Annotated in this window: 31 protein-coding genes; 15 read left to right on the plus strand and 16 right to left on the minus strand. The window is 71.8% G+C overall.

All coding sequences use genetic code 11. The features are described from left to right. From ACFY0O_RS36905 to ACFY0O_RS36935, 7 genes are all read right to left on the minus strand, one after another. The coding region (locus tag ACFY0O_RS36905; RefSeq protein WP_388955286.1) for a phosphoadenylyl-sulfate reductase at nt 1–584 on the minus strand (584 nt) is incomplete at its 3' end. Then, a complete protein-coding gene (locus tag ACFY0O_RS36910) occupies nt 581–760 on the minus strand; it encodes a hypothetical protein (protein WP_358899156.1) in 180 nt (59 codons plus the stop codon). The genes ACFY0O_RS36910 and ACFY0O_RS36905, both read right to left, overlap by 4 nt. Continuing rightward, entirely contained in the window at nt 757–2,463 is a 1,707-nt protein-coding gene (locus ACFY0O_RS36915; RefSeq protein WP_388955289.1) for a nitrite/sulfite reductase, read from the minus strand. Before ACFY0O_RS36915 ends, ACFY0O_RS36910 begins: the two co-directional genes overlap by 4 nt. 216 nt (nt 2,464–2,679) lie before the next feature. Beyond that, on the minus strand, nt 2,680–2,763 hold the full coding sequence (locus ACFY0O_RS36920; protein WP_358899165.1) for a putative leader peptide: 84 nt from the start codon (nt 2,761–2,763) through the stop codon (nt 2,680–2,682). 186 nt (nt 2,764–2,949) lie between these two features. Further along, complete coding sequence (locus tag ACFY0O_RS36925) at nt 2,950–3,513, minus strand: GNAT family N-acetyltransferase (protein ID WP_388955291.1); 564 nt, start codon at nt 3,511–3,513, stop codon at nt 2,950–2,952. A 21-nt stretch (nt 3,514–3,534) separates the two neighbouring features. Then, nucleotides 3,535–4,791 (minus strand): GAF domain-containing protein, encoded by a 1,257-nt coding sequence (locus ACFY0O_RS36930; protein ID WP_388955342.1) that lies wholly within the window; start codon nt 4,789–4,791, stop codon nt 3,535–3,537. Between the two features lie 436 nt (nt 4,792–5,227). Next, a complete protein-coding gene (locus ACFY0O_RS36935) occupies nt 5,228–6,871 on the minus strand; it encodes an acyl-CoA dehydrogenase family protein (RefSeq protein ID WP_388955294.1) in 1,644 nt (547 codons plus the stop codon). 17 nt (nt 6,872–6,888) lie between these two features. Here ACFY0O_RS36935 and ACFY0O_RS36940 point away from each other — a divergent pair, with 17 nt between their 5' ends. Both ACFY0O_RS36940 and rsgA read left to right on the plus strand, forming a co-directional pair. Then, nucleotides 6,889–8,013 (plus strand): YihY/virulence factor BrkB family protein, encoded by a 1,125-nt coding sequence (locus ACFY0O_RS36940; protein ID WP_358899149.1) that lies wholly within the window; start codon nt 6,889–6,891, stop codon nt 8,011–8,013. 352 nt (nt 8,014–8,365) lie between these two features. Then, entirely contained in the window at nt 8,366–9,469 is a 1,104-nt protein-coding gene (rsgA, locus tag ACFY0O_RS36945) for a ribosome small subunit-dependent GTPase A (protein WP_388955298.1), read from the plus strand. A gap of 117 nt (nt 9,470–9,586) precedes the next feature. On the opposite strand, the gene ACFY0O_RS36950 is transcribed toward rsgA, so the two are convergent. Continuing rightward, a complete protein-coding gene (locus ACFY0O_RS36950; RefSeq protein WP_388955301.1) occupies nt 9,587–10,807 on the minus strand; it encodes a beta-ketoacyl-[acyl-carrier-protein] synthase family protein in 1,221 nt (406 codons plus the stop codon). Between the two features lie 207 nt (nt 10,808–11,014). Then, nucleotides 11,015–11,995, minus strand: a complete 981-nt coding sequence (locus ACFY0O_RS36955; protein ID WP_388955304.1) for a helix-turn-helix domain-containing protein — start codon at nt 11,993–11,995, stop codon at nt 11,015–11,017. 141 nt (nt 11,996–12,136) lie between these two features. Between ACFY0O_RS36955 and ACFY0O_RS36960 the strand changes: the two genes are divergently transcribed. Both ACFY0O_RS36960 and ACFY0O_RS36965 read left to right on the plus strand, forming a co-directional pair. Continuing rightward, complete coding sequence (locus ACFY0O_RS36960; protein ID WP_388955307.1) at nt 12,137–13,495, plus strand: protein phosphatase 2C domain-containing protein; 1,359 nt, start codon at nt 12,137–12,139, stop codon at nt 13,493–13,495. A 566-nt stretch (nt 13,496–14,061) separates the two neighbouring features. Then, complete coding sequence (locus tag ACFY0O_RS36965) at nt 14,062–14,439, plus strand: ATP-binding protein (protein WP_358899139.1); 378 nt, start codon at nt 14,062–14,064, stop codon at nt 14,437–14,439. 125 nt (nt 14,440–14,564) lie between these two features. On the opposite strand, the gene ACFY0O_RS36970 is transcribed toward ACFY0O_RS36965, so the two are convergent. Both ACFY0O_RS36970 and ACFY0O_RS36975 read right to left on the minus strand, forming a co-directional pair. After that, nucleotides 14,565–15,653: a DUF2637 domain-containing protein gene (locus ACFY0O_RS36970; RefSeq protein WP_388955309.1), complete on the minus strand. Its 1,089-nt coding sequence runs from the start codon at nt 15,651–15,653 to the stop codon at nt 14,565–14,567. Between the two features lie 192 nt (nt 15,654–15,845). Then, nucleotides 15,846–16,679: a (2Fe-2S)-binding protein gene (locus ACFY0O_RS36975; RefSeq protein WP_388955312.1), complete on the minus strand. Its 834-nt coding sequence runs from the start codon at nt 16,677–16,679 to the stop codon at nt 15,846–15,848. Nucleotides 16,680–16,802: 123 nt separating this feature from the next. Between ACFY0O_RS36975 and ACFY0O_RS36980 the strand changes: the two genes are divergently transcribed. Next, the gene (locus ACFY0O_RS36980) at nt 16,803–17,477 is read left to right on the plus strand and encodes a GntR family transcriptional regulator (protein WP_388955315.1); all 675 of its coding nucleotides are present in this window, start codon (nt 16,803–16,805) and stop codon (nt 17,475–17,477) included. An 82-nt stretch (nt 17,478–17,559) separates the two neighbouring features. Here the strand turns inward: ACFY0O_RS36980 and ACFY0O_RS36985 are convergent, their stop codons facing one another. Continuing rightward, nucleotides 17,560–18,318, minus strand: a complete 759-nt coding sequence (locus tag ACFY0O_RS36985; protein ID WP_388955345.1) for a hypothetical protein — start codon at nt 18,316–18,318, stop codon at nt 17,560–17,562. A gap of 182 nt (nt 18,319–18,500) precedes the next feature. After that, complete coding sequence (locus ACFY0O_RS36990; protein WP_358899133.1) at nt 18,501–20,177, minus strand: PucR family transcriptional regulator ligand-binding domain-containing protein; 1,677 nt, start codon at nt 20,175–20,177, stop codon at nt 18,501–18,503. Nucleotides 20,178–20,430: 253 nt separating this feature from the next. On the opposite strand from ACFY0O_RS36990, the gene ACFY0O_RS36995 reads away from it, so the two are divergent. The 8 genes from ACFY0O_RS36995 to ACFY0O_RS37030 all read left to right on the plus strand — a co-directional run bounded on the left by ACFY0O_RS36995 (nt 20,431) and on the right by ACFY0O_RS37030 (nt 30,682). Then, nucleotides 20,431–21,324 (plus strand): xanthine dehydrogenase family protein subunit M, encoded by an 894-nt coding sequence (locus ACFY0O_RS36995; protein ID WP_045951909.1) that lies wholly within the window; start codon nt 20,431–20,433, stop codon nt 21,322–21,324. Between the two features lie 2 nt (nt 21,325–21,326). Further along, nucleotides 21,327–21,926 (plus strand): (2Fe-2S)-binding protein, encoded by a 600-nt coding sequence (locus ACFY0O_RS37000; RefSeq protein ID WP_358899131.1) that lies wholly within the window; start codon nt 21,327–21,329, stop codon nt 21,924–21,926. A 2-nt stretch (nt 21,927–21,928) separates the two neighbouring features. Beyond that, a complete protein-coding gene (gene pucD, locus ACFY0O_RS37005; RefSeq protein WP_388955319.1) occupies nt 21,929–24,328 on the plus strand; it encodes a xanthine dehydrogenase subunit D in 2,400 nt (799 codons plus the stop codon). Nucleotides 24,329–24,652: 324 nt separating this feature from the next. Further along, nucleotides 24,653–26,116: an NCS2 family permease gene (locus tag ACFY0O_RS37010; protein WP_358893674.1), complete on the plus strand. Its 1,464-nt coding sequence runs from the start codon at nt 24,653–24,655 to the stop codon at nt 26,114–26,116. Between the two features lie 118 nt (nt 26,117–26,234). Continuing rightward, nucleotides 26,235–27,398, plus strand: a complete 1,164-nt coding sequence (locus tag ACFY0O_RS37015) for an XdhC family protein (RefSeq protein WP_388955320.1) — start codon at nt 26,235–26,237, stop codon at nt 27,396–27,398. Nucleotides 27,399–27,513: 115 nt separating this feature from the next. After that, nucleotides 27,514–28,827, plus strand: coding sequence for a YncE family protein (locus tag ACFY0O_RS37020; RefSeq protein ID WP_388955322.1), 1,314 nt, complete (start codon nt 27,514–27,516; stop codon nt 28,825–28,827). A 56-nt stretch (nt 28,828–28,883) separates the two neighbouring features. Beyond that, on the plus strand, nt 28,884–29,381 hold the full coding sequence (locus ACFY0O_RS37025) for a septum formation family protein (protein WP_388955324.1): 498 nt from the start codon (nt 28,884–28,886) through the stop codon (nt 29,379–29,381). Nucleotides 29,382–29,449: 68 nt separating this feature from the next. After that, complete coding sequence (locus ACFY0O_RS37030; RefSeq protein WP_388955326.1) at nt 29,450–30,682, plus strand: GNAT family N-acetyltransferase; 1,233 nt, start codon at nt 29,450–29,452, stop codon at nt 30,680–30,682. Between the two features lie 78 nt (nt 30,683–30,760). On the opposite strand, the gene ACFY0O_RS37035 is transcribed toward ACFY0O_RS37030, so the two are convergent. Together ACFY0O_RS37035 and ACFY0O_RS37040 are read right to left on the minus strand one after the other, a co-directional pair. After that, nucleotides 30,761–32,983: a germacradienol/geosmin synthase gene (locus ACFY0O_RS37035; protein ID WP_388955329.1), complete on the minus strand. Its 2,223-nt coding sequence runs from the start codon at nt 32,981–32,983 to the stop codon at nt 30,761–30,763. 239 nt (nt 32,984–33,222) lie between these two features. Further along, nucleotides 33,223–37,527 (minus strand): ricin-type beta-trefoil lectin domain protein, encoded by a 4,305-nt coding sequence (locus ACFY0O_RS37040; RefSeq protein WP_388955331.1) that lies wholly within the window; start codon nt 37,525–37,527, stop codon nt 33,223–33,225. Between the two features lie 600 nt (nt 37,528–38,127). Between ACFY0O_RS37040 and ACFY0O_RS37045 the strand changes: the two genes are divergently transcribed. Both ACFY0O_RS37045 and ACFY0O_RS37050 read left to right on the plus strand, forming a co-directional pair. Further along, nucleotides 38,128–45,129 (plus strand): polymorphic toxin-type HINT domain-containing protein, encoded by a 7,002-nt coding sequence (locus tag ACFY0O_RS37045; RefSeq protein ID WP_388955333.1) that lies wholly within the window; start codon nt 38,128–38,130, stop codon nt 45,127–45,129. A gap of 17 nt (nt 45,130–45,146) precedes the next feature. Continuing rightward, nucleotides 45,147–45,569, plus strand: a complete 423-nt coding sequence (locus ACFY0O_RS37050) for a hypothetical protein (RefSeq protein ID WP_388955336.1) — start codon at nt 45,147–45,149, stop codon at nt 45,567–45,569. A gap of 129 nt (nt 45,570–45,698) precedes the next feature. On the opposite strand, the gene ACFY0O_RS37055 is transcribed toward ACFY0O_RS37050, so the two are convergent. Then, the gene (locus tag ACFY0O_RS37055; protein ID WP_388955338.1) at nt 45,699–45,902 is read right to left on the minus strand and encodes an integrase; all 204 of its coding nucleotides are present in this window, start codon (nt 45,900–45,902) and stop codon (nt 45,699–45,701) included. Nucleotides 45,903–45,984 lie beyond the last annotated feature (82 nt).

Raw genomic sequence — 45,984 nt, forward strand, 5'->3', positions numbered from 1 at the left:
TCCATCAGCAGCGGGTTGGTGAGCACGCCGTGTTCCGCCACGTACGCGTCCACGTCGTCCTGGGTCCAGCGGGCGATCGGCGAGATCTTGACCTTCTGCCGCTTCTCGTCCCAGCCGACCACCGGGGTGTTCGCCCGGGTCGGGGACTCGTCGCGGCGCAGGCCCGTCGCCCACGCGTCGTACGCGGTCAGACCCTCTTCGAGGGGCTTGACCTTGCGCAGTGCGCAGCACAGGTCGGGGTCGCGGTCGTGCAGCTTCGGGCCGTACTCGGCGTCCTGTTCGGCGACCGTCTGGCGCGGGGTGAGGGTGATGACGTTGACGTCCATCACGGCCTCGACCGCGTCACGGGTGCCGATGGTCTCCTCGAAGTGGTAGCCGGTGTCGAGGAAGACCACGTCCACACCCGGGAAGGCGCGGGACGCCAGGTGGGCGACGACCGCGTCCTCCATGGAGGAGGTGACGCAGAACTTCTTCCCGAAGGTGTCGGCCGCCCAGCGCAGGATGTCCAGCGCGGAGGCGTCCTCCAGGTCGCGGCCCGCCCGCTCGGCCAGTTCCCTGAGATTCACGTCTTGAGTGGTGGTCATATCTCGTCCCCTCCAGCGGTGTTCGACTGAACGCCCCGGGACAGCAGCCCGAGGTACTTGAGCTGGAAGGCCCGGTTGCAGGCCCTGCATTCCCAGGCGCCGTGGCCCGTCTCGTGCGGAAACAGGTCCTCGTCGCCGCAGTACGGGCAGTAGAACGGTGCGGCGCGCTCGCTCACGAGAGGTCCTCGTCCTTCGCACGGGAGACCCAGGCGGCGAAGCGCTCGCCGTCCTCACGCTGCTCCGAGAAGCGCGTGACGACCCGCTCGACGTAGTCGGGCAGCCCGGCCGAGGTGACCTTGAGGCCGCGGACCTTGCGGCCGAAGCCGGCCTCCAGGCCCAGGGCGCCGCCCAGGTGGACCTGGTAGCCCTCGACCTGGTTGCCCTCGTCGTCCAGGACCAGCTGGCCCTTGAGACCGATGTCCGCCACCTGGATACGGGCGCAGGCGTTCGGGCAGCCGTTGATGTTGATGGTGAGCGGCTCGGCGAACTCCGGCAGGCGGCGCTCCAGTTCGTCGATGAGGGAGGCGCCGCGCGCCTTCGTCTCGACGATGGCCAGCTTGCAGAACTCGATGCCGGTGCAGGCCATCGTGCCGCGCCGGAACGGGGACGGCTTGACCCGCAGGTCCAGCGCCTCCAGCGCCCCGACGAGGGAGTCGACCTTGTCGGCCTCGATGTCGAGGACGATCATCTTCTGCTCGGCGGTGGTGCGCAGGCGCCCGGAGCCGTGCTGCTCGGCGATGTCCGCGATCTTGGTCAGGGTGGCGCCGTCGACGCGGCCCACGCGGGGCGCGAAGCCGACGTAGTACCGGCCGTCCTGCTGCTGGTGCACGCCGACGTGGTCGCGCCACTGGCCGCTGGGCTGCTCGGGCGCGGGGCCGTCGGTCAGCTTGCGCTTCAGGTACTCGTCCTCCAGGACCTGGCGGAACTTGGCCGCGCCCCAGTCGGCGACGAGGAACTTCAGGCGGGCGCGGGTGCGCAGGCGCCGGTAGCCGTAGTCGCGGAAGATGGAGATGACGCCCTCGTAGACGTCCGGGACCTCGTCGAGGGAGACCCAGGTGCCCAGGCGGACGCCCAGCTTGGGGTTGGTGGACAGGCCGCCGCCGACCCAGACGTCGAAGCCGGGGCCGTGCTCCGGGTGGTTCACGCCGACGAAGGCGACGTCGTTGATCTCGTGCGCCACGTCGAGCAGGGGCGAGCCGGAGACCGCGGACTTGAACTTGCGGGGCAGGTTGGAGAAGTCCTTGTTGCCGACGATGCGGCGGTAGATCTCCTCGATGGCGGGGGTGCCGTCGATGATCTCGTCCTGGGCGATGCCGGCGACGGGCGAGCCGAGGATGACGCGGGGCGTGTCACCGCAGGCCTCGGTGGTCGACAGGCCGACGGCCTCCAGGCGGCGCCAGATCTCCGGGACGTCCTCGATCCGGATCCAGTGGTACTGCACGTTCTGGCGGTCGGTGAGGTCGGCGGTGCCGCGCGCGAACTCCTCGGAGATCTCGCCGATGACGCGGAGCTGCTCGGTGGTCAGCCGGCCGCCGTCGATGCGGACGCGCAGCATGAAGTACTTGTCGTCCAGCTCCTCCGGCTCCAGGATCGCGGTCTTGCCGCCGTCGATCCCGGGCTTGCGCTGGGTGTACAGGCCCCACCAGCGCATCCGGCCGCGCAGGTCGTTGGGGTCGATCGAGTCGAAGCCCGTCTTGGAGTAGATCGTCTCAATGCGCGTCCGCACGTTGAGACCGTCGTCGTCCCTCTTGAACTGCTCGTTGCCGTTGAGCGGGGTGTGGTGTCCGACGGCCCACTGGCCCTCACCGCGGTGACGGCCGGTCTTGCGGCGCGCGGCGGCTGCCGGGGCGGCTGCGGGCGTTTCGGGGGTGGCGGCCATGGCGGGTACGTCCTTCTTCAACGGCTGGAGGCAGGGCAGGGGAGCGGCGGCGCGCCCCTGTCAGGCTGGAATCTCCGAGCAGGTGTGGTCGATTTCCGCCCTTTTGTCGGGGTTTCCGGCATGCGGGGGCGGTGTTCGGCCTTCAGGGGGCTTGCAGGGGGTCGACGCGTCCGCGGCGGCGGGGACGGCGGCGACGTGCGGCGGCGGCTGGTTCCGTCAGCTCGCGCGACACATGGCGCTGGACATGCGGCCGAGGTCGACGTGACGTCGACTGACCAAGGCGATTCCAGCTCCATTCATGGCCGAAGCGTGGCACGGGCCGATTGGAGGAGTCCACTACTGTCCATCATGCGGACGAACTGGTCCCGAATCGTGAGACCGCGTGACGGGGGTCACGCCACACGGGTCTTCCGCTCCCGCCCCGCCCGCGCCGCACGGGAGCCGGGAGGGCGTGGACGGGGCTCGTGAAATGAAGGGGGAGGAGGCTTACGCGCCCGGCCAGGGGCCGGGGGTGGGGGTCTCCTGCTTCTCTTCCGTTTCCGTCCTGAAAACCTTGAAGCCGCGGCGCTGGTAGTTGTCCATCGCCGTGGGCCCGTCCTGGCTGCAGGTGTGGACCCACACCCGGCGGGTGGGCTCCAGCTCCGGCCACCGCTGCGCGAGGTCCCAGGCGCGCGCCGTGCCCAGGGTCAGCAGGTGCCCGCCGATGCGGCGGCCCCGGAAGTCCGGCAGCAGCCCGAAGTACATGATCTCCACCACACCGTCCGGCTGCGGGTCCAGCTCGATGTACCCCGCCGGGGTGCCCCGGTCGTACGCCACCCAGGTCTCCACGCCCGGCCGGTCCAGCTGCGCCACCCACTCCGCACGGGTCAGCGCCAGCCGGTCCGTCCAGTGGATGTCCCCGCCCACCGAGGCGTACAGGAACCGGCTGAACTCCGGCGACGGGACCTCGGCCCGGGTGACGGTGATCTCCGGGCCGGGTATCGCCGCCGGTACGAGGTCGGCCGGCGAGGTCATCTCGAGGGACCAGGTGGTCAGTGTGATGGTGCTCATGCGGTTCAGGGAACCACACCCCTACCCCCAGGGGCCCCCGAGGCCCAGCCGGGCCCGGACCACCCCCGGGGCCGTGGAGTGCGGCAGCAGTCCCGCCGGGTCACGCGGGCGGATCAGCTCCACCTCCACGTCCTCCGCGAACCGGTACGGCCGGTGGCTCAGCACCCCGGCGAGGTGGCGGCGGACCCGGGAGAGCTCGGCGCGGACCGTCACCGTGCGGGTGGGGTCGCCGAACAGCTCCTCCGCCAGCTCCGCCGCCGTCCGCCCGCGCGGGGTCTGCGCCAGCAGGAACAGCAGCTCCGCGTGGCGCGGGCTCAGCTCCTGAGTCCAGCTGCCCGCCGCCCCGTACACCGTCGCCGACCAGGACCGGGGGCGGCTCAGGTCCAGCACCACCCGGCTCACCCCCGCGGCCGCCGACCGCTCCGCCAGGCGCAGCAGCCAGCCCCCGGGCAGCGGCTCCGCCACGCAGTCGCCCAGCTGCGGGATCCACAGCCGCCCGGGGCCCAGCGCCTTCGGCAGCTGCACCCGGTCCGCGGGCGCCAGCCCCGTCACCGCAGCGGTCCAGCCGTGCGGGTCCACGGCCACCGCCCGCCCCGGCAGCCGGGCCAGCAGCGGCGCCGCCACCGCCCGCAGCCGCTCCAGGGACTCCAGGTGGCGCACCCGCAGCTCGCGCTCGGCCAGCCGGGCCACCGAGCTGACCCAGGCCAGCGTCGCCGGGTGCATGGTGGCCAGCGGCCCGCTGACGTCGACCACGCCCAGCAGCTGCCCGTCCCGGGGGTCGTGCACGGGGGCCCCGGCGCAGGTCCAGTCGTGGTGGCTGGAGACGAAGTGCTCCGCCGAGAAGACCTGCACCGGCCGCCGGGTCACCAGCGAGGTGCCCACCCCGTTCGTGCCGACCACCGCCTCGTCCCAGTCGGCGCCCACCGCGAAGCCCAGCCGGTCCGCCTTGCGCAGGATGCTGCTGTGCCCCTCCCGCCACAGCAGCCGTCCGTCGGCGTCGGCGACGACCATGATGTGCAGGGACTCGTCCAACTCGGGCAGCAGCCCCTCGCGCAGCACGGGCAGGATCTCCCGCAGCGGCGAGACCTGCCGCCGCTCCTCGGTCTCGGCGGCCGACAGCACCCGCGAGCGCGCGTCCCGGTCCGGATGCACACCGCCGGCCATCATCCGCCGCCAGGACTCGGCGATCTCCGGGCGCGGGGCGGCCGGCGGGCGGTCCCCGGCCAGCGCCGCCGCCCGTACCCCCTTGAGCAGACGCGCGGCCTCCCGCGCGTCCATGGCCGAGATGCGCGCCACGTCGGCCGTGCCGCCTGCGGTGTTGGCCACCTGAACCTCCCCGTGCTGAACAGGACGTACTGCGGAAACCGCCGAGGCCGGCGCGCGTGACCCTTCCCCGGGCACGTGCGGTGGGCACCTGCGACCACCTGTCGACCGAAGGGTTGCAACGGTATGCAACTCTCGCCAACCCCCGGTCGTCCGACCGAAACTATCGGCATGCCGCAGAGCGGCGTGACAGCTCCTTCCTCGGGGCTCTTGGGATCAGGGGTGGTGCCGAGTCGGCGCGGCGCCACCCCCGGTCCCACTCGGACGGGTTCGGATCCCGGCGCTGAACGGTTCAAGGTCGCGGTGGTTTGGGGACTGCCGCGGCCCCGCGGTCCCGCTGGTTTGGGGACCATCGGGAACCGCGCGAACCGCAGCGGTCAGGGGACCGCGTTCAGCCCGCGATCCGCGCCCGTGCCACCACCGCGGCCAGGTCCAGGGTGTTCGGCAGCGTCCCGAACGCCGCCCCCCAGTCGCCGCCGAGCCGCGACGCGCAGAAGGCGTCGGCCACCTGCGGCGGGGCGAAGCGCACCAGCAGCGAACCCTGCAGCACCAGCGTCATCCGCTCCACCACCCGGCGCGCCCGTCCCTCGATCCCCTCCAGGTCCGCGAGGTCCGTGAACAGCTGCTTGACGGCCGCGTCGAGGCGGTGGTCGGCGCCCCGGGCCAGGCCGATCTCCCGGAGGAAGGCGTTCAGCGCCTGCGGCTCCCGCTGGAGGGCGCGCAGCACGTCCAGCGACTGGACGTTGCCCGAGCCCTCCCAGATCGAGTTCACCGGGGATTCGCGCAGCAGTCTCGGCAGTCCGGACTCCTCGACGTAGCCGTTGCCCCCCAGACACTCCAGTGCCTCGGCCACCATCGGCGTACAGCGCTTGGTCACCCAGTACTTCGCCGCGGGCACCGCCAGCCGCAGGAAGGCCCGCTCCTGCTCCGTGCCCGCGTCGTACGCGGCCGCCAGGCGCAGGGTCAGGGCGGTCGCCGCCTCCGACTCCAGCGCGAGGTCGGCGAGGACGTTGCGCATCAGCGGCTGGTCGATGAGCGGCGCTCCGAAAGCAGAGCGGTGCTCCGCATGGTGAACGGCCTGCGTCAGCGCCTGCCGCATCAGCGCGGCCGAACCGGTCACACAGTCCAGCCGGGTCGCCGCGACCATCCCGATGATGGTCCGCACCCCCCGGCCCTCCTCGCCCACCCGTCGCGCCCAGGTCCCGTCGAACTCGATCTCCGCCGACGCGTTCGACCGGTTGCCCAGCTTCTCCTTCAGCCGCTGGACCGCGAACGCGTTGCGCGTCCCGTCCGGCAGCACCCGCGGCACCAGGAAACAGGTCAGCCCTCCCGGAGCCTGCGCCAGCACCAGGAAGCCGTCCGACATCGGTGCCGAGCAGAACCACTTGTGCCCGGTCAGCAGGTACTCCCCGGAGGCGTCCAGCGCGACCGCCGACGTCGTGTTCGCCCGTACGTCGCTGCCCCCCTGCTTCTCCGTCATCGCCATCCCGAACAGCACCCCCGCCTTGTCCGCCGGCGGCCGCAGCCCCTCCTCGTACACGTGCGCGGTCAGCAGCGGCTCCCACTGCGCGGCCAGCTCCGGATCCGCGCGCAGCGCCGGCACCGCCGCGTGCGTCATCGACACCGGACAGCCGTGCCCCGCCTCCGCCTGCGACCACACGAAGAAGCCCGCCGCCCGCCGCAGGTGCCCCGACGGGCGCCCCCAGGCGTCGGTCAGCCCCGCGCCCACCGCGTGCCCCAGCAGCCGGTGCCACGCCGGATGGAAGTCCACCTCGTCGATCCGGTTCCCGTAGCGGTCGTGCGTCCGCAGCACCGGCGGGTTCTCGTTCGCCTCCCGGGCCCACCGCTGGGCCTGCGCCGACCCCGCCGCGCGCCCCAGATCGGTGAGCTCCCGCCGCACCTCCTCCCGGACGCCGGGAGCCGCGTCGGCGAGGTGCCGCTCCACCCCCTCGGTCAGGGCCCGGTCGCCGAGGTAGACCTCGTACCCGACGAGCGGCGGGGGCTGGTTGCTGACTGTGTGGGTGGTGGCTGCCATGCGGCTACGGTAAGGACGTGCAGCCAGCAAAAGAAACACCCGAGGGGACCCCGGCACGGCCCGGCAGGCTCCACCGGGCCCGCGTCCTCTACCGCAACGTCTCCAAGCGCAAGATGGGCTGGCTGCTCCTCAAGGACACGGTCAACTCGTGCATCGAGTACCGGATCCTCGGCCTCGCCGCCGAAGCCGCCTTCTTCACCCTCCTCTCCCTGCCCCCGCTCTTCCTCGGCCTGTTGGGCCTGCTCGGCTACGTGGACGGCTGGACCAACACCCAGTCCGTGGCCAGCATCGAGGAGAACATCCTGCGCGCCGTCGGCACCGTCCTGTCCGACCGCGGCGTCAACGACATCGCCCGGCCGATGCTCGACGACGTCACCCGCGAGGGCCGCCCCGACCTGATCTCCCTCGGCTTCGCCTTCGCCCTGTGGTCCGGCTCCCGCGCCGTCAACGTCTTCATCGACACCATCACCGTCATGTACGGGCTCGACGGACAGCGCGGCATCGTCAAGACCCGGCTCCTCGCCTTCCTCCTCTACGTCGTCGCCCTGGTGATCGGCGCGATCGTGCTGCCGCTGATGGTCGTCGGCCCCGACGCCGTCGTCCGGCTGGTGCCCTGGAGCACCGAGGTGATCGCCGTCCTGTACTGGCCGGTGGTCACCCTGCTCTCGATCGCCTTCCTGACCACGCTGTACCACGTCTCCGTCCCCGTCCGCTCGCCCTGGATCGAGGACGTCCCCGGCGCGCTCGTCGCCCTCGCCATGTGGGTGCTCGGCTCGTTCCTCCTGCGGATCTACCTCACCAACACCGTGGAGGGCCCGACCATCTACGGGTCCCTGGCCGCCCCGGTCGCCGTCCTGCTGTGGATCGGCATCTCGGCCTTCGCGGTGCTCGTCGGCGCCGCCGTCAACGCCGCCATCGACCGGGTCTGGCCCTCGGTGGCCACCGCCGCCGCCCGCGAGGCCAACGAACGCGTCCGCGAGGCCGAGGCCGCCCAGCTCGTCGCCCGGGCCGCGGCCTGGCGGGCCCTGGCCGAGGGGGAGTCCGAGGACGACGAGGACGCCGGGATGCCCTCCGAGTTCCCCGAACGCTGGTCGAACTTCCTGCCGCCCGACGACTACACCTCCCGCCTGCGCAAACACTGACCGCGGGACCCTGGCCCCGACCACCCCGTCAACAACGGGGCCCCGCTCATCACCCCCGCGAGCAGGATCCTGGCCCGGTGCCCGGCCGATTAATTCGGTGGTGCCGTCCGAGAGGGCCGCGTTATGGTTCCGCAGACGGAAAGCGCGGGACCCAACCGCCTTCCGGGAGAGCCGCGTCGGCTCGTCAAAGGACCAGCAGGAGGTGAGAACGTCGATGACTGTCACGGTGACGGGTGCTGCCCGCGTTCAGGAGTTCATCTTTGTTTCCGCCCCCGTGGTCTCCGGCTGACCTCACACCTCTCCGCGCGCCGCCGTGCGCGCCCTGCCGGGGCCACCCTGTGAAGGGTTCCCCTTGACTTCCTCTTCCTCCCTTTCCGTACTCCCGCACGCCCTCGCCGCCTACGGCTGGGACGAGGCCTGGGCCGCCGAGTTCGCCCCGTACGCCGCCGAAGGACTCCTTCCCGGCCGGGTCGTCCGCGTGGACCGGGGCCAGTGCGACGTCATGACCGAGGACGGCGTCATCCGCGCCGACACCGCCTTCGTGACCCCCCACGACCCGCTCCGGGTCATCTGCACGGGCGACTGGGCCGCCGTCGAGGCGACCGGCAACCCGCGCTACGTCAAGTCCTACCTGCCGCGCCGCACCGCCTTCGTGCGGTCCACCTCCTCGCAGCGGTCCGAGGGGCAGATCCTCGCCGCCAACGTCGACCACGCGATCATCGCGGTCTCGCTGGCCGTCGAGCCCGACCTCGGCCGGATCGAACGCTTCCTCGCCCTGGCGTGGGAGTCGGGCGCCCAGCCGCTGGTCGTGCTGACCAAGGCCGACCTGGTCCCGGACCCGGACGCGCTCGCCTACCTCGTCCGCGACGTGGAGACCGCCGCGCCCGGCGTCCAGGTCCTCACCGTCTCCTCGCACACGGGGGAGGGCACGGACGTGCTCGCGGCGATCGTGTCCGGCGGGACCAGCGTCCTCCTCGGGACCTCCGGCGCGGGCAAGTCCACCCTGGCCAACGCCCTCCTCGGCGAGGACGTCATGGACGTCCAGGCGACCCGCGAGGTCGACGGCAAGGGACGCCACACCACCACCACCCGCAACCTGCTCGCCCTGCCGGGCGGGGGCGTCCTGATCGACACCCCGGGGCTGCGGGGCGTCGGCCTCTTCGACGCGGAGGCGGGGGTGGGGCAGGTGTTCTCGGAGATCGAGGACTTCGCCGCCGAATGCCGCTTCCACGACTGCGCGCACGAGGCGGAGCCGGGCTGCGCGGTCCTGGCGGCGGTGGCCGACGGGACGCTCCCGGAGCGCCGCCTGGAGAGCTACCGCAAGCTGCTGCGCGAGAACCAGCGCATCGTCGCCAAGACGGACGCCCGCCTGAGGGCGGAGATCCGCCGGGACTGGCGTGTCAGGGCGGCGGAGGGCCGCGCGAACTACGCCGCGAAGCGGGGCGGCAGAGCCTGACCCGCCGGCGGGGCTACCCATAGCCCCGCCTGGGGGCACCTCCCAGCGGTAGCTGGGGGAGTTCGAGGTGACGGGCGCGGAGCGCGCGCACGGGGTCCGGGGCTCACCCCTGGGGGCTCAGGCCGACGTGAAGAGCAGGGCGGCGTTGTGCCCGCCGAAGCCGAACGCGTTCGCCAGCGCCGCCGGTACCGGCATCCGGCGCGCCCCGCCCGCCACCACGTCCAGGCCGACCGCGGGATCCTGGGCCTCCAGGTTGCGGGTCGGCGGCACCACCCCCTCGTACACCGCCCGCACCGCCGCGAGGGCCCCCACCGCACCCGCCGCGCCGAACAGGTGCCCGGTCATGGACTTGGTCGCCGTGACGGCGGCGTGCGCGCCCACCGCCTCGGCGATCGACCGCGCCTCCACCAGGTCACCCGGCTGCGTCGACGTCGCGTGCGCGTGCACGAGCGCGACGTCGGCGGGGGCGAGCCCGGCCGCCGCCAGCGCCGTCCGCATCGCGCGGACCTGCCCCGGCGCGTGGGGGGCGGTGATGTGGTGGGCGTCCGAGGTCACCCCGGCCCCCGCCAGCCGCGCGTAGGCCCGGGCCCCGCGCGCCGCCGCGAACTCCGTCCGCTCCAGGACCAGCAGCGCCGCTCCCTCGCCGATGACGAAGCCGTCGCGGCCGGTGTCGAAGGGGCGGGAGGCCGCCGCCGGGTCGTCGTTGCGCGTCGAGTGCGCCTTGGCCTGGGCGAAACCGGCCAGCGGCAGCGGGTGCACGCAGGCCTCCGTACCGCCCGCCACCACGACGTCGGCCCGGCCGAGGCGGATCAGGTCCAGGGCGAGCGCCAGGGCCTCACCGCCGGAGGCACAGGCACTGACCGGGGTGTGCGCGCCGCCCCGCGCGCCCAGCTCGATGGACACCCACGCCGCGGGGCCGTTGGCCATCAGCATGGGAACGGTGTGCGGGGAGACCTTGCGCACCCCGGACGCCTCCAGGACGTCGTCCTGCCCGAGCAGGGTCAGCGCCCCGCCGGTCCCGGTCCCGATGACCACGGCGAGCCGCTCCGGATCCACCTCCGGGCGCCCCGCGTCGGCCCAGGCCTCGCGGGCGGCCACGAGCGCGAGCTGTTCGCACCGGTCCAGGCGCCGGGCCTGGACGCGGTCCAGCACCTCGGCCGGGTCCCGCCGGACCCGCCCGGCGATCCGCACGGGCAGCGACGCCGCCCAGTCCTCCTCGATGGCGCGGATGCCGTTCTCGCCGCGCAGCATCGCCCGCCAGGTCGTCTCCGCGTCCCCGCCGAGCGGGGTGGTGGCCCCCAGACCGGTGACGGAGACCTCGGTGATGCCCGTACTCATGACGCTTCCCCCTTGTGGTGACACGACAGCCGGTTGGGCTGTCCGTCCCCCCACTGTTTCAAGCGGGCACACGGTTCATGAGCGGGATGATCGATCGATTCAAGATCACGAATTTGTAGGGTTCGGCCATGGCGGTCAGGTCGCCAGGATGGTGCCCGCCGCCTCCCCGTGCGACCCCAGCCGCCGCCGCTCGTGCCCGAGGCGGTACTACCGGGCCACCCAGCCCCGTTCGTACGCGTGCCAGCCCAGCTGGAGCCGGGTGGTCACCCCGGCCAGCTCCATCAGCCCCTTCACCCGGCGCTGGACCGTGCGCAGGCCCAGCTCCAGGTGCTTGGCCACGCTCGAATCCGTCATCCCGGCCAGCAGCAGCGTCAGGATCTCCAGGTCGGTGGTGTCCGGGACCCCGCCCGACTCCTCCGGAGCCCCGGTCGTCCCCAGCCGGAGCGGTACGGCCTCGTGCCAGACCGCTTCGAACAGCCCCAGCAGCGATTCCAGCAGCCCCGAGGCGTGCACGACGAGCGCCGCCGGCTCCGCGCCGCGCACCGTCAGCGGCACCATGGCGAGGGTGCGGTCCGCGATGACCAGGCTGGTGGGGACCCGGCCCGTCACCCGTACCCCCGCGCCCCGCACCAGCGCCGTCGACGCCTCCCGGATACCGGTGGGCAGCCCCAGCACGTCCCGCTCGATGACCACCCGGTACGCGACGCCGCGCACCGCGGCGTCCTCCTCCGTCGGCTCGTTCTCCATGCCCGAGACGACCAGCGGCCGCGCGCTGGCCAGGGCGCACACCTCCGACACGGCGCCCAGCTGGATCTGGTGGAACCGGTGCGCGACCGCGCTCGCCCCGGTCACCACCTCCACCAGGTCGTGCACCACCGCCTCCTGCGGCTCCGCCCGGTACTCCCGCGCCAGCAGCTCCGCGGCCTGCTCGGCCTGCTCCAGCTCCTGCCGCTGGCGGGTGAGGAGCGCGCCCAGGGCCACCTCCGGCGGGGCGGCCACCCAGCGGCCGGGACCGGCCGAGGAGCGGGCCGCCAGCCCCTGCCGTTCGAGGTGCCGCAGGGTCCGCTCCGTCTGCGGTAGGGGCAGCGTCAGCCGGCGGGCGAGGTCCGCCGCCTCGGCCGCACCCAGCGCGACCAGCGCGCGGTAAGCCGACTCCTGCCCCTCGTCCAGGCCTATGGCACCCAGCACCCCGTCCACCCCACTCTCAGAGCCGTTCCGGGTCATCTTCGCCGCACGCCCGGCCCGTTTGCCAAGGTGACGTCGCCGGACCGGGGGACCTTTTCGTGCATTCGGGGTTTTCCGCCGCCCGGTGCGGCCGACAATGAGGGCATGAGTCAGCAGGGCGCGCAGGACTGGTGGCAGAAGCTGTACGAGGACCCGGGAGCGGAGCCCGGACCCGACCCGGGGGACACGCTGGACCAGCGCTTCCGCTCGGCGTCGGTCCTGGTCGGCGACGACGGCCCGGCGCCGCCCGGCGCCGGGCCCGAGCCCCCGCTGCTCCCCGGCCCCCGGGCCGCCGGCGCCGCGCCCGCGGGGCCCCCGGTCGCCCCCGAGCCGCCCGCCGGGGCCGGGCCGCCGCTACGGCTGGACAAGGCCGCCCCGAAGCCGCGCCCCGAGGCGCCCCCGCCCCCGCCCCGGCCGGAGGGGCCCCCGCCCCCGCCCCGCCCGGAGCGGCCCGCGTCGCCGCCCCGGCCGGAGCCGTCCGGGGCGTCCGTTCCGCCGCCCAGGAGCGACCCCCGGGTGGCCGGGGCCACCGGGTACGCGGAGGGGGACCTGGCCGTGCCGCCCGCGCCGGTGGAGGCCGGGCGGGAGCCGCGGCCCGGCCCCGGGTCGGAGCCGGCCGGGCGGCCGGCCGTCAGCCACCTCGGGGACCGGGCCCCCACCTACGCCGCCGAGCCGGGCGCCCTGCCCGCCGCGGACCCGGCCGCGCTGGACTTCCTCACCCCCGACACCGTCCTGGAGGGGGCCCGCTACGGCACGTACACCCTGCGCGCCGCCTCCCTGCGCGGGGACTCCGCCCGCTACCGGGGGGAAGCCCGCCGGGACTTCCTGCTCACGGCCCGCTTCGGCAGCGGGGACGACGCCCTCGTGCTGGTGGTCCTGGCCGGCGGGGACCGGGCCGCCCCGGGCGCCCGCGAGGCCGCCGCCGAACTCGGGCACTCCGTCGCGGCGGCCGTCGGGCGCAGCCGGGAGCGGCTGGCCGAGGACATCCGGGCGGGCCGCCGCGAAGCACTGCTGTCGGGGCTCCAGCGGCTCACCGACCGGGGCTACGGGCGGCTGCGGGCCCGGGCCGCCGAACTCGGGCTCGACCAGGAGGCCTACACGGCGGGACTGCGCGGGCTGCTGCTGCCGCTCGACCCCCGGTGCCCGCACCGAATCTGCTTCGGCGCCGGGGCGGGCGGCATCTTCCGGCTGCGCGCGGGCCGTTGGCAGGACCTGGAGGAGGACACCGGCGGCGCCACCGGCTTCCGGTTCCGTGCCTCCGCGGCCCGTCCGGGTGACACCCTGCTGCTCTGCTCCGGAGGGCTCGCGGACCCCATGCGCGAAGAGGGCCTGCTCCCGGCCGAGCTCGCCGCCCGCTGGGCCCAGGGGGAGCCGCCGGGTCTGGCGGCCTTCCTCGCGGACACCCAGCTCCGGGTCAAGGGATACGCCGACGACCGGACGGCCGCCGCGGTCTGGGAGGCGTGAGCGGCGGTCAAGGGGTGCGGGGGGCCGTCAAGGGGGGCCACGGCCCGGCAGGGACGGTTCCTCGATGCCGGAGGGAGATTTCCTCCCCCTCGTGCAGTACGGGCCGCCCGTCAAAATGCCCCTCTTCGGCGGTCGGCGGCCGGAAGCGGCGCGGGCGACCTGCCGCATTCCGGCCGCCGTCCGGGCGCGGCCGCGCGGTGCGGACCGCCGCGCGGCACGGGTGCCCCCTCTGGTGGAGGGGGCGCGGGAGGCCGGAGGGCTGTCGGTTCCGCCGAGGACGGGTGTCCGTGCGGTGACCGGATTCGCACCATCGGACAGCGGGGCCGTGTCGGCCGGGGGGTGGGCGGGGTGGTCCGCATGGCCGGATCCCGTCACCCGCGGCCGCCCGGCGCCCCGGGACGAAGGAGTGCGAACCCGCCCCGGGGGCATGCATTCCGGAGACCAGTTCGACATCCGGGCACAGGGATACGGGGAGGTGCGTCGCCGTGCGCGTGGGGGCGAAGACCGGGAAGCCGTGGCGGAGGGGGCGGCCGGTGCCGCGCGAACCGTCGCATGACCAGGCGGAGATGACGCGATGCGTACCGCGGGCCGACCTGAGGGCGGTGGGCCAGGTGCGCAGGGACCTGCGGGAACTGCTCCGCCACCACTGCCGGGCCGACACGGCCGAGGTGGCCGAACTGTTGATCACCGAACTCGTCACGAACGCCCTCGTCCACACGGAGGGGGGTGCCGAGGTGTCCGCGAGCGTCAAGGACACCCGGTTACGGGTCGAGGTCCGCGACGGCGCCGCCCGCCGGCCCCGGCCGCACGTACCGTCCGCCGACGACGGTACGCACGGACGGGGGCTGGTGCTGGTGGAGGCGCTCGCCGACACCTGGGGCGTGGACCCGCTCGCGCTCGGGCCGGGCAAGGTGGTCTGGTTCGAGCTGGAGGACGCGGGCTAGGGCCTGTCCGACCCTGATCCGCCGGACCTTCCCCAGGAGCGTCCGCGGCGCGCGGGCAGGCGGCGGCGGGGCCGCCCGAAGGCCGCCCCGCCGCGGTGGGCCCGGCGATCCGGCCGGTGTGCCGGTCAGCCGAACTGCTGCTCCAGGTCCTTCAGTTTGCGCTCCAGTGAGTCGAGCCGGGGGATGGTCTGGGTGTCGTCCTCGGCGGTGAGGTCCACCGTCCGGGGGCCGGCCGGGTCAGCGGACTCGGCCGTGTTCACGGCTTGCAGGGAGGGCCTTCTGGGGGCCGCTCCCAGCGGTGGCTGGGGGAGCAAGGGCAGTTGTCCGGGTTCCGATATGGCCGGCTCCGCGCCGACCGGCGCGGAGCCCGTCCCGGGGGCCAGCCCCGGCAGGTCGACCTGGCGCGCCCGGGCCCGCCCGAACGCCCTGTTCTGCCGGCCCAGCGCCTTGATGCGGGCGCGGTCCAGACGGTGCTGCTCGCGCCTGCGGTGGCGGTCCTGCTCCCGTTCCTTCTTGTCCTCGCGGACCTCGTCGACCGCCTCGTCGAGGGTGCGGACGCCCTCCAGGAGCATCAGCGACCACGCGCCGAAGGTCTCGCGGGGGGCCCGTAGCCAGCGGACCATGCGGATCTGCGGCAGCGGGCGCGGGATCAGGCCCTGCTCGCGCAGCGCCGCCCGGCGGGTCTGCTTGAGGGCCCGGTCGAACAGCACCGCCGCCGAGAGCGACATCCCGGCGAAGAACTGCGGGGCGCCGTCGTGACCCGAACCCCTGGGCGCGTGCACCCAGTTGAACCACGCGGCCGCCCCGGCGAACAGCCACACCAGCATCCGGGAGCCAAGGGCGGCGTCGCCGTGGCTGGCCTCGCGGACGGCGAGCACCGAGCAGAACATGGCGGCGCCGTCGAGGCCGAACGGGACCAGGTACTCCCAGCCGCCGGAGAGGTTGAGGTTCTGCCGGCCGAAGCCGACGAGTCCGTGGAAGGAGAGCGCGGCGGCCACCGCCGCGCAGCAGAAGAGCAGGACGTACGAGGCGGTGCCGTAGACGGCCTCCTTGCGCCGCCGGCGCTCCTCGCTGCGTTCCCAGCTGTCGTCGGCGGCCGCGGCCTTCTCGCCCTCACGCTTGCCCCGGGCCAGTACCGCCACTGCCGCAAGCACGCCCAGGATCAGCAGGCTGCCGGGCAGCAGCCAGTCCAGCGATATGTCGGTCAGTCTCATGCGGTTGTCCCTTGCCTCGCGTATGCGGCGTTCCGGGCGTCATAGTGGCCCAGCCGATCCGTGGTGCACGTGGGTTTCGGGTCAAGTGGACGCCAACGGGGGGCGGGTCCCGTCGGATAGGGTGTTGTATCTCGAACTCCTGCTCGTCTGCCAGGAGTTGAGTTCGAATCCGCTTCATCCTGCGGAGTGGGTTCATCCGGCGGCGGCCGTGAGCCGGGCGACCCTTTCGGTGTCGCGGGTGCGGGGGCAGGTCGTACAGGTGTCCTCGGGGCGGACCGTGTAGAAGAAGCAGCAGCCGGCCCGGTCCCGGGTGGTGAGCTCCGTCCCGCCGGGGCCGGCGAGCGTACGGAACCGCGCGCCGCCCGGGAACGGGGTGAGCGCGCCCGGCAGCAGCAGCTCCAGCTCGCGCACCGCCCGCCGCTCCTCGCCGAGCAGGCTACCGAGGTACCAGAGGCCCTCGACCACCTCGTCGGTGGCCGTGGCCCACAGGGCGCGCGGCCCGCGCCGCATCCGCGGGCCGAACCCCTCCAGCAGCGGTCCGAGGTGCTCGGCCACCGCCGCCCGCACCTCCTCGCGCAGCTCCTCCTCGTCCGCCACGGTCCGCGCGCCGGGGAGGGCTGCCGCGGGGTCGCCGGGCAGGCAGGCGAACTCCTCGACGCGTACGGCCATCCGCCCCTCGGTCGGGTGGAAGGCCACCCGGTCCACGGGGAGCCGGGGCACCCGGCGCTCCAGGAACCAGGGGACGGAGATCAGCAGGCAGGCCGGCCAGGCGTACCGGTGCAGCCCGAAGCCGGCCGCCACGTCGGGCCGCGCCGGGCGCCCGTAGTCCCGTGCCACCTGGGCCGCGTCCCGGGCGAGATGGGAGTCGAGCGCCGCACCGCCCGCCGCGAGCTCGTGCGCGCCGACCCATCCCGCACCGCCGGGGAGGTGATCGGCGGCGGCGTGCTCGCGGATCCGCAGTCCCGGGTAGGCGGCCGTCAGGCGCTCGTACGCGCGCGCCACGGGGGAGGGCAGGACGGGAGGCATCGCGGACCGCCGAATCACACGGAGTGAGCAAGGTTAGCCTTACCTTAACTGATCTCCGTCCAGCCGTCCGCACCGCGGCCGTCGCCTATCCTCGGAACCGGTCGAGACCCGGAGGAGGACCGAGTGCGCGAAGCGGCCCATGCCCTGGTGTCGGACCCGGCGATACCGGCGCAGGTCCAGAAGGTGCTGCGCCACTCCGTGCGCGGTCAGGTCCTCGACGCCCTGCGCGCGGCCCTGGTCGACGGGGAGCTGGTGCCCGGGGAGATCTACTCCGGCCCGGCGCTCGGCGAACGCTTCGGGGTCTCCGCGACCCCGGTCCGCGAGGCGATGCAGCAGCTGGCGCTGGAGGGGGCGGTGGAATGCCTGCCCAACCGGGGCTTCCGGGTACTGAGCCGCACCGAGCGGAGCCTGGCGGAGCTGGCCGAGGTGCGGGCCCTGCTCGAGGTCCCGGTGGTGCTCCGGCTGGCCCGCTCGGTGCCGGCGGCCACCTGGGAGGGCCTGCGCCCGGCGGCCCGCGCCACGGCCGAGGCGGCCGCCGCGGGGGACCTCCCGGCGTACGGGGAGGCGGACCGCGCCTTCCACCGGGCGGTGCTCTCGCTGGCGGACAACGGCCAGCTGGTGCAGGTCGCGGACGAGCTGCACCGGCGCGCGCAGTGGCCCCTGCCGGGGGCTCCGCGGGTGCGGTGTGCGGAGCTGCTGGCCGACGCGGCCGAGCATGCGGCGCTGCTGGAGGCGCTGATCGCGCGGGACCTCCCGGTGGTGGAGTCCCTGGTCCGCGCCCACCTCGCGGGCGCGTAGCCCCCGGCTCCCGCCGCGCGGCACCATCTCCCCGCCCCGCGCAGCCCGCCAGGGCCGAGTGGTGCGGGGGCGCGTCAAGAGGTCACGAGGGAACCGGGTGGAGCTGGTCGGCCAGCCAGGTGGGAATGCCGCCCAGCAGGTGGAACAGGCGGCGGGCCTCCGCCCGCAGCCGGGCCGCCTCCGGCTCCGGTTCCACCTCCGCCAACGCGGCCAGCGCAGGGGCCGTGCCCACCAGGAAGCCCAGCTCCTCCCGGATCCGCAGCGACTCCGCGAACCCCTTGCGGGCCTCCGCCACCTCACCGTCCCGCAGGGACAGCGCGGCCAGGTGGCGCCAGGTGAACGACAGCAGCAGCACGTCCCCGTGCGCCTCCGCCCCCGCGTGGGCGCGCCGGTAGGCCGGCCGGGCCGCCTGCGGGGCGTCCGCCAGGTGTTCGGCCACCAGCCCCCGCCGGAAGTCCAGCAGCGGGCGGGTGCGGGCCCCCGGCGACAGCAGGGCCGCCGCCCGGCCCAGCGCCGAGCGGGCCTCGTCCGCCCGGTCCCGGACCCCGAGCACGGTCGCGGCGTAGGCCAGCTGGCCCCGCTCGCAGGCGGCCGCCCCCCGCTCGTCGTCGTCCCGGGCCGTGGCCTCGGCCACCCGCAGCGCGTCCTCCGCCTCGCTCCAGCCCTGCCCGGTGAACAGGCACCGCTCCACCAGGAGCGCGGTCCGCTGGACCGCCGCCCAGGCCTCGTGCGCGTGCGGCGTCAGCAGGGCCGCCGCGTCCGTCCAACAGCCGCGCGAGCGCAGCCGCCATATCGCCCGCTGGAGGGGGTCGTCGCCCCCGGTAGGTCCCGCACCCGACATGGCGGTATCCGCCACATTGCCCTCCCCGAAGCAGCCAGCAGCAACCAAGCAGCACGTCGTTGAGCCCTGGGGCGAAATGAGAGCACGGATCGGCTGCATCGGCCAAGGGGTCGGGTGAACTCTTTCACAAAGTCCGGACGGTTCGTCAGCGGCCCCCGTCCGGCCCCTTCGTGTGCATTCGGTCAGCTCATGCGCAGTGCCAGGAAGAAGTCCAGCTTGTCCTCCAGGCGCGAGAGGTCGCGCGCCGTCAGCTGCTCGATTCGCCCGACCCGGTAACGCAGCGTGTTGACGTGGAGGTGCAGCCGCGTCGCGCAGCGGGTCCAGGAGCCGTCGCAGTCGAGGAACGCCTCCAGGGTCGGGATGAGCTCCGCCCGGTGGCGGCGGTCGTAGTCCCGCAGCGGGTCCAGCAGCCGGGCCGTGAAGGCGCGGCGCACGTCGTCCGGGACGAACGGCAGCAGCAGCACGTGCGAGGCGAGCTCGTGGTGGCCCGCGGCGCAGACCCGGCCGGGGCGGGCGGCGGCCACCCGGCGGGCGTGCCGGGCCTCCTCCAGCGCCCCGCGCAGCCCCTCGGCGGAGTGCACGGCCGCGCTGACGCCCAGCGTGAGCCGGCCGTCACCGTCCAGGCCGGCCGCCAGCGGCTCGCGGACGGACGCCAGCAGGGCGTCGGCGTGCAGGGCGGAGTCCGGGCCCTTGTCCTCGCCGGCCTCGCCGGGGAGCGCGGGCAGCGGCACGAGGGCGATGGCCTCGTCCCCCGCGTGGGCCACCGCGATCCGGTCGGACGGCTCCGGCCCGGACAGCGACGGGTCGACGAGGATCTCCTCCAGCAGCGACTGGGCCACCGGGCCGCCGGGGATGTCCCCGCCCTCCCAGTCCACCCGCGCCACGACGACCTGCCAGTGCGGGGCCGAGCCCAGCCCGGGCAGCAGGACGGGGGCGGCCACCCGCAGGCGGGCGGCGATCTCGGCGGGCGGCGCGCCCGTCTGGACCAGTTCCAGCACCTCCTGCGCCAGCCGGCGGCGCACGGTGCGGGCCGCGTCACGGCGGTCCCGCTCGACGGCGATCAGCTGGGTGACGCCCTGGAGCAGGTCCAGGCGCTCGGCCGGCCAGTCCCCGGCGTCGGCCTCGACGGCCAGCAGCCAGTCCGACAGCACGCTCTCGCGCACGTCACGGGCCCCGGGGCCCTGGCCCCGGCCCGCTCCCCTGATCGGGAAGAGGGAGTAGGTAATACCCTGGATGGACAGCCGGTGCGGGCCCCTTCGGCCGGTCCGGACCGCCGCGAGGTGTTCGCTCGCCAGCGTCGCGCAGACGCCCGGGGCCAGGGGTTCACCCGCCCCGGCGATCTGCCGGCCGGTGGGGGAGAGCACCCAGGCCCGCAGATCGAGGTCCGTGGTGAGCAGATCCAGCACCACATCGGGTCCGCCACCCGCCGGCCCCGAGGTCATCAGCCGCCGGTGGCGGTCCACGACGGCCGCGAGGTCGCCCGCGCGCTCGCCCGAGACCTGCCGCACCACGTATTCCGTGATGGTGGCGAATGCAACGTCCTCGTTCACGGCGAACAGCGGGAGCCGGTTGCGCCGACAGGCTGAAACCAGATCATCGGGAATGTCGCCGAGTTCCGCTTCGCCCGCCGCGAGGCCGGCCACGCCCGCGCTCGCGAGGATTCGTACGAATGGCTCGGAGTCGGCTGAATTTCTTCGCCATGCCAGGCCGGTGAGGACGAGTTCTCCTCCGGAGAGGTATCGGCTGGGATCCCTCAGGTCGGTCGTCATGACCCCGCGGACCGTCCGGTCGAGTTCTTCCTCGCCGCCCAGCAGCCGCAGCCCCAGCGCCTCGGTTTCCAGCAGTGCGCGCAGCCGCATGATGTCGCCGCCGATCTGTCTCGAATGTTGCCGTTGGAAATCGGGCAGGTCGTCGCATCCTGCCTTTCATACGAATCTACAAGACGAGAGAGGCACCCAGCCAACTCCTTCATGGTTTCGGTGACTGCACCCGGGGACGCGGGGCTTGTGTACTGGCTCCACACCGCGTTAACAGCACGTGAACGACCAGTCGAGGGCCCCTAGGCCTCCTGGCTTGAAGTGAACGGCCCGACTAAGAAGAAGAGAGCCGCACATGGACTTCCTTCGCCCCGCCAGCTGGGAGGAGGCACTCGCCGCCAAGGCCGAGTACCCCACAGCTGTGCCGATTGCGGGTGGCACCGACATCATGGTCGAGATCAACTTCGACCACCGCCGTCCGGAATACCTCCTGGACCTCAACCGCATCGAGCTGCTGCGGGAGTGGGAGGTAGGCGAGGAGGTCACCAAGCTGGGCGCCTCCGTCCCGTACACCCAGATCATGGAGAACCTGCGCGGTACGCTCCCGGGTCTCGCGCTCGCCTCGCACACGGTCGCGTCCCCGCAGATCCGCAACCGCGGCGGTGTCGGCGGCAACCTCGGCTGCGCCTCGCCCGCCGGTGACTCCCACCCCGCCCTGCTGGCCGCCGGCTGCGAGGTCGAGGTCGAGTCCGTACGCGGCTCCCGCCTGATCCCGATCGACGAGTTCTACACCGGTGTCAAGCGCAACGCGCTCGCCGCCGACGAGCTGATCAAGTCGGTCCACATCAAGAACGCCACCGGCCCCCAGCAGTACTCGAAGGTCGGCACCCGCAACGCGATGGTCATCGCCGTGTGCGGCTTCGGCCTCGCGCTGCACCCCGACACCCGCACCGTCCGCACGGGCATCGGCTCCGCCGCCCCCACCCCGGTCCGGGCCAAGGCCGCCGAGGAGTTCCTGAACGCCGCGCTCGAAGAGGGCGGTTTCTGGGACAACGGCAAGGTCATCACCCCGTCGATCGCCAAGCAGTTCGGTGAGCTCGCGTCCGCCGCGTGCAACCCGATCGACGACGTCCGCGGCACGGCGAAGTACCGCCGTCACGCGGTTGGCATCCTCGCTCGCCGCCAGCTCGTCTGGACCTGGGAGCAGTACCGCGGCACCAACGGCCGCTCGCTTGAAGGGGCTGCGTAACCATGCGCGTCAATTTCACCGTCAACGGTCGTCCGCAGGAAGCCGACGACGTCTGGGAGGGCGAGTCCCTCCTCTACGTGCTGCGCGAGCGCCTGGGCCTGCCCGGCTCGAAGAACGCCTGTGAGCAGGGCGAGTGCGGTTCCTGCACCGTCCGCCTCGACGGCGTGCCGGTCTGTTCCTGCCTGGTCGCGGCCGGTCAGGTCGAGGGCCGCGACGTCGTGACCGTCGAGGGCCTGGCCGACTTCGCCAAGCAGCGCGAGGAGCACGGCCACGCCTGTGGCACCGGCGCCTGCGGCGGCGGCAAGGGCGTGTCCACGGACGAGGCCAAGCAGTGGTCCGCCAAGGGCACCGACTCCCAGACCGGCGAGGGCACCGAGCTCTCCAACATCCAGCAGGCGTTCATCGACGCCGGCGCCGTGCAGTGCGGTTTCTGCACCCCGGGTCTGCTCGTGCAGGCCGACGCGCTGCTGGAGAGCAACTCGTCCCCGTCCGACCAGGACATCCGTGAGGCCCTGTCCGGCAACCTCTGCCGCTGCACGGGCTACGAGAAGATCCTCGACGCGGTCCGCCTCGCGGCCGCCCGTCAGGGAGAGGCTGTCTGATCATGGCCAACACCCGCACCACGCCTTCCGGGACCCCGACGAACGTCACCCAGAAGCACACCAAGGGCGGCATCGGCGAGTCCACGCTCCGCCCGGACGGCACCCTCAAGGTCACCGGTGAGTTCGCGTACTCCTCGGACATGTGGCACGAGGACATGCTGTGGGGCCAGACCCTGCGCTCCACCGTCGCCCACGCCGAGATCGTCTCCATCGACATCTCCGAGGCCCTGGCCATGCCGGGCGTCTACTCGGTGCTGACGTACGACGACCTGCCGGCCGAGATGAAGAACTACGGCCTGGAGATCCAGGACACCCCCGTCCTGGCCAACGGCCGGGTACGCCACCACGGTGAGCCGGTGGCCCTCGTGGCCGCCGACCACCCGGAGACCGCCCGCCGCGCGGCCGCCAAGATCAAGATCGACTACAAGGAGCTGCCGCTCGTCACGGACGAGGCCTCCGCCCTCGCCGCCGACGCGCCGCTGATCCACCCGGGCCGCGACGACCACCACTCCGGTCACGTCCCGCACCCGAACATCGTGCACCGCCAGCCGATCATCCGCGGCAACGTGGAGGAGGCCCGCAAGCGGGCCGACGTGATCGTCGAGGGTGAGTACACCTTCGGCATGCAGGACCAGGCCTTCCTCGGCCCGGAGTCCGGCCTCGCCGTACCCTCCGAGGATGGCGGCGTCGACCTCTACGTCGCCACCCAGTGGCTGCACTCGGACCTCAAGCAGATCGCCCCCGTCCTCGGCCTGCCCGAGGAGAAGGTGCGCATGACGCTCTCCGGCGTCGGCGGTGCCTTCGGCGGCCGCGAGGACATCTCGATGCAGATCCACGCCTGCCTCCTGGCCCTGGCCACGGGCAAGCCGGTCAAGATCGTCTACAACCGGTTCGAGTCCTTCTTCGGCCACGTGCACCGCCACCCGGCGAAGCTCTGGTACGAGCACGGCGCCACCAAGGACGGCAAGATCACGCACATGAAGTGCAAGATCGTGCTCGACGGCGGCGCCTACGCCTCGGCCTCCCCGGCCGTCGTCGGCAACGCCTCCTCCCTCTCGGTGGGCCCGTACGTCATCGACGACGTGGACATCGAGGCGATCGCGCTCTACACGAACAACCCGCCCTGTGGCGCGATGCGCGGCTTCGGCGCCGTCCAGGCCTGCTTCGCGTACGAGGCCCAGATGGACAAGCTCGCGGCGAAGCTGGGCATGGACCCGGTCGAGTTCCGCCAGCTCAACGCCATGGAGATGGGCACGATCATGCCCACCGGCCAGGTCGTGGACTCCCCGGCCCCCGTCGCCGAGCTGCTGCGCCGGGTCAAGGCCCGCCCGCTGCCGCCGGAGCGCCAGTGGGAGACCGCCGGCGAGGCCGCGGACCTGCGCGCGCTGCCCGGCGGCCTGTCGAACACCACCCACGGCGAGGGCGTCGTGCGCGGCGTCGGCTACGCGGTCGGCATCAAGAACGTCGGCTTCTCCGAGGGCTTCGACGACTACTCCACCGCCCGCGTGCGCCTGGAGGTCATCAACGGCGAGCCCGTCGCGATGGTCCACACGGCCATGGCGGAGGTCGGCCAGGGCGGCGTCACCGTCCACGCGCAGATCGCCCGCACCGAGCTGGGCGTCACGCAGGTGACCATCCACCCGGCCGACACGCAGGTCGGCTCCGCCGGTTCCACGTCCGCCTCGCGGCAGACGTACATGACCGGTGGCGCCGTGAAGAACACCTGTGAGGCCGTGCGCGAGGCGCTGCTGGAGATGGGCCGCCGCAAGAACGGCTCGTACCACCCGGCGTGGGCCCACGCGGAGCTCCTCCTGGAGGGCGGCAAGGTCGTCACCGACGGCGGCGAGGTCCTCGCGGACATCGCCGACATCCTCGAGAACGAGGCCATCGACCTCGAACTCGAGTTCCGTCACCGCCCGACCGTCGCGTTCGACCTGGTCACCGGCCAGGGCGACGGCCACGTCCAGTACACCTTCGCCGCGCACCGCGCGGTCGTCGAGGTGGACACCGAGCTCGGTCTGGTCAAGGTCGTCGAGCTCGCGACCGCCCAGGACGTCGGCAAGGCGCTCAACATGCTCTCCGTCGTCGGCCAGATCCAGGGTGGCACCACCCAGGGCCTCGGCGTGGCGGTCATGGAAGAGATCATCGTGGACCCGAAGACCGCGAAGGTGCGCAACCCCTCCTTCACGGACTACCTGATCCCGACCATCCTCGACACCCCGACCATCCCGGTCGACGTCCTGGAGCTCGCCGACCCGAACGCGCCCTACGGCCTCCGCGGCCTGGGCGAGGCCCCGACCCTGTCGTCCACCCCGGCCGTCCTCGCGGCGATCCGGGCGGCGACCGGCCTGGAGCTCAACAAGACGCCGATCCGTCCGGAAGCCCTCACCGGGACCCTCTAGGACCGGCCGGTCCGGGGGCCGCGAGGCCCCCGGACCCCCCCGACTCTCCGGGCGGTGCGGCACACGGGAACGTCACACTTGCCGCCCGCACCGCCCGGAGCACCGAACCGACCGCACCGCTCGCGGTCAGCTCCATCCGCAGTACCCCTGCAAGAAACCCCCACGTAGTACCAGCGGTCACCCCCGCACTACCCGCAGTACACGCAGTGCACCTTCGCGTCGCCTCGGGCCGTCACCCCGGGTCGTGCAGCCAACGCAATTTCCCAAATCCCGCGTCTCCAATCTCCATGCGGGTGCCCCTTTGAACCTTGGGAGTCAGGCACCATGACCCAGTCGTCTGTGGAGCCCAAGACCACCGCGGAAGAGGCCGGCGACGGCTCTCTGAACCCCGCGGGGCGTTCTTGGCTCGACCGTTACTTTCACATCACCCATAGAGGGTCGTCCGTCGGCACCGAGATTCGTGGCGGCGTCACGACCTTCATGGCGATGGCCTACATCCTCCTGCTCAACCCGCTGATCCTCTCCGGCAAGGACGTCGCCGGCGACACGATGAGCCAGAAGGCCCTGATCACGGCCACCGCCTTCGCCGCGGCCGCGACCACGCTCCTGATGGGCTTCATCGGCAAGGTCCCGCTGGTCCTCGCCGCGGGCCTGTCCGTCTCCGGCGTCCTGTCCTCGCAGGTCGCCCCGCAGATGACCTGGCCGCAGGCCATGGGCATGTGCGTCATGTACGGCGTCGTGATCTGTCTCCTGGTCGTCACCGGCCTCCGCGAGATGATCATGAACGCGATCCCGCTCGCGCTCAAGCACGCGATCACCATGGGCATCGGCATGTTCGTCGCCCTGATCGGCCTCGTGAAGGCCGGCTTCGTCGGCAAGGGCCCCGAGTTCGGTCCCCCGGTCCAGCTCGGTTCGGTCGGCGAGCTCGCCGGCTGGCCGGTCCTGATCTTCTGCATCACCCTGCTGGCGATCTTCATGCTCCAGGCCCGCAAGGTCCCGGGCGCCATCCTGATCGGCATCGTCGGCGGCACCGTCATCGCGGCCATCGTCAACGCCGTCATCGACATCGACCCGAAGGCCTGGAAGAACGGCCCGCCCGTCCTCGACGGCTCCGCGATCTCCATGCCCGACTTCTCGCTCTTCGGCAAGGTCGAGTTCGGCGGCTGGGGCGACGTCGGTGTCATGACCGTCGGCATGATCGTCTTCACCCTCGTGCTCGCCGGCTTCTTCGACGCCATGGCCACCATCATCGGCGTCGGCACCGAGGCCAAGCTGGCCGACGACCAGGGCCGCATGCCGGGCCTGTCCAAGGCGCTGTTCATCGACGGCGCCGGTGGCGCCATCGGCGGCATCGCCGGCGGCTCCGGCCAGACGGTCTTCGTCGAGTCCGCCACCGGCGTCGGTGAGGGTGCCCGCACAGGTCTCGCCTCCGTCGTCAGCGGTCTGCTCTTCGCCGCCTGCCTCTTCTTCACCCCGATCACGCAGATCGTCCCGGGCGAGGTCGCCTCCGCCGCCCTGGTCGTCATCGGCGCCATGATGATGCAGAACGCCCGCCACGTGGACTGGGCCGACGCCGCGACCGCGATCCCGGTCTTCCTGACCGTCGTGATCATGCCGTTCACGTACTCGATCACCCCCGGTGTCGCCGCCGGTGTGCTCTCCTACGTGGCCATCAAGGTCGCGCAGGGCAAGGCCCGCGAGATCGGCGCCTTCATGTGGGCGCTCACCGTCATCTTCGTGATCTTCTTCGCGCTCCACCCCATCGAGGCGTGGCTCGGCGTCAAGTAGTCCGGCGAAGATCGGTACCGACCCGACCGGCATCCGGCTCTCCAGACCCGGTGCCGGTCGGGTCACCACCTTTCACGCAACCCATACTGGAAACCGAACCTCTCCGAGGAGGCCGCACATGCTGGACATCGCCGAAGAACTGAACCGGTGGGTCGAGCAGGGACGTGACTTCGCCGTCGCCACCGTGGTGGCGGTCGGCGGCAGCGCGCCCCGGCAGCCCGGAGCCGCCCTCGCCGTCGACAGCGAGGGCACGGCCATCGGCTCGGTTTCCGGCGGCTGCGTGGAAGGGGCCGTCTACGAGTTGTGCCGGCAGTCGCTGGAGGACGGCGAGACCGTCCAGGAGCGCTTCGGCTACAGCGACGACGACGCCTTCGCCGTGGGCCTGACCTGCGGCGGCGTCATCGACATCCTGGTCACCCCGGTCCCCGTCGGCTCCCCCCGCCGCGCGGCCCTGGCCAGCGCCCTGCGCGCCGCCTCGAACGGCGAGGCCGCGGCCCTGGCCCGGATAGCCGAAGGCCCGGCCGAGCTGATGGGCCGCGCCCTGGTCGTCCTCGGCGACGGCTCCTTCGAAGGCGGCTTCGGCGGCCACCCCGAGCTCGACCGGACCATCGCCGAGGAGGCCCGCGCCATGCTGGACGCCGGCAAGACCGGCCTCCTGGAGATCGGCGCCGACGGCAGGCTCTGCGGAGAGCCCCTCAAGGTGCTCGTCGAGTCCAGCGTCCCGCCCCCGCGGATGATCGTCTTCGGGGCCATCGACTTCGCCGGCGCGCTGGTGCGGATCGGCAAGTTCCTCGGCTACCACGTGACGCTCTGCGACGCCCGGCCCGTGTTCGCCACGAAGAAGCGCTTCCCCGAGGCGGACGAGATCGTGGTCGACTGGCCGCACCGCTACCTGGAGGCCCAGGCCGCCTCCGGCGGCGTCGACGGCCGCACCGTCCTGTGCGTCCTGACGCACGACGCCAAGTTCGACGTCCCGCTCCTCGAACTGGCCCTCAAGCTGCCGGTCGCCTACGTCGGCGCCATGGGCTCCCGCCGCACCCACGAGGACCGCAACAAGCGGCTGCGCGAGGTCGGCGTGACGGAGCTCGAACTGGCCCGCCTGCGCTCCCCGATCGGCCTGGACCTGGGCGCCCGCTCCCCCGAGGAGACCGCGCTGTCCATCGCCGCCGAGATCGTCGCCAACCGCCGCGGCGGCAGCGGCGCGGCCCTGACCGGCGCGCACATCCCGATCCACCGGGACTCCTCGCACACCGTCGTCGCCCGCATCGGCTCCGTCGCCTGAGAGGCCGCCCCGCCGACCCGATGAGAGAAGGCGCAGCCCCGAGGGTTGCGCCTTCTCGCCGTCCCGCCTACTTTACCGCCCGGTAACGACGCCTCGCCGCAACGGAGTTGAGCGGATGTCCCGGTACGGTCGCACCTCCTCGCGCATCCCCGCCCGCAGCCTCCGCCTGGCGTGCGCCCTGGCGCTGGCGGGCCTCGCGGCCGGCCTCGCCCCGGCCGCCGCCGCGTCCTCCCCGACGGCGCCGCCCACGGCAGGCGGGCTGCGGGAGGTGCTCTTCGTCGGCAACAACTGGGAGGGCACCGCCGACGTCCTCGCCTCCACCGGCGACCTCGGCCGCGTCGGCCGGATCAACGTGATCCCCGACAAGGAGGAACGGCTCCGGGAGATCTACCTCAACCCCGTCAAGCTCGGCTTCTTCCTCGGCATCCGGGCCACGGCGGGGGAGGGCCACGACCAGTTCGTCGACGACATGTACACCACCCCGGACGGCACGGCGGTGGTCGTCTCGCGCCCCAGCTTCGCCGACGTGGTCTCCGTCGACCTGCGCACGGGACGCATCAACTGGCGCTTCCCGGTGGCCGGTTACCGCTCCGACCACATGGCCGTCTCGCCCGACGGCACCCGGGTGGCCGTCTCCGCCTCCACCGCCAACACCGTGCACGTCCTCGACATCGCCACCGGCCGGCAGGTCGGCTCCTTCGCGACCGGGGACAAGCCGCACGAGAACACCTTCACCCAGGGCGGCGGCCTGCTGTGGAACAGCTCCATCGGCGACGTGACCTCCGCCCTCGACGCGCCCTGGCTGGACTGGACGAAGGGCGACCGCAGGCTCACCGTCGTCGACGCGCGGACCTTCCGCACCGTCCGGACCGTCGACATGCGCGAACGCCTCGACGCCTTCGGCCGCCGGGACCTCTCCGACGCCGTCCGCCCCATGGTCTTCACCCCCGACGAGTCCACCCTCTACTTCCAGGTCTCCTTCTTCAACGGCCTCGTCGAGTACGACGTCGCCGCCGACCGGATCACCCGCGTCAAGACCCTCCCCGAGAACCCCGCCACCAGCACCGACCGCACCACCTGGGTCAACGACTCCCGCCACCACGGCCTGTCCGTGAGCCCCGACGGGAGCAAGCTCTGCGTCGCCGGGACCATGGACGACTACGCCACCGTCGTGGACCGCGCCACCCTTGCCGAAGGCCCCCTGGTCCCCGCCGACAAGCCCTACTGGGCCACCGTCGACGGCGACGGCAAGGGCTGCGTCATCTCCGAGAGCGGCGCCGACCGGGTCACCGCCATCGACTTCGCCACCGGCGCCAAGCGGGTCTCCGTCCCCGTCGGCGACCACCCCCAGCGGGTCCGCCTCGGCCGGGTCCCGGCGGACTGGAGCGGCCCCGGCGCCCGGCGGGCCCCGGCGCCGGTCCGGGAGTAGCGTGGGAGGTGGAACGACCGCCGCGTCTCGCGCCCCGTGCAAGGAGAGCCGCGCGTATGTCCGCACTGCCCCGATCACCACGCAGCCGCGCCGCCCACGGCGCGGCCCTCGCCCTCGCGCTGTTCCTCGGAGTCTGCGGCGCCGGACCGGCGTCCGGTGCCGCGGTCTTCGGTGACACGAGCGACATCGAGGTGGGGGACTGCTTCAACGCCAGTGTCGCGCCGAAGGAGTACCGGACCGACAAGGTGACCCAGGCGCCCCTGACGGTGGACACCGTGCCCTGCGACCAGCCCCACCAGTCCGAGGCCTACGCCGTCTTCACCCTGCCCGACGGCCCGTACCCGGGCGAGGCCGGGCTCCTGCCCCTCGCCCGCGAGAAGTGCGGGGGCAAGGTGCTCTCGGACTACGTGGGCGCCGACGCGAAACTCTCGGCCACGTTGACGGAGTACTTCTTCGGCCCGGGCGCCGACAACTGGAAGGCGGGCGACCGCAAGCTGATCTGCTACCTCAGCGAACCCGCCGGAAAGACCACCGGCTCCCTCCGCGCCGCCTGATCCGGAGTTCGCACAGATCAAGCCACTATGGTGCGAGCCGTCCGCGATGACCGTTTAGTCTCCTGATCATGGTGGACATCCGCGAGGTACCAGAGGACGGCATCACCGGCGCGCAGGAGCACGCCTACCTGGCCTTCCACGACCGGCCCGAGCCGGAGGGGCGTGCCCGCCACCACGCCCTGCTCAGCCGCTGCGACCGGCTCGGCGCCTACGACGGGGACGCCCTCGTCGGCTTCATGGCGGCGCACCCCTTCCGGCTCTCCGTCCCCGGCACCGAACTGGACTGCCCCGGCCTCACCTTCGTCTCCGTCGCCCCCACCCACCGGCGCCGCGGAGTCCTCACCGCCCTCATGGACGAACAACTGCGGCGCGCCGGGGCCGCCGGCAGCCCGCTCGTGTGCCTGTGGGCCTCCGAGGCCGCCATCTACGGCCGCTTCGGCTACGGGCCCGCCACCCAGGGGCTCACCATCGAGATCGACTCCCGCCGTCCGCTCGCCCTGCGCATCGACCCCGACCCGCGCCCCCTGAGGCTGGTCGCCCCCGCCGACGCCCTCGCCGTCATCGGCCCGCTCCACGAGGCCGCCCGCCGCGCCCGCCCCGGCCGCCCCAGCCGCAGCGCGGCGCGCTGGACCGAGGAATGGCTCTGCGAACAGGACGAGGAGGACGAGGAGTTGGGGCCGCCCCGGATCCTCGCCCTCGGCATCCCCGGGGAACCGGTGGAGGGCTACGTCCTCTACCGCACCAAACACGAGTCCGACGACGGCGCCGCCCGCACGCCCGGCCTGGTCCGCGTGGACGAACTGGAGGCCACCACACCGGCCGTGGCCGCCGCACTGTGGACCTACGTCGCCTCCCTCGACCTCACCGGAACCGTCCGCGCCTGGGGCCGCCCGCTGGACGACCCCCTGCTGTCCTTCGCGGCCGACCGCGACCAGGTCAGGGTCACCGCCCAGTTCCCCGCCCTCTGGCTGCGCCTGGTCGACGTCAGGGAGGCGCTGACCGCGCGGTCGTGGGCGGCCCCCGCGGAACTCGTCCTGGACCTGGCCGACCCGCGGCTGCCCGCGAACGCCGGGCGGTTCCGGCTCAAGGCGGGCCCGGGCGGGGCGACGTACGAGAGCGCCCGCGCCGCTCCCGACCTGAGCCTGGACGTACGGGACCTGGCCGCCTGCTACCTGGGCGGCACCCGGGTCACGGAACTGGTGGCCGCCGGGCTGGTGGCCGAGCACACCCCGGGGGCGGCGGCGGCCCTGGACGCGGCCCTGCGGACGGACCTGCTGCCGCACACCGCCGACGAGTTCTGAGGGGGGCCGGGGCGTCGGCCGGGGCGTCGGCCGTGGCGGCGGGGGCGGGCGAGCGGACCGCCCCCGCCGCTGCCCGGCTCAGGCGGGCAGCCCGATCCGCGCCGCCGCCATGCCGAAGCCGCTGCCCAGGACGGCGGTGGACAGTCCGCCGTCCTGCCGACGCAGATGGTCCTCACCATAACGCCGCGTCTTCAGGTGCCAGTTGAGGACTCCCGCCAGCCAGTCCCGGAGCTCTTCCGCGTAGGTGTCGAGAGCGGCCCGGGCTTCCGCGTCCAGCCCGCGGTCCTCGCAGAGCCGCGGCAGGAGGTTCGCGACGATGTGCTGGAACTCCTCCACCCGCTGGTTCAGGAGGGAGTGGCAGATGTGGAGGGCCTCGGGGTAGCCGATGTCGAAGAAGTTGCGGGTGACGACCAGGTGGTTGTGCAGGTCGCCCTCGAACTCCACCTCCTTCTGGTAGGAGAAGATGTCGTTGATGAGGCAGCCGATGTCCGCGGCCGCGTTCTCCAGCGACCGGACGGTCCCCGAACGGTAGATCTCCTGCGGGACGCCCCGGCCCTCGTGACCGAGCCGGCACATGTACATGGTCAGTTGCGAGCCGAAGGTGCGGCGGCGCATCTCCGCGTAGTCCACCGGGTCCGGAACGCGGTGGTGGGCCAGGTTCTCCACCTCCCACACCCAGCTCTCCAGCATGTCCACCATGGTCGCCCGGAACTCGGCGCGGGCGGCCTCGGGCATGCCCGCGACGGTCCGTTCCCACAGGTCCGCGAGGGAGCGTTCCATCACGGTGACCGGCTCCGGCCCGGTACCGGCGCCGTCCGGGGGCATCATCGCGATGAGCCGCGCCGTGGTGGCCTTGGCCGCCGCGATGTTCCCGGACCGCCCGAACACCAGCGGGTAGTAGTCGTCCGCGTACGTCCCCCAGGTCAGCCAGCACGCGCTGAGCAGCAGTTCCCCGGCCGTCGCGTCGGGGTCGATGCCGGCCGCGCAGAGGGCGAAGTCGTAGCCGCGCACCTTCTGTTCGGTCCAGATCGCCGAGCCCGGGTCACCGGGCTGCGGCTCCAGCAGCCCCATCCTCCGGGCCCACTCCACCGAGCCCTCACGGGCGGACGCGTGGTGTGGGCTGAGGGACAGGGGGAAGGGCAGCCGCAGATCGGGGATCACGGACGGGCCGGTGCGCTCGAAGGGGGTGAAGGAGAAGGAACGGCGGCGCAGCTCCATCGACCGCCGGGTGAACACGGATCCCAGGTCGAACGCGCTGGTCCCGAGCCCGCTCGGCAGGAAGGGCAGGGACAGCCGGGCGGTGGGCCTGGCCCCCTCGTTCATGTAGCGGCTGGAGACCATGTGCCACTCGTGCCCCCCGGACTGCCAGTCCTGCAGGCCCTTGACGTAGGCGAGGACGGCCGCGATCTCCTCCGGGGCGAGGGCGTGGTCGGCGAAGAGGCGGGGGAGTTCGGCGAGGGCGGTCTGCTCGAACTGCTGGAGGCGGGAGGTGATCAGGTCGTTGGAGATCTCGGCGGCCTCCTGCGTGGAGCAGCCGAGGAAGGTCTCCAGCACCAGGACGGCGTTGGACAGTTCACCCTCGTCGGCGACCTCGCGCTGGTAGGAGAAGAGGTCGTTGCGCACGTGCACGGCGTCGGAGAAGGCGTCGCGCAGGACGCCCAGCGGACGCGAGTGCGCCACCCGCGCCGGCACTTCCGCGGCCACGTACTCCACCAGCCCGGCCGACCAGGGCGCGCCGCCCACCTTCCGCCGCATCTCGATGTACTCGAGGGGGTTCGCGACCCGCCCGATGTCGATGTTGGCGAGCTCCCACATGGACTCGTCGAGCAGGTTCTTCGTGGACAGGGAGAACCGTTCCCGCCAGTCCGCCGACATGGCGGGGACGGTACGCGCCCACAGGTCGGCGAGCCCGGCCTCGACGGGGTTGGTCGGCTCGGGGAAACCTTCCGCCAGGTCCATCGGCATGAACGCGGCGAGCCGGTCGAGGTAGGCCCTGGCACCGTCACGGTCCTGGGAGCGCTTGTACATCTCCAGGAAGTGGTCGTCGAAGAAGAACACCCACACGTACCAGTCGGTGACCAGGGACAGCGCGTCCCCGTCGCAGTCGGGGTGCGTGTACGAGCAGAGCAGCGCGTAGTCGTGCGAGTCGAGGTCCCCCTCGTCCCACACCCCGGACCCCTCCAGCATCCCGAGCCCCCGCGCCCACCGCTTGGTGTGGGCCCGCGCCTCCGCTAGGTGGGGGTTCAGCCGCGCCGGGTACGGCAGGTAGAACTCCGGCAGTTGGAACGGCTGCTGCGTCACGAGGGGGCGCGCCTTTCGTCCGGGACACGGGGCCCGGCCGACCCGGCCCCCGCACGAGATCAGCACTGCCCTACCCGGGTCACCCCGGGTACATGGGGGAGTTCACCGCATCAGGTGACCCGGCGGCCGTTTCCCGACGCGGGGGCCCGGCGGGAGATAAGCGGGTCTCACGCGACCGGCCCGGCCCCTCGGAGCGAGGGGCCGGGCCGGTCGGTGGTGCGGTGGTGTGGGTGGTGCGGTCAGGGCGCCGGGATCGGCAGGGGCGCGGTGTTGAGGGTCGGCACGTTCCAGCGCTGGGGGCCGGTGCGGTTGCAGTCCCAGAGGTACGGCTGAGTGCCGATGACCATGCTGCTCGCGTCGAGGCAGCGCCCGGAGACCGGGTTGTAGAGGCTGCCGTCCGCACGGGGCAGGAACTGCTGCGCGGGGTGGTCGTGGCATGTGTACAGCTGGATGAGCGTCCCGTTGGCGGTGCCGGCGTTGGTGGCGTCCAGGCACTTGCCGGCGACGCGGACGGTGCCGTCGCCGCGCACCTCGAACTTCTGGGCGGCGCCGCCCTCGTTCTCGTTGCAGTCCCAGACCTGGATCTTGTTGCCGTCGGTCGCGTCGGCGTGTTCGTCGTCGAGGCACTTGCCGACGGCGCTGAGCGTGATCTTGCCGGTGGTCGCGGGCGCGGTCGGGGAAGCGGCGTACGGGTAGACGGCCAGGTTGCCGATGCCGCCGGTGAAGCCGCCGTGGAACCAGTCGGGCTGGGCGCCGGACTGATAGCGGCCGAGGACGAAGGGTCCGGCGGGCGCCGGGCTCGTGGCGGCCTGGTGGTTGCCGCTGGCGGCGAGGGTGCCGTTGACGTACAGGCTCATCAGGCCGGTGTCGGCGTTGTAGACGGCGGTGATGAGGGCCCAGGTGCCCGGGGTGTAGCGGGCGGCCTCGTTGACGGCGTCGGACCAGTCGTACGGCCATCCTCCGTCGTCGCCCTTGGCCAGGGCGAAGCGCCAGTTGCTGTTCGCGGGGTCGGCGTACAGGGTGAAGGTGCTGTTCTTGAGTCCGTCCTGGCTGGCGATGAGCCCGCCCTGGGCTCCGGGCTTGGCCCAGGTGGTGAGGGTGAAGCTCTTGCGGGTGTCGACGACCGGACCGGTGGTGGTGATCGCCGCCGGGCTGCTGGTGAAGGCCGCGTAGGCGGTGTCGCGGCCGCCGATCTTCTCGGTGGGGAAGGTGACTCCCGTGGTGGTGGCGGGGTAGTTGCCGACGGCGCTGGGGGTGCTGGTCCCCGTCTGCCCGGTCAGCTTCCACTGGGCCTTCGGGGTGTTGAGGTTGCCCAGCGAGACGGGGACCTGGTCGAAACCGGTGACCGACGGGTGCGGCGTGGCGACGCCGACGCCGTTGAAGGCGACCAGCTGCTGGTTGGCGTCGACGGCCCAGAGGTCGGGGACGCCGTCACCGCTGATGTCGCCGTCGGATCCGACCCGGGGGTAGAGCTTGGGGTCCGCCTTGCCGGTGATCAGGCCGCCGGCGGGGTCCGTGAAGCCGGTGAGGTCGGGAGACTGGGCGGTGCCCTTGACGGGGAAGGCGTGCAGGCTGCCGTCCGTCCGGGAGCGGGCCCACAGGGTCGGGAAGGCGGTGCCCTGGGCGCGGCCGGGGGTGATCAGGTCGTATCCGGACCAGCGGGTGTCGTTGGCCGACAGGAGGACGGCCGGAGACGTCAGCTGGTTGGTCGACCCCGGCGACGCCAGCCACAGGCGACCGTTCTCCACGAACAGCAGGGAAGAGCGGGGCAGAGCGCCGTTCGCGTTCACCACATCGCCGTTCGGGGAGCCGAACGAGGCGATCTGCGTGACGTTGGCCCAGTTCGTGCCGTAGCCGTACGCGGCGCAGTCGATGGCGCTGCCGGAGGGCAGGGCGCAGGAGGCGGGCTTGACGACCCGACTGGGGGCCTGCCCGTCGAACTGTCCGCCGTTTCCGTCGTTGAGGTACTGGTGCAGGTCCGGATTGCCGGGCTGGTGCGCGAGCAGGTCGTCGACGGTCTTCAGGCCGAGGCTGCCGCGGTGGCTGATCTGGATGCCGTTCCAGCCGTTGCCCCCGGGGGCCGGCCGGATGCGGGCGTTGGGCGCGGCCGCGGGATCGGTGCCGCCACCGAACTGGCGCAGGTTGCCGGCCGAGTCGGGCAGCAGCACATCGGCCTTGCGGTCCCCGCTGACGTCGCCGAAGACCGGGTCCGGGCTGTTGGGGTTGGAGGGGGCGTAGTAGGCGTAGGCCACGGGCTGGGAGAGGTTGCCCGCGACGTCCTGGGTCTGGAGGTAGAGGTAGTTGGTGCCCCAGCGCTGCGGGGTGAGGTTGACGGTCGCCGTGCCGCCTGCGAGCTTGACGATGCCGGCCCCGCCGTCCGTGCACTTCCAGGTGGTGGAGGCCGCCTTGACCGGGTCGGTCGTCCAGCGGGCGCAGGCCAGACCGGAGGCACGGCTGCCGTTCAGGGGGGTGGGATCGGTGCCGGAGAGGGTGAAGGCGCCTTCCTGACCTGCCAGCTTCGGGTGCGCGCCGATGGTGCCCGAGGCGGGGAAGTCGGCCGAGGTGACGGTGGCGGTCGGCGGGGTGGTGTCGACGCGGAAGTAGCACCGCTCGGTGTTGTCGCTGGTGAGCGTCCCGTCGGTGGTGTTGGACCACCAGCCGTAGAGGTGCCCGTCGGTCAGCCGGCCGATGTCCACCGTGTGGTCACCGCTGCCGAGCCAGCCGGTGCGCGCGTAGACGGAGTTGGCGCTGTCGGCGGTGTCCCAGTACTGGAACGTGGTCTGGAGCTGTTGGCCGACCGGGGAGTTGGAGGCGGTCGTCAGGGTGATGTTCTGGTTGGCGCCGACCCAGCCGGCGTTGTCCTGCGGATTGGGTGTGTTGGGGGTGTTGCAGCTCGCGTAGGCGGCGGTGTCCGCGAACCCGGGGGTGGGCCCGGTGCGGGGGGAGGTGCTGGTGGGCCGGATGTCGTACGTCACCTTGATGTGCGGGCTGTTGGTGAACCGCTGCCGGTAGTACTTGTTGTACTCGTCGTCCGGCGCGAATCCGAAGGTGAAGTGGGGCCATCGGTCGCGCGCGGCCGCCTTCATCTGGGTGGTGACGTCGTACTGGATGTCGCCCGTACCCGAGATCCAGTTGCCGCCGATCTTCGGGCATCCGCCCATGACGGAGTCGCGGGCGCACGGCTGGTTGTTCCAGCTGGTCGGGTTGCCGATCGGGCCGGTGTGGTACAGGCCCATGGGCGTCGCCTGATCCGGGCTCGAAGAGGTGACGACGGTGGCGTTCAGCCGCGCGTCGAGCACCTCGGCGCCGTAGATGGCTGAGTTGATACCGACCTGGAAGTAGGCGCGCTCGCGGCCGAACCGCGCGCACGCGTACGGGGCGGCGCTGAACCCGCAGTAGCCCGCGGCCGGCTTGTCCTGGCCGCTGGCGGTGCCGTTGTACTCGTTGGTGTCGGGGTACGCCTCCTGGACCTGAGACCAGGCCTGGGTGCCGTTGTCGACGTCGGGGTTCCAGCCCGGGTCGATGTACCAGGGGCCGGTGCCCTGGCCGAGCAGCGCGGCGTCGGGGACGAGCTGGATGCCGCTCGTGTCGACGGTCGTCGCGATCTGCGCGACGGCGGCACCCGCGCCCGGGCCGTCGGAGCCGGACGCGGCGGCCTCCGCGGCCTGCGCGGCCTGCCGCTCTTCCGCCGCGGGGGCGGAGCGCTGGGTCTTCGCGTCGGTCGTCTTCGCGCTCTTGCTCTTCGTGCCGTCGGTCTTCGCCGGGGGCGTCCGGTCGGCTCCGTTCGAGGAGTCCCACATGAGGGGAGTGGGGGCCGAGAAGCGGTTCTTCCCCTGGGTGTCGACGGCCTTGAGGTTTCCGGCGCCGTCCGCGGAGACGGACAGCCCCTTCGCCTCGATGCCGAACCGCAGCTTGCGGACGGCGGGATCCGCGGCGGCCGCCGCCGTGTGGACGACCAGCACCTGGCGCCAGCCGCCGACCGGGGTGGCCGTCAGCTCCAGGTCGACGTCGGCCAGAACCCCCTTGTACAGGGCGCTGGTTCCGTTGAGGACGGGCTTGGGAAGCGGAAACGGAGCCTTGAGGGCCAGCTGCTTCCCGTCGGCCGTGGCCATGGTCGCCATGGGGCCGCTCCCGCCGCCGGAGAAGCTCAGCTTCGAGGCGGTGGAGACCGGGCCGACGGTTCCGTCGGGGTTGACGCGCAGGGTGGCGTCGAGCGCGTGCCACTGCCCGTCCGCGCCCCTGACCCGCTCCGGCACCGGGGTGGAATCACTGGTCAGAGTGCCGTCGGGGTTGGCGACGGTCTGGGAGTTGCCCGTGGTGAGGTACTCGACCGGTACGGGCTTCCCGCTGGTCTTGGCCGCGGTACGCGCGTCTTCCAGGGCCTTCTGCTCGGCGGTCGGCGCAGACCTGGGGGTGGGCGCGGGCCACGTGGTCCCGGAAGGTCCGTGGTCGGTGGCCCCGGCCGCCAGGGCTGGCGGCCCGAGCAGGGAAACGGAACCGAGGGAGAGCACGACAGCACCCGCGACGGGAAGCGTCCTCGCCATGCGAGCGACCCCCCGCCTACGGCCCCCCGGTCTTGCTGTGCGTGATGGAAGGAACGATTGCCTCACGTGAAGAGCCCCCCTGAGCTGTGAGACGGACATGAGCCAGCCGCACAGTTCCTTCACTGCTGCAATCCTGTCAACAGTTCGCAAGGATGAATGTCCCTTTTGGGGGCGTAGGGGGGCTTGTGGTGCCCGAGTGATGTTGGTCATGTAAGAAAACTCTAAGAAATTCCTATGTGAATCGAACCTGCATTCCCTAGAGTGCCTGGGATCTGGGGCCGTGGTGGCTCCTTTCCGTGCCTATCTGTATCCCGTGGGGGGATCTAGTTGTTGAGTAGGGGTGGGTTTCTCGCGCGCTCGCGCACTGCGAGATCGCGTGTCGCGATCTCTGCGGTGATCGCAGTGCTCGTCTCTGGCCTGGGGCTTCCCGTGGTCGAGGCGGCGGACAAGCCGCCGAAGGTGTGGACGCCGCCAAACACGCCATTGGCTGGAACCAAGCCGGTGAAGGGGTCGGCGGCCAAGTATTCGGCCGAAAAGAATCCTGGCGGCCGAAACTGGTCGCCGAAATTGGATGGGGAAGTTCCGGCCGGTGTCGCGAATGTGTCCCTCAATGAAAAGAATGATCTTCGAGGGCTCCTCAGCCCGGATTCCGGCAAGGCCGGATCGCTTCCCGTCTGGATCGCGACCGGGAACGGTGCGTACAGTCGATCGGCAGACAAGGGGCCGGGGCCGGTCAAGGACCAGGGTGACGGCCTGCACGTCGAGGTGAAGGACGAGGCCAGGACCCGTGCCGCCGGAGTCAACGGGGCCCTCGTCTCCCTCACCGAGAACACGGCCGGCGCCGTCGGCGGCAAGCTGCGGGTCAACCTCGACGTCTCGGCCTGGGCGAACGCCGCCGGTGCCAACTGGGCGGACCGCGCACGCGTCGTCCAACTGCCCGCCTGCGCACTGACCACCCCAGGAGCCGCGGGTTGTACGACCCGCACCCCGGTCGCTTCACACCGGGACGCCTCCGGCCTGCTGGCCGCAGAAGTGGCCGTACCGCAGGCCGGTTCCTCGGCCTCGGTCCTGAAGTCCGGCTCCCAGGCGAGCCCGTCTCTGTTCTCCGTTCCGCAGGGCGTCGTCCTCGCCGTCGAGCCCGGTCCGGCCGGCGCCAGCGGCGACTTCACCGCCACTCCGCTCCTGCCCTCCGCCTCCTGGCAGGCCGGAGCCAACGCTGCCAACTTCACCTACGGCTACACGGTCGAGATCCCGTCCACGATCGCCGGACAGGCCCCCGACATCTCGCTGGGCTACGACTCCTCCTCGATCGACGGCCGGACCGCGTCCACCAACGCCCAGGCCGGCCCGATCGGCGAGGGCTGGGACTGGCACCCGGGTGCGATCTCCCGGACGTACAAGAGCTGCAAGGACGCCGGCATCAAGGACTCGGGCGACGAGTGCTGGGCCGGCGACATCCTCTCCCTCAACCTGGCCGGCCATGCCGGCCAGATCGTGCGTGACGACGCCACCTGCGTCTACCACGTCAAGGGCGAGGACGGCACGAAGGTCGAGCGGCTGACCGGCCAGCGCAACTCCGCCTGGAAGGGCGAGGGCTTCAAGGTCACCACCACCGACGGCACCCAGTACTACTTCGGCGCCAACCGCCTGCCTGGCGGTGACGGCACCGACCCGGAGGCCAAGTCCGTCTCCACCGTGCCGGTCTACTTCAACAGCGGCCAGGACAAGTGCCTGGGCGCCGAGACCCCGGCGAACGGCTCGTGGGTGCAGATGGGCTGGCAGTGGAACCTCGACTACGTCGTGGACACCCACCAGAACCTGATCTCGTACCGCTACGAGCAGGAGAACAACTACTACGGTCGCGGCGGTGGCCAGAACAAGGGCAACGGCACGCTGACGCAGTACCAGCGCGGCAGCTACCCGACCTGGATCGGCTACGGCCAGCGCCTGCCCGAGCAGATCGCCGCGAAGGGCACGGCCCAGCCTGCCGCCCAGGTGTGGATCAAGAACAACGAGCGCTGCGTGCCCGGCGGCGCGATCACCTGTGACCCGGCCCAGCGCACCAAGGCCAACGCCAAGTCCTGGCCCGACACCCCCGTCGACCAGGAGTGCGCGGCCACCGGCCAGTGCCTGAACCTCTCGCCGACCTACTTCAGCACCAAGAAGTTCACTGAGATCTACACCGAGGTCCGCGTCGGTACGGCCTGGGTCAAGGTCGACTCGTACGCCCTCAAGCAGTCCTTCCAGGACCCGGGCGACGGCACCTCGCCAACCCTGTGGCTGGACTCGGTCCAGCGCACCGCCTCGAACGGCAAGACCCCGCAGACCCTGCCCGCCGTCTCCTTCGCACCGCTCCAGATGGCGAACCGCGTCGATGGGACCGTCAAGCGGCCGGACGGCACGGACGCCTCGGCCCCGTCCTACAACCGGCCGCGCATCCAGACGATCACCACCGAGACCGGTGGCCGGATCAACGTCGTGTACAAGCCGGCGGAGTGCTCGCGGCTGAAGAACACCATGCCGTCCTCCGAGGACGCCAACACGATGGCCTGCATGCCGGTCAAGTGGTACCTGCCCGGCCAGTCCTACGACAGCCCGGTCAACGACTGGTTCAACAAGATCGTCGTCCAGTCCGTCACCCAGCAGGACATGGTGGCCGGCCAGGTCGCCACGGTGACCGAGTACGAGTACGGCGGCGGCATCGCCTGGCACCGCAACGACTCCGAGTTCGCCGACCCCAAGACCCGCACCTGGGACCAGTTCCGCGGCTTCGCCACCGTCACCACCCGCACCGGCACCGGCAGCCCGGGCGACGGCCCGCGCTCCAAGTCGGTCGCCACCTTCCTGCGCGGCATGGACGGCGACGTCCTGGCCAACGGAACGAAGCGCAGCGTCAAGGTCGGCGACGCTCAGGGCGGCACCATCACGGACGAGGACGTCCTCGCCGGCTTCGTCCGGCAGACCGAGACCTACGACCGGGACAATGGCAGCGTCGTCGGCGACGAGGTCACCACCCCCTGGCTCGGCCCCGTCACCGCGACCCGAGCCCAGTCGGGCGGTATGCCGGCGATCACCGCCCGTGCGATGAACACCGGCAAGGTCACCAGCCGGGCCAAGCTCGCCAACGGCAGCTGGCGCACCAGCGAGCGCACGTCCACCTACGACGGCACCCTCGCCTCCCGCCCGCTCCAGGTCGACGACAAGAGCGACGTCTCCCGCGCCGACCAGCGGCTCTGCACCACCTTCGAGTACGCGACCGGCCCCGGCGGGGCGGTCACCGAACTCCCGTCCCGCACCCTCGTGCTCTCCGGAGCCTGCGGTCAGACCCCGACGGCGGCGAACACCGTCGGCGACACCCGGGCCTACTTCGACAACCTGCCGCTCGGCCAGGCGGCCGCGACCGCCGACCAGACCGGCAACGAGGTCCTCGAGAAGTACGACGCGGCCGGCAAGCCCGTCTACCGCCTGAACTCGACCTCCACGTTCGACGCCTACGGCCGCGTCACGAGCACCACCAACAAGGTGCGCAAGGACGCGACCCACCCCGACGGCGCGGTCACGAAGACCGAGTACAAGCCGGCCACCGGCGTGCTGCCCACCGAGGTCGTCCACACCAACCCGCTGGGCTGGAAGGCGTCCAACACCCTCGACCCGGGCCGCTCCCTCCCGCTCAAGACGACGGACGAGAACGGCCGCGTCGGCGAACGCGACTACGACGCCTTCGGCCGGGTCGTCGCCGTCTGGCAGCCGGGCCAGGAGCGCGCGAAGAAGTTCAAGCCGGTCCGCGAGTTCTCGTACGCGATGAACGGCACCAACGCGCCGTCGCTCGTACTGAGCAAGGCCCTCATGACGGACGGGCAGACCTACTCGTCCACCTACACCCTCTACGACGGCCTCGGCCGCGTCCGCCAGACGCAGGTCACCCCCGGTTCGGGCGTCACCGGCCGTCTGATCACGGACGCCTTCTTCGACTCGCAGGGGCGGCAGTCCAAGACCAGCGCCGCCTACTACAACGACGAGCAGGACCCGTCCGGCGCCCTGTTCCTGCCCAACGGCGGAGTCAACCCGGACAGCAAGGTCCCGGCCCAGAACGTCAAGGTCTTCGACGGCCTCGGCCGCACCACGGCCTCCGTCTTCCAGTCCTTCGGCGTCGAGCAGTGGCGTGCGAAGACCGAGTACCCGGGCGCGGACGAAGTCCGCTCCATCCCCCCGAACGGCGGCTACGCCACGGCGCGCATCACCAATGGGACGACGTCCATCCTGCGCCAGTACAAGAGCAACACCCCGACGGGCGCGTACGACGAGACGACGTACGAGTCCAACTCACAGGGGCAGGAGCTGCGCCGCAAGGACTCTGCGGGCAACGAGTGGACCTTCACCTACGACCTCCTCGGCCGCACGGTGCAGACCACGGACCCCGACGCCGGTACGGCGACCACGTCCTTCGACGACAGCCGCAACCTCGTCACCGCCACCGACGCCCGCGGCAAGAGCGCCACGACGATCACGGACCTCCTCGGCCGGACTACGGCCACCTACGAGGGCACGGCCGTCGACCCGGCCAAGCAGGTCAGCGCCTTCACCTACGACTCCCTCGTCCTGGGCAAGCCCACCGCCAGCACCCGCTACGTCGGCGGCGCGGCGGGCAGCGCCTACCGGACGGAGGTTACGGGCTACGACGGCGGTTACCGTCCGCTCGGCACGAAGACGACCATCCCCGCCAAGGAGGGCAAGCTCCAGGGCGTCTACGAGACGGCCAACACGTACAGCGAGTTCGGCGAGCTGCAGAAGACCACCCTCCCGGCCATCCCGGAGGCGGGCCTCAAGGCCGAGACCCTCACCTACAACGTCGACATCGTCGGCAACCTGCTCGCCCTCGACAGCACCATCGACACGAACTGGACCCCGTACCTGGTCGACGTCCGCTACGACGCCTTCGGCCGTCCGATCCGGAACACGGTCGGCAACTCGGGCAAGCAGATCGTCTCGACGGTCGACTACGACGCGGCGACGGGCCGCCCGGTCCGCTCGACCCTGGACAAGCAGACGGCGGCGCGCTCGAGCGTCGACGTCTTCGACTACACCTACAACCAGGTCGGCCAGCTGACCTCGATCAGCGACACCCAGGACGGCGCAGCCCGCGACCTGCAGTGCTTCAACACCGACTACCTGGGCCGGCTGACGCAGGCCTGGACGGACACGGGCACCCAGGCCACGGCCCCGCAGCCCAGCGTCCGCGGCATCGGCGGCTGCGCCAACGGTTCCGGTCCGGCGGTCGACGGCACCGGAAAGCCCAGCGTGGGCGGCCCGGCGCCGTACTGGCAGCAGTACGAGTACGACAACCTCGGCAACCGCAAGAAGCTGGTCAAGAAGGACGTCACGGGCAACGCGGCGAAGGACACGACGGTCACCCAGACCTTCGGCTCCGGCCCCAACACCCCCTCCACCGACCCGAAGACGGGCGGCGGCACGGGCGGCCCGCACGCGCTGATGACCTCCACGGAGACCAGCCCGTCCGGCACCAAGGTCACGTCCTACACCTACGACGCCACCGGCAACACGACGTCCATCACCAGCACCCCCGGCACCAAGACCCTGACCTGGAACGACCAGGGCAAGCTGGACAAGCTCACCGGCACGGGCGAGAGCGCGGGCACGAGCTACCTGTACGACACGGGCGGCAACCAGCTGATCCGCCGAGACCCGGGGAAGACCACCCTCAATCTCGGCACTGACCAGATCACCCTGGAAGCCGGCTCCAACAAGGTCACCAACGTCCGCACCTACCCGGCGGGCGGCGGCCTCTCCGTCACTCGTACGACCACGGGCGGCACGTCGAACCTGGCGTACCAGTCCTCGGACCACCACGGCACGAACGGCATCCAGTTCAACGCCACCGACCTGGCCCAGGTCCGCCGCCCCTCCGACCCCTTCGGCAACGAGCGCGGCACCCAGCCCACGCAGGGCGCCTGGGCCGGCGACAAGGGCTTCGTAGGCGGCATCAGGGAGGCGGCCACCGGCCTCACCCTCCTCGGCGCCCGCGAATACGACCCGACGACGGCTCGCTTCATCAGCCCGGACCCGATGATCGACGCGGGCGACCCACAGCAGTGGAACGCGTACGCGTACTCGAACAACAATCCCGTCAACGCGTCGGACCCCAGCGGCCTGATGCGGACGCACGAGGACCAGATCGCCTATGACCTCGACACTGAGCATGAGGCTCCGGTCGAAGTCCACAACGTGATCACCGACCGCGGTGGCAGTGGCTACACATCGGGCGAGGCCCGGGCAGAGCGCTCGCTCCGGCAGGCGAACAACACCCTGACGGCGGCGAAGAAGAAGCGTGAGCACCTCGTCCACGAGGTCGTCGACCTCGTCGCGGACCTGATCGGGTTCAACGACGCCCGCGACTGCTTCACCAAGGGCGACGTGATGGCCTGCATCAACACGGCCCTCAACTCGGTTCCCTGGGGCAAGTTGTTCAAGGCTGTCAAGATCGGCATCAAGGCCTTCAAGATCTACAAGGAGATCAACAAGACCTACGACGCCATCCACGCGGCCGAGCGGGGCGCGGCGGAGGCCGCGAGCGCGTTCAGCAAGGTGAAGAAGGCAACCTCCGAAGCCCGCGCGGCGGAAGCCAAAGCAGCGAAAGCAGCAGAAGAAGGCGTAGCCAAGGAAACAGCCAGAGACACAGCGGGAACCGAGAGCAAGGCGACGAAGGGCGAAGCGGACGCGGCCAAGAGCGAGTCCGGCTCGGGCCGGGGTGGCGAGTCCGATGCCCCTTCAGGCCCGACGAAGTGCAACAGCTTCCCCGCGGGCGTCCGGGTCCTGATGGCCGACGGCACCACGAAGGCCATCGAGGACGTCCACGACGGCGACACCGTCATGGCGACCGACCCCCAGACGGGCGAAACCACCCCCAAGACCGTCACCGCGACGATCACCACCCCCGACGACAAGGACTTCACCGACCTCACCCTCACCGACGACGCCAACCCGCGCGGCCCACCCGCGAAGATCACCTCCACCTACCACCACCCCTACTGGAGCGAATCCCGCCACCAGTGGGTCGACGCCGGCGAACTCACCCCGGCCGAACACCTCCGCCAGCCGGACGGCACCACCCTCACGGTCGAATCGGTCCGTAACTACCCGTACGCCGTCACGACGCACAACCTCACAGTCGAAGACCTCCACACGTACTATGTGCTGGCGGGCGCGACTCCGGTCCTCGTTCACAACTGCGGCCCGACTTATGTTGGCACGCCCAGTGACCCCGGAGTTCCCGAACTCGTTGCTGCAATTGAGCAGCGATACCCTGGGCATGTAAAGGCGGTCGAGATGAAGATCGTTGCGGATGGTCAGACCATCACCGATTTCGACATCGTGACCCGTAATGCAGTCATCCAAGTGAAGACTGGCGCCGCAAAGGGTTCGCTGAAGGATCACCTTAGGTACGAATCGGCTACGGACTATCCGGTAATCAGCTTCATTCAGCCTGGAAAGCGATATCCGAAGCATGCGATTCAGGAGTTGGAGCGCGCAGGGAAGATGGTCACAACCGATCTCGACGAGCTACTAGCGGTGATTGCGCCGTGAGAAGGAGGAGGTGAACTATGTCCTGGCCTTCATTGATCATTCTCGCCACGGCGCAAGAGTGCGACTCCATCGCTGCCCGGATCAGGTCGTTTGGAGTCCAGTGGGATCCCATCACTGACAGTGACGTCCTGCACTGGAGTGGGTATTCGTACAGTCTCGACTTCTCGGGCCGAGTGCTGGCGGACTTTGAGCCGGAGGAGATTGATGACATTTCCACACGGCTTGGATCCCCGTCTGCAATCTACGTGTCCTGTGAGTCGATGGATGCCGCGCGGATTCTTCTACCGAAGGCGCTAGAGGGCTTTTCCGGCCTGATCGACACCAATCACGGCGATGTCGTTGAATTCGGCGAGTTCACTCGCTTGATCAAGAATCATCCGCAGTGGGACTGGCGCCGAACTGACGTTTCTGAACTTCTCGATGAGGTAGACGGAGTGTAGATTCACGTCAAGGATCGCCGAATTTGAGAGAGGCGAGCCGAGCGTCCCCTGTGCGACATATGGAGGCCCCACCGAATTGGCTATTCGGTGGGGCCTCCGAGGTGTTTGACGGCAACGGTGACGGCAACGTCAGCGGACGACCGCTGCGGCGGGTGGGTCTTCAGGGGCGTCGTTGTCCGCGCTTAGAGCATCGCCCAGGGTGTTGATGGCTTGGCGTTGGAGGCGGAGCCTTACGTGGGCGTAGACGCCGGCGGTGACGCCGATGTGGGCGTGGCCGAGAAGTTCCTTGATGACGACGAGGTCGACTCCTTGCTCCAGGAGCGGGGCTGTCAATCGAAGGGTGTAACGGGGGTGGTTGGGGTTACTGGCGGGCTGCGGAGAGTCGGCCGTCGAAGGTGATGTCGAAGGCGTTCAG

Origin of the sequence: Streptomyces sp. NPDC001594, assembly GCF_042893675.1 — a bacterium.
Lineage (GTDB): Bacteria > Actinomycetota > Actinomycetes > Streptomycetales > Streptomycetaceae > Streptomyces.

Excerpts from the sequence above, each read along its gene's own strand:
- ACFY0O_RS37025 (WP_388955324.1), top strand. The coding sequence starts at position 28,884 with ATGTCCGCACTGCCCCGATCACCACGCAGCCGCGCCGCCCACGGCGCG.
- ACFY0O_RS37010 (WP_358893674.1), top strand. The coding sequence starts at position 24,653 with ATGACCCAGTCGTCTGTGGAGCCCAAGACCACCGCGGAAGAGGCCGGC.
- ACFY0O_RS37015 (WP_388955320.1), top strand. The coding sequence starts at position 26,235 with ATGCTGGACATCGCCGAAGAACTGAACCGGTGGGTCGAGCAGGGACGT.
- ACFY0O_RS36960 (WP_388955307.1), top strand. The coding sequence starts at position 12,137 with ATGAGTCAGCAGGGCGCGCAGGACTGGTGGCAGAAGCTGTACGAGGAC.
- pucD (WP_388955319.1), top strand. The coding sequence starts at position 21,929 with ATGGCCAACACCCGCACCACGCCTTCCGGGACCCCGACGAACGTCACC.
- ACFY0O_RS37030 (WP_388955326.1), top strand. The coding sequence starts at position 29,450 with ATGGTGGACATCCGCGAGGTACCAGAGGACGGCATCACCGGCGCGCAG.
- ACFY0O_RS36965 (WP_358899139.1), top strand. The coding sequence starts at position 14,062 with ATGACGCGATGCGTACCGCGGGCCGACCTGAGGGCGGTGGGCCAGGTG.
- ACFY0O_RS36915 (WP_388955289.1), bottom strand. The coding sequence starts at position 2,463 with ATGGCCGCCACCCCCGAAACGCCCGCAGCCGCCCCGGCAGCCGCCGCG.
- ACFY0O_RS37000 (WP_358899131.1), top strand. The coding sequence starts at position 21,327 with ATGCGCGTCAATTTCACCGTCAACGGTCGTCCGCAGGAAGCCGACGAC.
- ACFY0O_RS36920 (WP_358899165.1), bottom strand. The coding sequence starts at position 2,763 with ATGAATGGAGCTGGAATCGCCTTGGTCAGTCGACGTCACGTCGACCTC.
- ACFY0O_RS36970 (WP_388955309.1), bottom strand. The coding sequence starts at position 15,653 with ATGAGACTGACCGACATATCGCTGGACTGGCTGCTGCCCGGCAGCCTG.
- ACFY0O_RS36975 (WP_388955312.1), bottom strand. The coding sequence starts at position 16,679 with ATGCCTCCCGTCCTGCCCTCCCCCGTGGCGCGCGCGTACGAGCGCCTG.
- ACFY0O_RS36995 (WP_045951909.1), top strand. The coding sequence starts at position 20,431 with ATGGACTTCCTTCGCCCCGCCAGCTGGGAGGAGGCACTCGCCGCCAAG.
- ACFY0O_RS37050 (WP_388955336.1), top strand. The coding sequence starts at position 45,147 with ATGTCCTGGCCTTCATTGATCATTCTCGCCACGGCGCAAGAGTGCGAC.
- ACFY0O_RS37040 (WP_388955331.1), bottom strand. The coding sequence starts at position 37,527 with ATGGCGAGGACGCTTCCCGTCGCGGGTGCTGTCGTGCTCTCCCTCGGT.
- ACFY0O_RS36985 (WP_388955345.1), bottom strand. The coding sequence starts at position 18,318 with ATGTCGGGTGCGGGACCTACCGGGGGCGACGACCCCCTCCAGCGGGCG.
- ACFY0O_RS36950 (WP_388955301.1), bottom strand. The coding sequence starts at position 10,807 with ATGAGTACGGGCATCACCGAGGTCTCCGTCACCGGTCTGGGGGCCACC.
- ACFY0O_RS36930 (WP_388955342.1), bottom strand. The coding sequence starts at position 4,791 with ATGGACGCGCGGGAGGCCGCGCGTCTGCTCAAGGGGGTACGGGCGGCG.
- ACFY0O_RS36925 (WP_388955291.1), bottom strand. The coding sequence starts at position 3,513 with ATGAGCACCATCACACTGACCACCTGGTCCCTCGAGATGACCTCGCCG.
- ACFY0O_RS36935 (WP_388955294.1), bottom strand. The coding sequence starts at position 6,871 with ATGGCAGCCACCACCCACACAGTCAGCAACCAGCCCCCGCCGCTCGTC.
- ACFY0O_RS37020 (WP_388955322.1), top strand. The coding sequence starts at position 27,514 with ATGTCCCGGTACGGTCGCACCTCCTCGCGCATCCCCGCCCGCAGCCTC.
- ACFY0O_RS36990 (WP_358899133.1), bottom strand. The coding sequence starts at position 20,177 with ATGCGGCTGCGCGCACTGCTGGAAACCGAGGCGCTGGGGCTGCGGCTG.